This window comes from Nonomuraea sp. K271 (genome assembly GCF_009908215.1).
Lineage (GTDB): Bacteria > Actinomycetota > Actinomycetes > Streptosporangiales > Streptosporangiaceae > Nonomuraea > Nonomuraea longispora.
Genome location: NZ_JAAAHR010000019.1, coordinates 1 through 56795 on the forward strand (window position 1 = coordinate 1; position 56795 = coordinate 56795).

Consider the following 56795-nt stretch of genomic DNA (forward strand, 5'->3'; position numbering starts at 1 on the left):
CTCCCCACCCGCCGGGCCCCCGACTTCTTCGCCGAGAGCGGGCGCGGGTTGTTCCTGGTGGAGGCGCAGGCCGACCGGTGGGGCGCGGTCCAGCACAAGAACGGCAAGTACGTCTGGTTCACCCTGCAGTGCCACGGCGGACAGCCCGCGAGCGAGACGCAGCCCGCCGACCCCCCCGGTTGCCACGAACGCTAAGGAGAACACCATGGCCCCCGTCGTCCTCCCCCACGACGTCACCGGCTCCGGACCGCACCACGTGATCGTGTTGCACGGCTGGTTCGGCGACCGCACCTCCTTCCGCAAGGTCCGCCCCTATCTGAACGGCGACGCCTTCAGCTACGCCTTCCCGGACTACCGGGGATACGGCGAGGCACGCGACCTCGCCGGCGACTACTCCCTCGCCGAGATCTCCGGCGACGTGATCGCGCTCGCCGACAAGCTGGGCTGGGAGACGTTCTCCCTGGTCGGTCACTCGATGGGCGGGACGGCGATGCAGCGCGTGATGGTGGACGCGCCCGGACGGGTGCGCCGGCTCGTCGGCGTCTCCCCCGTGCCGGCCTCCGGCGTGCCGTTCGACGAGCAGAGCTGGGCGCTGTTCTCCGGGGCCGCCGAGGAGCCCGGCAACCGCCGGGCCATCATCGACCTCACCACCGGCAACCGGCTTCCCGGCGCGTGGCTCGACGAGATGGTGGCCGGCTCGCTGGCCAACGCCACGGTGACGGCCTTCCGCGCCTACCTCGACGCCTGGGCCAAGACCGACTTCCACGACGAGGTGACCGGTTCGGCCACGCCGGTGCTCGTCATCGCCGGCGAGCACGATCCCGCGTTGTCCGCCGACGTGATGCGGGGCACCTGGCTGCAGTGGTACACCGACGCCGAACTGCTGACCTTCGCCGACGCCGGCCACTACGCGATGGACGAGACGCCGCTCGCCCTCGTGTCGGCCATCGAACGTTTCCTGGCCGCCTGACCGATCCCCTTGGAGGGTTGCCCGTGAGTACGACGGTCAACGTGTTCGACCCGCGTATCTACGCACAGGGCACCCCGCACGAGACGTACCGCCTGCTACGTGACCACGAACCGGTGCACTGGCAGGAGGAGCACGAGGTCGGAGACTGGCCGGCCGGGCCGGGGTTCTGGGCGGTGACCCGCCACGCGGACGTCGTGCGCGTCCTGCGCTCGCCCAGCGAGTTCAGCTCCTGGCTCGGCGCCACCCAGATCCGCGACCCCGACCCGGCCGACCTGTCGTTCATCCGGCGGATGATGCTCAACCTCGATCCGCCGGACCACGGCCGGCTCCGGCGGATCGTCTCCGGCGTGTTCACGCCGAGGCGCATCGAACGTTTCACCGCCGGCATCGCGGCGCGGGCCCGGCTGCTCCTCGACGAGATCGCCGAGCGGGGCGAGTGCGACCTGCCGGTGGACGTGACCGACGACTATCCGATCCACAACCTGGCGGATCTGCTCGGCATCCCCCTCGCCGACCGCGACCAGATCCTGGAGTGGACCAACCGCGTGATCGGCTACCAGGACCCCGACCATGCGACCGTCGAACGCGGCCCCGACGGCAAACCGGTCAACCCGCGCTCCCCGGCGATGCTCGAGGACATGTTCGCGTACGCCCACGCGCTGGCCGACCGCAAACGGCGCGAGCCGGCGGACGACCTCATGACGGCCCTGGCCACGGCCGAGGTGGACGGGCAGCGGCTCACCGATCCCGAGTTGTCGATGTTCTTCTTCCTGCTGGTCATCGCGGGCAACGACACCGTGCGCTCGGCCCTGCCCGGCGGGCTGGCCGCGCTGCTCGACCATCCCGTCCAGCATCGCCGGCTGCTCGACGACCCCGAGTTGCTCGATTCCGCCATCGAGGAGATGTTGCGCTGGCATCCACCGGTGCTGAGCTTCCGCCGCACGGCCGTACGCGACGTGGTGCTGGGCGAGCGGCACATCGCCGCCGGGGACAAGGTCGTCGTCTTCCACGGCGCCGCCAACTTCGACGAGCGGCGTTTCCCCGACCCGATGCGGTTCGACATCGCGCGCCGGCCCAACGATCATGTCGCGTTCGGCGACGGGCCGCACGTGTGCCTCGGCGCCCGCTTCGCCCGGCTGCAGTTGCGCACGTTCTACCGGGAGCTGCTGTGGCGGCTGCCGGACATGCGGCTCGCCGGGCCTCCCGAGCGGCTGGTGTCGAACTTCATCGGCGGCATCAAGCACCTGCCGCTGACCTACACCCCTTCTCCTCGCCTGGGGGCCGCATGACCGCCGACCGCCCCGGCGCCGCGGGCTCGAAGACGATCGACACCGGCCTACGGCTGCTGGAGATCCTCAAGGACCATCCTGACGGGCTGACGATCACCCAGCTCGCGCAGCTGGCCGGGATCCACCGCAACGCGGTCTCCCGCCACCTCGTCGCGCTCGGCAACCACCGGCTGGCCGCCAGGGTCGGCAACCGCTTCACCCTGGGCCTCGGCATCGTCGAGCTCAACGCCGCCGTACGGCACCGGCTGCGCACCGCCGCCTCCGCGGCGTTGCAGGTGCTGGCCGACACGTGCAACGCCACCGCGTTCATCACGGTGCTCGACATCGACGAGAGCCAGGCGGTCGTGCTCACCGTGGCCGAGCCGCGCGCCTCGCGCATCCACGTCACCTACCGCGCGGGCACCCGGCACCCCTCGAACCGGGGCGCCTCGGGGGTCGCGATCCTCGCGGGCCGCCCTCCCCGCGACGGGGAGCGCTCCGAGATAGCGCAGGCACGCGCCGCCGGCTACTCGGTCACCGAGGGGGAGCTGCAGCCGGGAGCGTGGGGCGTCGCCGCCCCGATCTCCATCGCGGGGCGCCCGGCCGACGCGAGCGTGGGCATGGTGACCATCGGGGAGCGTGACGCGGACGAGATCGCACCCATCGTGCTCAGCGCCGCGAGGGAGATCGCCGGTTTCCTCTAGGGCACGGGACTGTGCTCAGCGCACGCCCTTGACCAGGTAGATCGCGGCCGCGCCGAGCAGCACGAAACAGGCGGCGATGACGAACAACAACGGGTAGTTGCCGCCACCGCCGATCGCCAGCACGAAGGGGGCGATGAACGGGGCTAGCGACTGCGGCAGGGTGTTGGCCACGTTGAACACGCCCATGTCCTTCGCGCTGTCGTCGGGATCCGGCAGCACCTCGCTCACCAGGGCGAGGTCCGCGGCGTAGAACAGGCCCTTGCCGAACCCGGACACGGTGACCGCGACCAGGAAGGACGTCACGTCACCCGCCATCCCGACCCAGGCCAGGCCGATGGCGGCCAGCGCGGCGGAGCCGAACACGAAGGGTTTGCGGCGTCCCGTCCGGTCCGAGAGCCATCCGCCGAGCAAGGCGCTGAGCAGGCTGGCGACCGTGAGGTAGACGGACGACACGAACATCAGGTTCGCCGCGGCCGCCTGTGGCTGGTGCAGGTGGTCGAGCAGGTAGAAGACCTGGTACGCCACCAGCGTCGAGAATCCCATGAAGATGAGGAACCGGCTGAGGAAGGCCCAGGCGAAGGCGGGGTGGCGCCGGGGGTTCACCCAGAACGAGCGGGCGATCTCGCCCAGCCGCACGGGCGGAAGGTCAGGCGCCGGACGCTCCGTGTCCGGCACGGCGACGAAGAAGACCAGCGCGGCGAGCAGACCGAGCCCGCCCGGGACGACGAAGATCAGCAGGCTGGTGGGCGGGAAGAGCTGGGCCACGTACGACCCGGCCATGACCGCGACGAGCTGGGTGAGCCCGAGCAGGCCCGAGGTGAAGCCGCGCTGGTCGGGGGCGAGCTTGTCGGCGACCATCGCCGTGCTGGACGCGAAGGCCGCGCTGACGCAGAGCTGCGCGAGGCACCAGAAGACCAGGATGATCGGTATGGACGCCGCCATCCCGATGGCCAGCATGGCGAGGAACGTGCCGGCCAGTCCGGCCAGGATCCACGGCCGCCGCCGGCCGAAGCGGGACGACGTACGGTCCGACAGCCGGCCGAACAGCGGGCTGCCGACCAGCGCGAACAGCACGCCGACGCCGAGCACGAGGCTGAGCGCGGCCTCCTTCTGGTCGGGCACGACCTGGGCGACGCGCAGGGAGAGGGTGACGGTGGCCGGGGTCAGGATGGCGAGCCAGAGGCCGAGCTGCAACATCACGAGCAGGGTGATGAACGACTTGCTCGACCTGGCCGGGGCGGAGGTGACTACGATCGCGGGCGATCCCATGCGGGCTCCTTGGTGGGGGACAACCAGAGGTCACTGGTGGCGCTGCGGATGGCGGTGGTGAGTCGCTGGTGCCAGGCGACGTCGGCCCACATGCCGTGGAACTGCGGGCCGCAGAAGTTGCTGGTGCACACGGCGGCCCAGCGGCGCGTCGTCAGGGCTTCGTACACCCCGATCTCGCAGAGTTCCTTGACCCAGCCCCAGTCGGCCGCCGGCCAGTCCTTGTAGTTGATCACCGCCCAGGCCTCGGTGGTGACCAGCGGCTTGCCGCTCGTCCGCGACCATTCCGCCATCTCGTGCACGGCGGCGCGGAGTTTCCCCGCCCAGTGGGCGGGTTTGCCGCGGTAGACGCGCTCGCCGTGGGCGGCCATGTTGGCCCACTGGCGGGGATCGAACGCGCAGTTGTCGAGGTCGTAGCCGACGTCGTCGAAGAACTCGCTGACCTCGCCGTGCGACATCCACACGTGCGGTTCGAGCAGGTCGTGCATCGACACGTCCTCCTCGCGCCAGCCGGGGAGCTCGGTGGCGAAGGAGAAGCAGTACGGCAGGCCGTGGTGTGCCTGGCGGAGCGCGGAGAGAGCCTCCGTCATCCATCGCCGCATCTCCGGTTCACGGCGGGACGGCGTGTCCTCCCGGCCCAGCCAGGGCGCCCACAGGGGCATGGGGAACTCGTTGCAGAGGTCGACGTACAGCAGGCTGTCCAGCAGTCCCGCGGCGGCGAGGGCGTCGAGCGTGGCCGTCCAGACACGGGCCAGGTCCTGCGGCGTGCGGATCGCGGCGAGGGCGGTCCCGGTCGTCTCCGGGCGGAACCAGCTCGACAGGGCGACGGCGATCCCGCGCCTGGCGCACCGCTCCACGAAGTCCGTCAGCTCGGGCAGGACCCGGACCTCGACCGGGCCGGGGGCTCCCCAGTCGTTCTGGTCCCAGATCGGGACCAGGGACCAGGAGCGCTCGGGGCCGGCGGCGACCAGGTGCGGGTACGGGTCGATGCGCACGGCGTCGTAGCCGCGTACGAGGAGCTCGTCGAGCGCGCGGTCCCAGTCCTCGTACCCGGCCCCCGGCCAGCGGCGTTCCAGCCAGGAGAAGTCCCACATGGTGATGGCGCGGACTGTCGGCATACCTTCTACTTCCTGGCGTCGATCTGGATCTTCATGGTCGCCGGGTCGCGGCGCAGCCGCTCGAATCCCCCGTCGACGGCGTCGGTCAGGGGGACGACGGCGGTCAGCAGCGGCGCCGGGTCGACGACGCCCGCGGCGAGCAGCGCGACGGCGCCGGTGACGTCGACGTCCCACACGTGGGCGGCGCTGCCGAGCACCCGCTTCTCCTCGAGGACCAGCGAGCGTACCGGCAGGGCGATCGCCGTGGCGCCGGTGCCGACGAGCACCACGGTGCCGCCGGGCCGGGTCAGCTCCACCGCGGACCAGACCGCGGCGTCGGCGCCGGAGCACTCGACCGTCACGTCCGCGCCCCGGTCGCCCACGGCCTGCGCCGCCTCCCCGGGGCTCACCGGAACCGCGCCGTAGCGCGCGGCGAGGGCACGGCGCGCGGCGGCCGGCTCGACCGCGACGACGCACAATGCTCCCCGAGCGGTGGCCAGCGCGGTGACCAGAAGGCCGATGGTACCCGCACCGACCACGGCGACCGTACGTCCCGCCAGGTCACCGGCCTTGCGGAGGGCGCGGACCGCCACAGACAGGGGCTCGGCGAAGGCCGCCGTCTCCGCGGGCACGTGTTCCGGCACGGGCACCGCGGTCGCGGTCTCGGCGAGCATGTAGCGGGCGAGCCCGCCGTCGGTCTGCAGGCCGCGCACCTTCAGCCGGGGGCACAGTCCGGGTTCGTGCCGACGGCACCACCAGCACTCCCCGCAGCCGAGCACGACGTCAGGGACGACCCGGGTGCCCGGTTCCAGGTCGCCGCCGGCGGCCACGGTGCCGACCACCTCGTGTCCCAGCGTGACGGGCGGGCCGGCCACGTCGAGCGGGCCGCGTACGTACTCGTCGAGGTCAGTGCCGCAGATCCCGGTGCGTTCGACCTCGACGAGGATCTGTCCGCGCCCCGGTTCGGGGACGGGAACACGGTCGAGTCTCACGTCGCCGCGGCCGTGCCAGCGCAGCGCCGGCATGCCGGCGGTCATCGCCCGCTCTCCCTGGTCGTGGTGGTGGGCGCGGCGAGCAGCTCGGGGCGCAGCCGGACACCGTGGCCGGGCGCCCGGGACGGGGTGATCCGTCCCTCCGCGACCTCGGGCAACCCGGCGACCAGCTCCGGGTACCACGTGCGCAGGAACGCGCGGGCGGTCTCCTGGATCAGCCCGTTCGGCTGGCTGCACGACAGGTGGGTGGCGACGGCCAGGGAGACCGGTCCGGTGCAGTCGTGCGGCGCGACCGGCTTGCCGAACGCGTCGGCGAGCGTGGCGACCTTGCGGGCCTCGGTGAGCCCGCCGGTCCAGGTCGGGTCCACGGTGACCACGTCGACCGCGTTCTCCTGCAGCAGCGGCAGGAAGCCTCTGCGGCCGACGCACGTCTCGCCGACCGCGAACGGGATGTCGACCTCGCGGCGCAGCCCGCCGAGCGCGGCCACCGCGTCGGCCCGCAGCGGGTCCTCCACCCACGTCGGCCGGTACGGCGCCAGCGCGCGGCAGATCCTGGCCGCCGCCCCCGGGTACCACAGCCCGTGCAGCTCGATCATCAGCTCAAGGTCGGTGCCGACCGCCTCCCGGATGGCGGCGACGATGCCGATCGCCTCCGCCAGCTCGGCCTCGTCGATTCGCAGCCCGTCGTTGCGCTCGGCGGCCCGGTCGAACGGCCAGATCTTCATCCCGGCGTAGCCCTCCGCCCGCAGTTCCCTGGCCAGCTCGGCCGGCCGGGTCAGGAAGGCGCGCAGGTCCTCGTACGGCTCGTCCTGCTCGGGCAGGCCCCAGTTGTCCGAGCGCTGACGACTGGTGGCGCTCACGTAGCGGGAGCCCGCGCAGGTGTTGTAGATCGGGATCGACGTACGGACCGCGCCGCCCAGAAGGTCGGTCAGCGGCAGGCCGGCGATCTGGCCGAGCAGGTCCCACAGCGCGACGTCGACGGCGCCGTTGCCGCGGGTCTCCACGCCGCCGCCCTGGTAGCCGGTGTACGGCGTCAGCAGCCTGCCCACGGCCTCGGGCGACGGGTCGGCGAGCCCGACGAGCTGGGGTGCGACCTGTTCGTGCAGGTACGTCTCGACCGATTCGGCCCCGTAAAACGTCTCGCCCAGCCCGATCTGCCCGCTGTCGGTGTGCAGGCGCACGAAGCAGAGGTTGGACTGGGTCCGGGTGCGTACGGTCTCCAGGGCAATGATCTTCATTCCGGCCTCCTCCTGGCCAGTCCGGTCTGACCAGTTGGACCACAATGAACGACAGACGTACACGCTGTCAATGAGAGGTGAAGACCGTCAGGGAAGGTCGGCCAGCCGGTCACCGACCCGGTGCAGCAGCGCGGCCACGTCGGGGCGGTCACCCGCCCAGCGGTGCAGCACCGTCGGCAGGGGGCGGTCCAGATCGTCGCCGTAGAGCTGCTTGGCCAGCTCGACATGGCGGGCCATCGCGGCGCGGGCGGCCTCGGGATCGCGGGCCTCGATGGCGGCGAGGATCTCGTGGTGCACGGGCGCGCCGATCTTGGTGGTCACGCGGTCGGTGAGACTGCGCAACATCATCCCGTGGGCGAGCGGGCGGATGGCACCGAACATGATCTGCAGCACGGTGTTGTGCGAAGCGGCGGCGATCGCCTCGTGGAAGGCGACGTCGAGGTCCGCGGCCGTCGCCACGTCCGTGCTGGCGTCGAACGCGGTCAGCAGATCGCGCAACCGCCGCACGTCCGGCTCGTCGTGGTGGGTCGCGGCCAGCGCCGCCGACTCCGTCTCCAGCATGCGCCTTGCCACCACGAGTTCGCGAACGGTCACCTCGCCGCGCTGCACCAGCACGTTGAGCGAGGCGGGACCGCCGGTGGGCAGCACTTCCCTGACGAAGCTGCCGCGGCCTGGCTGCACCACGATCAGGCCGCGTTCCTGGAGGCTGCGCAGAGCTTCGCGGATCAGCGGGCGGCTGACGCCGTATTCGCTGGCCAGTTGCCGCTCCGAGGCGAGCTTCTGGCCGGGTCGCCAGCGGTTGGACACGATCGCGCGCTCCAGCCGCGCGGTGAGTTCCGGCGTGGTGAGGGGCGCGGCATCACCGGTCAGACCAGGCATGGCGCCAGCCTGCTGAGTGGCGTGCCAAATGTCAAAACAGGGCGACGCCGCACACGCGCGTCGAGGTCACCGTTCGGAGGCGGCGGTCCTCGACTGGACCTGCCGAACCCGCTCCACGTCCAGCTTGGTCGTGCGGTCGAACCGGTAGATGCCGTTCTCCTCCTGGAACACGTCGGTCAGCTGGGTGTAGCAGTAGCCGAACATGTCGGGGTTGTCCAGCAGCACCTCGGTCAGCCCGGCGAACCGCTCGTGGAACTCGTCCTCGGTCCGGACCCGCTGCCCGTACCCCCAGGACGTCTGCCGGTCCTTCCTCTGCGCTGTCCCTGCCAGCTCGGGGTTCCACCAGATCCCGCCGTACTCGCTGACGAAGTACGGCTGTCCCCGGTAGGCCACGGAGATGGGCAGACCGTCGACGTCGTTGACGAACGGCTCGTCCTTGCTCAGGCCGGCCATCAGCCCGGCGAAGGCTGAGGGCTCCTGTTCGTAATTGTGTGAATCGTAGATGTCGGTTCCCAGCACGCGGTGGCTGTAGCCGGACGCGTCGATGACCGGGCGGGTGGGATCGGCGAGCTTCGTGGCCAGGAACATGCCGCGGGTGACGTCGTCGAGCTGGGCGACGCGGTCGTGGATCGGCTGGCGGGTCTCGTTGAGCGGGCACCAGCCGATGATCGACGGGTGGGAGACGTCCCGTTCCAGGACCTCCAGCCACTGGGTGACGAAGGACGCGGTCGGCCGCTGCTCGCGCCCGTCGTGGGCGCCCCAGTCGCCGAACTCCCCCCACACCAGGTAGCCCAGCCGGTCGGCGTGGTAGAGGAAGCGCTCCTCGAACACCTTCTGGTGCAGGCGCGCCCCGTTGAAGCCCGCGGCCAGCGCCAGCTCGATGTCCCGCAGCAGCGCTTCGTCGCTGGGCGCGGTCATGAGGCCGTCGGGGTAGTAGCCCTGGTCGAGGACGAGCCGCTGGAAGACCGGACGGCCGTTGATGAGGACCCGCTTGCCGTCGATCGCGATGGAGCGCAGCCCGGCGTAGGCGTCCACGGTGTCCGTGACGGCGCCGCCGGCGTCGAGCAGCTCGACCTTCACGTCGTAGAGGTGGCCGTCGCCGGGCTCCCACAGGCGCACCCGGTCCTCCGGGAGCTGCAGGCGCACGGACGGGGCGAGGTCCGCGTCGGCGCGGGCGGTCGCGGTGGCGACGGCGCCGTCCTTGTCGGCGACGGTCACGCGGACCGAGCTGCCGGGACGGTTGCCGGACAGCGGGGTGACGACGGTGAAGGAGGAGGTCGCGACGTCAGGGGTGATGCGCGGGCGGCGCAGGTGCACGTCAGGGACGGGCTCCAGCCACACGGTCTGCCAGATCCCCGTCGTGCGGGTGTAGAGGCACTCGTAGTTCGCGTACCGGGTCGACTGCTTGCCCCGCGCCTGGGGTCCGTGGCGGGTGTCGCGGGCGCGTACCACGATCGTGGCGTCCTCGCCGGGGCGCACCACGCCGGAGAGGTCGGCCGTGAACGGAGAGAAGCCGCCGCGGTGGCGGGCCACCTCGACACCGTTCACCCACACGGTGGCGTCGTGGTCGACGGCGCCGAAGTGCAGCAGCGACCGCCGGCCCGCCCACGCGCCGGGGATCGTCACGGTGCGGCGGTACCACACCGCCTCCATGAAGTCGGTGTGCGCGAGGCCGGACAACTCCGACTCGGGCGCGAAGGGGACGGTGATCGTCCCGGAGAGCTCACGTTCACGCAGGCCACGTTCCAGGCCGGAGTCTCCTGCGTCGATCTCGAACTGCCACGGCCCGTTGAGGTTGAGCCAGTCCTGCCGGACCATCTGCGGGCGGGGATATTCCGGTCGAGGCACGGCGGAACCAGGCATTCGTCAACCTTCCAAAAATCACAAAAACTGACAAAACAAAACCTTTTGCTACGTAGCAGAGTGTGTCACACTCCCTCCAACCGGAGTCAACATCCGGCTATCCCCGGTGTGAGGGGCCGGCCGGACCCTCTGCGAGGAAGCACCTTATGAGCAAGTGGCCCGATTCCCGCCTCTCTCGGCGAAGGGTGCTGCAGGCCGCGGGACTTTCCGCACTGCTCGCCGGCTGCGGTACGGAACCCGCCGCACGCAGCACCCGGGAGATCGTCTTCTGGCATCTCATGACCGGTGGCGACGGCGAGCGGATGAACGCGATCGTCAGCAAGGCAGACGCCGCCATGCCCGACGCCGAGATCAAGCAGGTCGTGCTGGCGTGGGGCGCCCCCTACTACACCAAACTCGCGATGTCGGCCGCCGGCGGCCGCGCACCCGACCTCGGCATCGTGCACATGTCGCGCCTGGCCGGGTACGCCCCCGGCGGCCTGCTCGACCCCTGGGACGTCGACCGCCTCGCCCGCTACGGCGTCGACCAGTCGACGTTCACGGCCCCGGCGTGGAAGAGCTCGATCATCAACGGCAAGCTCTACGCCCTGGCCCTCGACGCGCACACGTTCGTGGCGTTCTTCAACACCGAACTGGCCGACAAGGCCGGGCTGCTCGGCTCCGACGGAAAACTGCCCGAGATCAAGAGCCTGGACGACCTGAAGGGCATGGGCCGGGAGTTCAAGAAACTCACCGGCTCCGACTACGGGCTCTCGTACGGATTTCTCGGGGACGGTGCCCAGCTGTGGCGCCTGTTCTGGACCTTCTACACTCAGCACGGCGCCACCTTCGACCTGACGGGCGACACCTTCGTCTACGACGCCGACGCGTTCGGCGAGTCGGTCGAGACGATGCGCAGCCTGGTCGACGGCGAGGTCGCCTCCAACAGCGCCGACTACGCCACGGCCAGCTCGTGGTTCCTCAGCGGCAACACCGGCCTGGCCCTGTCGGGGGTCTGGGAGCTCCCGCAGTACCAGGACGCGAAGATGCCCCTCGGCGCCTTGCCGATCCCGAACATGTTCGGCACGGACGTCGACTCGACCTGGGGTGACTCGCACACGTTCGTCCTCCCCCACCAGGACGACCCCGACGAACAGCGGCGGGAGCTGGCCTACGAGGCCGTCGCCACCATCCTCAAGAACTCGTTGTCCTGGGGCGAGGCCGGGCACACACCCGCCTACCAGCCCGTCGTCGACACACCGGAGTTCAAGGCGTTGCGGCCGAACAACGACTACGCCGTCACGGCCACGTACCTCCACTACGACCCGCCGTCCTCCTTCACCGGCTCCGCCTCGAGCTTCATGGACCAGTTCCGCAACAGCATCCAGAACGCGCTCACCGGCCAGATCTCCGTGAAGGACGCCATCGCCACCTTCGCCGAACGCGTCAACGTCCTCATGTCCAAGGCGGTGCAGCGATGACGTCAGCCACTCTCGCGAACAAGGGCGCCACCACCCGGGCCGCCACGAGACGGCCGAGGAGTCTCAGGAGCCAGGGCGGCCTCCTCTACGTGCTGCCGTTCTTGGTGACCTTCGTGCTCTTCCTCCTCTGGCCCCTGATCTACGGGGTCTGGATGAGCTTCACCGACCGCGACCTCGCGGCCGGGGCCGAACCCAAGCTGGTCGGGCTGGACAACTACACCGAGGCTCTCTCGGACCCGATGGTGTGGACGACGTTCGGCAACACGGTGCTGTTCACCGTGATGACCACGATCCCGCTGGTCGTGCTGGCCCTCGCGGCGGCGCTGCTGGTCAACATGGGGCTGCCGGGGCAGTGGGTCTGGCGCATGGCGTTCTTCGTGCCGTACCTGCTGGCCTCGACCGTGGTCAGCCTCTTCTGGGAGTGGCTCTACAACCCCGAGCTCGGGTTGATCAACTCCTTCCTCGGCGTCTTCGGCATCGAGGGCAGGAGCTGGTTGCAGGACCCGGACTTCGCCATGGCGGCCGTCGCCGTCGCCACCACGTGGTGGACGCTCGGGTTCAACTTCCTGCTCTATCTCGCCGCGCTGCAGAACATCCCCAGCACCGTCTACGAGGCCGCCTCGATCGACGGGGCCGGCAAGTGGCGGCAGCTGTTCTCGGTCACGCTGCCGCTGCTGCGCAACATCACGATGCTCATCCTCGTCCTCCAGGTGCTGGCCTCGCTCAAGGTGTTCGACCAGATCTTCCAGATGACGGCCGGCGGCCCCGACGACTCCACCCGCTCGATCCTGATGTACGTCTACGACACCGGTTTCACGAACTACCGGCTCGGCTACGCCTCGGCGGTCTCGTACATCTTCTTCGCCATCATCCTGATCCTGTCGCTGCTGCAACTGCGGTTCGCCCGGAGGTCCGACCAGTCATGAGAAGCATCAATCCAGGGCGCATCGTGGCCTTCGTGGTGCTGGCCCTGTTCAGCCTCCTGATGCTGGCGCCGTTCCTGTGGGCGATCAACACCTCGTTCAAGACCGAGGCGGACGCCGGCGCCAGCCCCGTGACGATCCTCCCCGCGAGCGGCTACACCTGGGACACCTACACGGACCTCTTCCAGATGGGCAGCATCCCCGTCTGGATGATCAACAGCCTGGTCGTGGCGGCGGGCGTCACGGCCATCACTCTGGTGATCTCCGCGCTGGCGGGCTACGCGTTCTCGCGGCTGGACTTCACCGGGCGCAAGCTGCTCCTGGGCCTCACCGTCGCCTCGATCATGGTCCCCGGAACGATCTTCATCGTGCCGCTCTTCGACGAGATGCTCGCCTTCAACATGGTCGACACGTACTGGGGGATGATCCTGCCCCAGGTGGTCGCGCCGGTGATGGTGTTCATCCTCAAGCGCTTCTTCGACAGCATCCCCCGTGAGCTGGAGGACGCCGCGCGGGTGGACGGAGCGGGATCGTTGCGCATCTTCCTGCAGATCGTGCTGCCGCTGTCGCGGCCGATCATCGCGGCGGTGGCGATCTTCACGTTCGTCGGCGCGTGGAACAACTTCCTGTGGCCGTACATCGTGACGAACGATCCCAACCTCATGACGCTGCCCGTCGGCCTTGAGACCGTCTCCACCGGCTTCGGCATCGTCTTCGCCGAGAACATGGCCAAGTCCGTGCTGGCCGCGCTGCCCCTGATCGTGGTGTTCCTGTTCTTCCAGCGGCAGATCATCAAGGGCATCGCCACCACCGGGCTCGGCGGTCAGTGACCGACCCTCATTGACTGGACTCGCGCACCTTCAGCTGGAAGTCGACCACGACGTGCGACGCTCGCCCGCCGGGCTTGCCGGTGATCTGCTCGTGGAGCATCGCGACGGCGTGGGCGGCCATCGACTCGACGTCGGGGGAGACGGAGGTCAGCGACGGCGTGGAATAGCGGGCCTCCTCGACGTCGTCGAAACCCACCACCGCGACGTCCTTCGGCACCCTGATGTCCCTGGCCTGCAGCGCCCGGAGCGCGCCGAGGGCGATGGAGTCGTTCATCGCGAAGATGGCGTCCGGCATCGGGCCGCCGGTGTCGATGTGCTGCTCGATCGCCTGCCGGCCGCCCTCGCGGGTCCAGTCGGCCCTGATCAGCAGGGTCTCGTCGGTGGGCAGCCCTGCCTCCGTCACACCGTCGAGGAAGCCCCGCACCCGCGTGCGTGCCGTCAGGCCCCCATCGGGGTCGTAGCCGAGCAGCATCAGCCGCCTCCTGCCCGTCTCGGCCAGGTGGCGGGCCACCGCCGTGGACGCGTCGCGGTTGGGGATGCCGACGTGGTGAACCTCCCCCTCCAGCACCTCGTCGCCCATCAGCACGATCGGGAAGTCGGCGCGGCGGCGCTGCCCGTCGCCGGGCCGCAACGACAGGGCCATCATGATCGCGCCGTCGGTGAGCTGGTTGCGGCCGCCCGTCAGCACCTGCAGCTCCCGCTCCCTGTGGGATCCCGTCAGCTCGATCAGCACGGTGTAGCCGAGCGCCTCGGCCTCGCGCACGACCGGGTCGGCGAGGTCGGCGAAGATGCGGGCCCTGAAGTCGGGGACGACGAACGCGATGAGCCCGGTGCGGGCGGAGCGCAGGCTGCGCGCGGCCGCGTTGGGCACGTAGCCCAGCATGGCCATGGCGTCGAGCACCCGCTCGCGGGTCTCCGGGCGGACGTAGGCGTAGTTGTTGACGACGTTGGAGACCGTGCGCTGGGACACCCCGGCCACACGAGCCACATCATGCATGCTCACGGCCATCGCTCAACGCCTTTACCCGGGGACGGTATCAAAGAGCCCTTATCGTACTGTTCACGACCTGGCGATCTCATCGGATTTTTCGCCACGTGGACGGCCGCGCAGGTTGATCTTCGGAGGTAACGTGAGCTCGCCAGAGACCCTTTACGCGTACAACGGGATCAAGAAAAGAGCCGGGGCCATCTGCGACACCGCCGAAGACATCCGGGTCGCCCGCCGCGACTGGAAGCATGAGATCGACTCCCCCGAGGCCGAGTTCGAGCTCCACGACCCGGCCGCCGCCCTCGCCGAGGTGCGCGACGCATGGGAGAAGGAGTTCTCCGTCTACCACGAGGTGCTGGAGCGGTGGTGCCTGGCGACGCGCGCGTCGGCCGCGGGGTTCGAGTCGATCGACGACTATCTCGAGTCCAGGGCGCCGGCCTCCGGTGACGGTTCATGACGTCGAACGACTACCTCCAGGTCTCGACCGCGATCAACCGGCTCAGGCAGGCCGCCGTCTCTCTCACGACGATGGTCAGCCCGAGCACCGTGCTCGGCGAGGTCATCGGCGTCATCAACACGGTGGCCTCGATCTTCAGGGACGTGCCCGGCGACCCCGACGGCATCGACGACCTCGCCAGGGCCTTCCGCAAGATGGCGGCCGTGGTCGACACCGCCTCCGCCGATCTCGACCGTACGAAGGTCTCGGTCCCGTCGGTGTGGAAGGGCGAGGCCGCCACCGAGGCACTCGCCGCGCTCGGAGCGGCGGACGACCTGATGCAGGAGGCCGCGCCCGCCATGCGCAGAGCCGACACGTTGCTGACGGAGTACGCCGAGGAGCTGCGCAGGCTGAAACGCAGGCTCGGCGGGCACCGGCAGGAGCTGGCCGACGCGCTGGGCGAGCTCGACAGCGCCCACGAGATCGTACGCAACGTGTGGAACGCCGTGTGGCCGTTCGACGGCGACGGCGGGATCGTCGAGGTCGTCGGCAACGCCGTCAGGGCCATCCACGGTGGCATCAGGGTGTTCGAAGACCTCCAGGAGGCCGAGGACAGGCTGCGGCGCGGGCTGCGTGACGTGCAGGGCAAGGCACGCGCGGGCGCCGCCCGCTCTCCCCACATCGACGCCTTCGACGCGGTGCTGCTGGCGGCCGCCGGCATCGGCGGCCCCGTGCAGGAGGAGAACGGCATCCTCACCACGGCGCAGCTGGCCAGGGCCGCCGAGAAGATGGACGCGCTGTCGGAGGAGGACCGCGCCCACATGCAGCGCCTTCTCGACGACGCGGGCTCCGAGACGGAACGCGCGTACCTGATGAAGGCCCTCGCGGCCGGACACCCGGTCGATGAGATCACCACCTTCGCCTCGGCCATCCGCGGCAAGAGCGAGAGCTGGCTGCGCGAGCACCTCAGCCTGGTCGACCCGGCGAGCGGCGGCACCGTGCGGGTCAACGGCGTCGAGCTGCAACAGCAGGACCAGACGACCTGCGGCTCCACCTCGATCATGGTGGCGCGCGCCATGAACGACCCGCTGTACGCGCTGAGCCTGACCACCGACGACCAGGGCAACCCGCTCACGGCCGCCGAGCTCCGCCAGAGGCTCACCGACGAGCAGCACCGCATCCACGACTCCACCAACACCGCCTGGCCGCAGAGCCTCGGCACCTCCCCCTGGGGGCTGACCGACGAGCTGAACGAGCACGCCGACTCCTTCGGCACGCGCTACGACTGGCGGATCGTCGACGACACCGACGCCGGCTCCGTGAACCCGGCCCTCGACGACGCCGTCGGCGCGGTGGACGCCGGCCACACCGTACCGGTCCTCATCGGCGACTCCTATCCGGCCCACTACGTGCTGCTCGTCGGGCACGAGGGCGACAACCTGGTCTTCTACAACCCGAGCGGGGACCTGACCCGCGTCAGCGAGGACGACTTCCGCAACGGTGACATCACGGCCCTGGGATACGAGCACGTCCAAGGCGTGGTGACCCCCCGATGACCCGGCGGCTCCTGCTGGTGCCGATCTGCTTGCTGCTGAGCGGGTGCGTCGCCTCCGAGGCCACGACGCGCGCCGATCACGAGCGGCTCGACGTGCTGTTGTCGCAGCCGTTCGTCGGCGAGGCCGTCGAGGAGCCGGCCCGCAGGCTCGCCTTCCGGAAGTCGGACGACCTGCCCGCCACCCGCGGCATGGTCACCGTGGTCCTGGCCGACGGGCCCGCGGCGGCTCCGGCCGGCGAGGCGCGGCGGTGGGCGGCGAAGGGCATGCGGAAACTGCGTGAGGGCGGCTGGACGGTCTACTCCGCGGTGTGCCTGCCGCCGCGCGAATCCGGCGACCCCGACCCCCCCGAGGAGGGCGCGTGGGACGCGTGGTCCTTCGCCGCGCACGCCTACAAGGTCGTGGACGGCGTGTCCTACTTCGCCATCGGTCAGGGACTCGGGCGGCTGCCGGACGCCGTCGAGATGACCATCGAAATGCGCGCCCCGAGCTCGCGCGAGCCGGTCACCGACCTGTTCCCCGAGCGCCCGCCGCCGCTGCCCGAGGGAAAGAGCTGCGTGGAGACCGGGGACCTGCCCGCCGGGAAGGTCACCGACGGCCCGCCCGTGATCATGGGTGAGAGCGCCGGCGACCCGTCGGGCACCGTACGGTGACCGGGTGCCGCGCCCGGTCTGGGCTGCGAAAACGAGATCATGTAGGGTGAGCCCGGCATACCCCCCAACGGCATGGAGTCCGCAGTGCCGCACATGTCCCGACGCCAGGTTCTCTCCCTCCTCCCCGCCGCCGGCCTGCTCGCCATGGCGGCCGCGCCCCTGCGTGCCGCCGCCGCGTCGGCGACCGATCACGCGCGGCTGCTCGCCAACACCGTGGCGATCTTCGCGGGAACCGCGGACGTCAACGCCCGCCCCGAGCTCGCCGCCAAGCTGGCGGCGATGCTCGACACCGCCAGGCAGCGGCTGACCGCGATGGACCAGGCGGGCGACGGCGAGCTGTTCGCCGGTCTGGCGCTCGGCGCCGACGACGCCAACCTGCGCACGGCGTACCAGTACCTGTACGAGATCGCGCTCGCGACCCGCACGCCCGGCGGCGAGCTCGACGGTGACGCCGCCGTCCAGCGCCGGGTCGTCGACGGCCTGCAGTGGCTGCACGAACACCACTTCGGCGACCAGTCGAAGGGCTACTACGGCAACTGGCACAGCTGGGAGATCGGCATCCCTACCCACGTGAGCAGGACGCTGGTCCTGCTGGACGAACGGGTGCGGGAAGTCAGTCCCGGCCTGCCGATCACGTACATCGCGTCGATGGACGCCTACCTGCGCAACGGCAAGGACGGCGACGTCGACCTCGACTCGCGCTTCCACACCGGGGCCAACCTCGCCGACATCACCGGCAACCGCATCCTCCAGGGCGCGCTGACCGGCGACGACGCCCGCGTCTCCAAGGCCATCTCCGACCAGGCCACCGTCTTCGCCACGATCGACCCCTACGACCTCCAGCACGGCGTCACCGACGGCTACTACCACGACGGCTCCTTCATCCAGCACCACTCGGTCGCCTACACCGGCTCCTACGGGCGTGCCCTGCTGACCCGCGTCGTGCAGACCCTCAAGACGCTCGAAGGCGCCACGAGCGAGGGTGGGGCCGACCTGGCCGGCGTGGTGCACCGCTGGATCTCCGACGGCTTCGCCCCGCTCATCTTCGAGGGGTGGATGATGGAGATCGTCAAGGGGCGGGCGGTCTCGCGTACGGCCAGCGGCTACACCGACGTCCAGGTGATCGTGGAGGCCGCCGCCGACCTGGCCGACCACGTCGAGGGTGACGGCTCGCAGGCCCTGAAGAAATACGTCAAGTTCCTGCCGGAGGCCGACACCGGCGCGTTCGTCTCCCCGGTGAGCATCGCCCGCTACGCGGCCATCCGCGCCGACTCCGCCATCCCGGCAGCCGACCTCAACCCGCCCGAGCGCTCCGTGGCGTTCAACTCCATGGACAGGACCGTGCACCGCCGCCCCGGCTACGCCTTCGCGCTGGCGCGCAGCTCCGACCGGATCAGTAAGTACGAGTACATGAACGGCGAGAACCTCATGCCCTGGTTCCAGGGCGACGGCGCCTACTATCTCTATCTCTCGGGAGAGGACCAGCGCGAGGTCTTCGGCGTCGACTACTACACGGCCGTCTCACCGTACCGGCTGGCCGGGGTCACCGCGCCGGAGGAGGAGCGTCGCACGGTGCCCGACCTGTACGGCCGGTTCTGGTACGAGAACCCGGACCATCCGCTGGAGTTCACCTCCTCGTCGGAGTCACAGAACACCTACGTGTACTTCCCGCTGGCTGGGAACGCCTTCTCCGGCGGCGCCACGCTCGGCGCGTACGGCGCGGCCGGCATGGTGCAGTCCGACGACGCCGCCTACACCGCCAAGCAGGAGGGCATCCTGCCCGACGACTTCGTCGTCTACCGCAACGCCCGCGCGACCAAGTCGTGGTTCATGCTGGACGACGAGATCGTGGTGCTGGCCGCAGACGTCTCGGGCCAGGGCCGCCGTGCCGCGGTGACCACCGTGGACAGCCGCATCGCCGCCCCCGGGGACACGGTCGTGCTGACCGGCGAGGACTGGCGCGGCGGGGCCTGGCGGGCGGGCGACACGGCGTCGCCCCGCTGGCTGCGGTACGCCAACGACACCCGCCACACCTCGATCGGCTACGCCTTCCTCACCCGGCAGCCGGTCGCGGCCGGTCTGGAGACGGTGACCCGCAGCCGCAGGGTCGTCCGCGCGAGCAACCCCGACACGAGCGTCACCAAGAACGTCTTCACCGCCTCCATCGCCCACCCGGCCGCCGGCGGGGTCTCCGCCGTCGCCTACGCCCTGGTCCCCAACGCGAGCGAGGCCCGGCTGCGCCGCTACAAGGACGGCCCGCTGACCGTGCTGGCCAACGACCGGCACGTGCAGGCGATCAAACACGGAAGGCTCGGGATCGTCGCCGCCAACGTCTTCACCGGCGGCCGGCGGCACGCGGAGCGGCTGATCGTCGACGGCCCCGCCTCGGTCATCGTCCGCAGCGGCGAGCGCACGGTCGTCGCCCTGTCCGACCCCACGATGAAACGCGACCATGTGACGGTCGTGCTGCGCGGCAGGCCCCTGCGCCTCGACACCGCCGACGAGGGTGTGACGGTGCGCCGCGTGCCGGGCGGCACCGAGGTCCGGGCCAGGACCCGCCACGCGCACGGCCGTACCCTCACCGCCACCCTCCGCTGATCACGCGGCCGGGGTGGTGGAGACGACGCGGGCTGCGATGGTCCGGGCGCAGGCCAGCGCCTCGGTGCGGGTGGTGTCCACCTCCACGTCGTAGACCACGCCCTGGTGAACGATCTCCGCCTGGGTGGCCGCCATGCCCGTGACCCGGTCGCCGCGGGCCGTCTCACGGCCCGCCGCGACCGCGCTGTCGCAGCGCACGCCGACCCACAGCACGTCGAGCCCGGCAAGGACCTTGCGCCACCGTTCCTGGGACGACGCGCCGCCGAGGAAGACGTCGTCCACGATCATCCGGGCGCCCGCGCGGGCCGTCGCGGCCACGCCCGTCATCCACGCCGACTGCAGCAGCCCGAACTCCGGCCCGACCTCGACCTGGCCGTCCGGGGAGAACACGATGCCGCCCGCCGACGCCTGCATGGACGCGGGCATCGACGCGATCAGCGTGTCGACGCCGACGGCGAGCCAGGTGTCTGGCAGAACCGCCTGCAGGCAGCGGGCGATCCCCGACTTGCCGGAACTGGAGCCGCCGTTCAGCACGATCACCTGTGTGGGCACCGCACCACCATAAAGAGCGGCGCCCCCGGGTGACCACCCGGGGGCGCCGCACGGACGGAACCTACTGCTTCGTCTCGCCTGCGGGCTCGGCGCCCGATTTCTCGGCGCCCGCGTTCTCGGCGTCGCCGCCGTCGCCGTTGACTCCGACGACCGCGAGCTCGAAGTCGCCGTCGTAGAGCTCGTGGCCGGTGATGACGGCCGACTCCACGGCCTCCTCGCCGCGCTGGCCGCGCAGGATCAGCGGGTCGTGGCGCAGGTCACGCGTGAGCGCCACGCACATGAGGACCATGACCGCCATGAACGGCACGGCGGCCAGAATGGTGAGATTTTTCAGCCCGGTGAGCGCCGCGTCGCCGCCTCCGCCGAGCAGCAGCATGATGGCCGCGACCGCGCCGGTCAGCACGCCCCAGATGACTACCACGAGCCGGCTGGGCTCCATGGTGCCGCGCTGGGAGAGCGTGCCCATCACGATCGAGGCGGCGTCCGCGCCGGAGACGAAGAAGATGCCCACGAGGATCATCACGAGCAGGGTCGTGGCGCCCGCCAGGGGGTATTCGTTCAGCAGCGCGAACAGCTGGCCTTCGGCGGTGGCCTCCTGGGTCAGCCCCGCACCGGTGGCCTCCGCCTGCATCGCCGTGCCGCCGAAGACCGCGAACCAGACCAGGCTGACCACGCTCGGCACCAGGATCACGCCGCCGACGAACTGCCGGATGGTGCGGCCGCGGCTGATGCGGGCGATGAACATGCCGACGAAGGGCGTCCAGGAGATCCACCACGCCCAGTAGAACACCGACCAGAACGACAGCCAGGTGGCGACCTCTTCACCGCCGCTGGCCTCGGTGCGGGCCGCCATCTGGGCCAGATCACCGACGAACGAGCCGAGGGAGGTGGGCAGCAGGTTGAGGATCAGCACGGTCGGGCCGACCACGAACAGGAACACGACCAGCACCAGCGCCAGCACCATGTTGGTGTTGGACAGCCACTGGATGCCCTTTTCCACGCCGGACACGGCCGACAACACGAACGCCGCCGTCAGCACCGCGATGATGACGATGAGCAGGCCCTCGCCGACCTCCGGCATCCAGCCGACCTCCTTGACGCCGCTGCCGATCTGCAGCGCGCCGAGGCCGAGCGAGGCGGCCGAGCCGAACAGGGTGGCGAAGATGGCCAGGATGTCGATGACCTTGCCGACACCGCCGTTGGCGTGCCGCTCGCCGATCAGCGGGGTGAACACCGCGCTGATCGTCTGTCGCCGGCCGCGGCGGAAGCACCCGTAGGCGATGGCCAGGCCGACCACGGCGTAGATCGACCACGGATGCAGCGTCCAGTGGAAGAGCGTGGTGGCCAGCGAGGTCTCCATGCGCGCGGCCGCGGCCGCGGTGGCCTCGTTGGTGGCGGGCGGGGGCTCGGTGAAGTGCGTGAGCGGCTCGTTCACGCCGTAGAACATCAGCCCGATGCCCATGCCCGCGCTGAACATCATCGCGATCCAGGACACGGTCCGGAACTCGGGCTGCTCGCCCTCCTGCCCCAAGGTGATCTTGCCGTACTTGCTGAACGCAAGCCACAGCACGAACACCACGAAGCCGGAGGCCGCGAGCACGAAGGCCCAGCCCAGGTTGTGCATCGTCCAGTCGAGCAGCGAGGCCGACACGCCCTCCAGCGTGTCGGTGGCGACCGCACCCCAGATGACGAAGGCAAGGGTCAGCGCGGCGGCCACCCCGAACACCACCCAGTCTGTGCGGGGTGGAAGGGCGGCTTTCAGACCTCCTGACGTATCCATGATTTTGCTGGTGTCCTGTGGTTGCTGTTCCACGAGCTCCTCTTGCCTTCTCTCGTGTACGCGTCCGTCTGTCCTGTAACGCGTCCGGGTCGGATACGTACGGACTGTTTACACAACGTTACCGAACGATCTTCGATCGACCAAAAAAACTATTACAATCAGCCAAACGTCGTAAACCTTCAGGCGCGATCAAGCGTCCTCTGCAACCACCCCGTGACGTTTCAGCCGTCTGCGGCGGCTCCGCGCTCCCAGCGCATCTCGCCGTCGTGCCACCGCCCGGTGGGACGCAGGCCCGCGGCCGTGGCGACGGCGGTCGAGGCCGCGTGACCTGGATGGATGTGCGCGACGACCGTGCCGATCCCCTTCCCCACCAGCCGGCCGACCAACGCCTTCGCCGCCGCCGAGGCCAGGCCGCGGCCCTGCCACGGCGTGCCGATCACCCAGGCGACCTCGGCGCGGCCGCCCTCGATGGTGGCCTGCACGTAACCGACGAGCCGCTCGTCCTCCCGCGACCACACCACCCAGTTGCGCCAGCCCGGCGGCCCGGCCACGAGCCGCTCGTAGCGGGCGCGCAACTCCTGCGCGGTGAGCGGGACACCGCCGGTGAAGGCGTGCAGGGCGGGGTCCGACAGCACGGCGGCCATCTCGCCGGCGTGCTCGACGCGCAGCGGCCGCAGGACGACCCGCGGCGTCTCGATGTTCTCCACACGCCAGTGCTCACCCACGGCCATGGCGGCTCACCCTACTCGCCCGGGATGTCAGTCGTGGGCGTACGACAGGATGACGGCCTCCGCCAGCAGCGTCACCTGGTTCTCCGTATGACGGTCGGCCTGGTGGAAGGCGATCTCCGCACCGCAGGCCGCGCAGACGAGGTTGGGGCCGACGACCCCGCTGATCCCGCAGCAGCCGGTGAGCCGGGAGACGTCCGGAGGCAGCCGCGTGCCGACGGCGTCATCGGGATGGATGACCAGGCCGGGGGGGCTCCTCCGAGAGCCCGGAGGGGGGTGGTTGGCCGCGTACGTCCCGCGCGGCATCCGCGGCTGCTTGATCCTCTCGTGCCACGCAGTCGCGTCGACCGGCTGCTCCTTGTACGGGGGCAGCGGGATCTTCCGCGCGGACAAGGTGATCGGGCTACGGCAGGCCAATCAGCGGAACCGCGCCACATCGCGACGATACGCCCGCCACACGCGAATGAGGGCGGCATCCAGAGAGATGCCGCCCTCGGGCGGAACGCAGCGCGAGCCGGTTCCTACGCGTTCCTACGAGCGCTCAGCAGCGGCCGCGACCGGGCTGCCCCACTTGAGCCCGTCCGTCGGCCACACCTCCTTCTTGCGCAGCATCTTGAGCGTCGGGTCGCTGCCGCCGACCTCGCAGCGGGCGCCCTTCTTGGGCATCTTCAGCGAGATCAGGTACTCGTCGAAGGGCACCGTGCTGCACCTGTCCTTGCCGTAGATGCGGTGACCCCAGCCCTCGTACGTGAGGAGCACGGCCTTCGAGCCGAGCTGGCGGGCCACGTTGGCGGACCAGATCCACGGGGTGGAGGGGTCGTGCAACGAGTTGCCCAGCAGGATCGGAGCGTCACCCGTGTACCGCAGCCGGTGCTGCGGGTTCTTGGTGGGGTGGCCCAGGCAGACGGGCAGGTCCTCGACCGGCATCGGGTTGAGGCGCATGTCGGGGGCGATGCGGGAGGAGACCTTCATCAGCGCGGCGTACTCCCGGTAGTTGCGCACCGGCAGCTTGTAGTCCTCGCAGAGGATCGTGGTGTTCAGCTCGACGGTCTCGCCCGACACGGGCTGCCGCCCGGGCAGCGGCGGCACCTCGTCCGGCGGCGTGCCGCCGTCCAGGGCGTTGAGCATCTGGCTCAGTAGCTGCCAGGCCGGGCCTTCCGTGCCGAGCACGCCCTGCCACAGGACCTGGATCTCGGTCATCGGGCGGTCCTTGACGCCCGGATAGTAGAGCTTGCCGTCACGTGCCTTCTTCAGCAGCCGCTCCCACACCGCGCGGACGTCCTTGCCGTGCAGCGCGCACGCGGTCTCCTGCTCGCACCAGCCGACGAACTGGTCGAACGCGTCCTCCACGGCGGCGGCCTCGGTGGTCAGGAACGCCCCGACGCCGAGGCTGTGGTCCATGTTGCTGTCGAGCGCCATGGTCCGGATCTTGCCGGGGAACAGCTCGGCGTACATCTGGCCGATCAGGGTGCCGTACGAGATGCCGTAGAAGTTGAGCTTGCCCTCGCCGAGGGCGGCGCGGATGGCTTCGACGTCACGGGCGACGCTGACGGAGTCGACGTGGTCGTAGAGGGGGCCGGTGCGCTGCCGGCAGTCCTCACGCAGTTTCTTGGCGAACGCCTTCCACTTGTCGAAGTCGGCCTGGCTCTTCATGACGGCGTACGGGAACTTGTTGTAGACCGACGCCGAGCAGGTCACAGGGTGGCTGCGGCCCACGCCCCGGGGGTCGAAGCCGACGATGTCGAAGTGTTTGCGCAGCTCTTCGGTGTAGGAGCCGGGGGCGCCGTAGACGGCCTCCACGCCGGACCCGCCGGGGCCTCCGGGGTTGATCACGAGGGAGCCCACCCTGGCCTCGGGGTCGAGGGCCTTGCGGCGGGCGAGGGAGAGCTCGATCTTGGGGCCGTTCGGCTTGGACCAGTCGATCGGTACGGCGAGCTTGCCGCACTCGGCCTCAGGTTCCTCCTGGCAGGCGGCCCAGGTGATGCCGCCCTTGGCGGCGGCCCTCGTGGCCCCGTCAGCGGCGGCGGCCGCCCCGGCCGTCGAAAGGGGGAGCAGCGCCGCCAGTATCGTGAACGCGGCGGCGAGCAGGGTAGATCGTCTTCGCACGTTTCTCCAATCTTCAACGATCAGCCGGCCGCTCACGCGGTCCGGCCAGGCCTGATCATTCCTGGACGGAGACGCGCATGTAGCGAAGCTGTGAAAATTAGGGCAAAGTGCTTAGCCAACGGGGCTTCTGTCAGATTGGGTCTTCGAACCTTCCACGCCGCACAGGAGGACAGAGCCGGATGAACGGGACGGTCACGGCGGTCAGCAGCAACGGCGAGCACTCCTTCACCAAGCCCAACCGGGAGAGCATCAACCTGCTCGCCGGCCACGGCGTGGAAGGTGACGTGCACGCGGGTACGACCGTCAAGCACCGCTCCCGGGTGGCCCAGGACCCCACCCAGCCCAACCTGCGCCAGGTGCACCTCATCCACGAGGAACTGTTCGCGGAGGTCGGCGAGGCCGGCTACGCGGTCGGGCCGGGCGAGCTCGGCGAGAACATCACGACCAGCGGAATCGACCTGCTCGGCCTGCCGGTCGGCACACTGCTGCACGTCGGCGAGCAGGCGGTGGTGGAGGTCACGGGGCTGCGCAACCCCTGCGTGCAGATCGACAGGTTCCAGGACGGGCTGCTCAAGCAGGTCGTCACCCGCGACGAGGCGGGCAACGTGGTACGCAAGGCCGGCATCATGAGCGTCGTCAGGACGGGCGGCGTGGTGCGCCCCGGCGACGCGATCGAGGTGCGGCTCCCTGCCGGGCCGCACCGCCCGCTCGACCGGGTCTGAGTTCCCGGGCGCTCACCGGCGCCCCTGGTGTCCCCCTTCGGGCGTCAGGCGTCCCGCGGCATGAGGGCGACGTCGAACCGCACCTCGACCTCGTCGCTGAGCTTGAGCGCGCCGAAGAACGCCGAATAGGGCCGGATGCCCCACTGCGACTGCACGATGACCGCCGAACCCCGCACCCGGCCCTCGGCCAGCGAACCGCGCACCTCGGCCGGCCGGGTGACGCCGGCGAGGGTGAGCTCGCCCTCGACGCGGAACTCCTCGGGAGTCCCCTCCACCCGGCTCGACCGGAACATGATCGTGGGATGGCGCCGGGTCTGCAGGATCTTCTCGCGCACGATCCTGGCGATCTCCCGGCCATCCGCCTCGGTGAGCGGCTTGACTCCGCCCGTGCCCTCCCTGACCTCAAGGGATCCGGCGTCGGCCTCGACCGTCACCGAGCAACCGGCCGGATCGGCGGGATCGACGGTGGCCTCGGCGTGCCAGCGGGTCACCTCGATCGTGAGGTCATGACCGGCCTTGGCACCCAGCCCGGTGCGGGTCGTGTGAACCAGGAGCTGCCCTGACTCGGGCCCCAGCCCGTAGCCACCAGCGAATACGTCCATTCCGCCAGGTTAGTCCCGCCCCTGACGGCCGCCACGGCCCGGGGCTCGCCCCGGGCGGCTGGAAAGAGACTGCTGACGTCGCGGACCGATGAGTTCCGCCGCCGCCACGGGTCTTCATCACCGAAGTCGAGAAAGGACGTACTCATGACCCACACCCTTGAGGTGCCCGGCGGGGCTCTGTACTACGACGTACGGGAGGGCGAGCCGAACACCGCGCCGATGTTGCTGATGATCGGTTCCCCGATGGACGCCAGCGGCTTCACCGGCCTGGCCGCCCGTTTCCGCGACCGTACGGTGGTCACCTACGACCCGCGCGGGAGCGGCCGCAGCATCGGCACCGGCGGCGAGTCGACGCCCGAGCAGCACGCCGACGACCTGCACCGGCTGATCGACGCGCTCGGTGGCGGGCCGGTGGACATCTTCGCCAGCAGCGGCGGCGCCGTCAACGGGCTGGCGCTGGTGGCCAGGCACCCCGGCCAGGTGCGCACGCTCGTCGCGCACGAACCGCCGGCCGCCCAGGTTCTGCCGGACAGGGAACAGGCGCTGGCCGCCGTGACCGGCATCCGCCGCGCCTACGAGCGGCACGGGTTCGGAGCGGCGATGGCGAAGTTCATCGCGGTCACAAGCCTGCACGGCGAGATTCCCGACGGCTTCGACGACCAGCCCGTGCAGAGCCCTGCCGAGCTCGGCCTGCCGTCGGAGGACGATGGTTCCCGGGACGATGTGATGTTCGCGCAGAACCTCATGACCTGTACGCACCACGAGCACGACTTCGAGGCGCTGCGCACCGCCTCGACCCGCGTGGTCATCGGTGTCGGAGAGGAGAGCGAGGGCCAGCTGTGCTACCGCGCGGGCGTGGCCGTCGCCGCACGCCTCGGCACGGAGCCGGTCGTCTTTCCCAGCCACCACGCCGGGTTCCTCGACGGCGAGTTCGGCATGAAGGGCGATCCTGACGCCTTCGCCGCCACGCTGCGCCAGGTCCTGGCCGCGTAGGGTCGGGAGGCCCGTCGTGCCGGTGCCGCCCGGACCGTGGCACCGGCCGGCCGCTCCTAGTAGATGCGGTACTTGCGGCCACAGTTGTCGAACTTGCCCGCCCAGCAGGTGAACGTGTACACCTTCTTGATCCCGCGACCCTGCCAGGCGCCTGTCACCTTGCCGTCCCACGCCTGGTTGAACTTCTTCCAGTGACCGTTCTGGTAGACCTCGAACCACACCCACGCCTGCCTGCCACCGCGCTTGTCGACGCCGTGCCACTTCGTGAAGACCTTGCCGTGGCTCTTCCACGTCCTGCCGAACGTGTACGCCTTGTGGTCGCTGGAGAAGAACTTTCCCCAGCTCACCGTGGTCGAGGCGGTGGTGGCCGCCTGCGCCGCCGCCGGGGCCAGGGACAGGCCTGTGACCGCCATCGAACCGGAGAGCGCCGCGACCGTCAGAGCCTTACGCATGTGGATCTCCTCCTTCGTCAGGTGCCTTCGGGGGATTCCGTCCGGCATGGCACTGACTTTAGGAAGGACGCCTCAGATCAACTGTGCACGAATCCACACACCCCATGTGATGGCCGTCACACATCACTTCGTGCGCGAACTCGTAACGGATGCGCAACGGTGTGTGACGAAGTCGTGGCACGCGAAGCATGATCGGGTAGTCCTGCCGACATGTCGGTATCGCCCTATGAAGGATGGTTGCTGGCCGGGCGATACCGGCTGCTGGCCCAGGTGGGCAGAGGGGGCATGGGCACGGTCTGGCGCGCCCACGACGAACTGCTGGACCGCCAGGTCGCGGTCAAGGAGATCAACCTCGCCCACAGGCCGGAACCGGAGCGGGAGACGCTGCTCGGGCGCACGATGCGCGAGGCCCGCCTGTCCGCCCGGCTGAACCATCCGAACATCGCCGTCGTCTACGACGTGGTGGAGGCCGACGCGCGGCCGTGGATCGTCCTGCAGTACGTGCCCTCCCGCAGCCTGAACGACGTGATCAATGAACGGGGACCGCTGCCCGCCGCCACCGTGGCGCGCATCGGGCTGGACCTGCTGGACGCCCTGCGCGCCGCCCACGCGAAGGGCATCGTGCACCGCGACGTCAAGCCCGCGAACGTGCTCCTCGCCGACGACGGTCGCGCCGTGCTGACCGACTTCGGGCTGGCCACCACGCTGGACGACCGGGCGCACCTCACGCGCGAGGGCATCGTGCTCGGCACACCCGCCTACATCTCCCCCGAGCGGGCGCGCGGCGGGCCCTCCACCCCGCAGGCCGACCTGTGGTCGCTGGGCGCCACCTTGTACGAGGCCGTCGAGGGCCGCTCCCCCTTCGGCGACAGCGGCGCGCTGGCCACCCTGAGCGCGGTGCTCACCAGCAGGCCCGCCCCGATGCGACAGGCCGGGCCGCTCGCCCTTCTCATCACCGGCCTGCTGGACAAGGACCCCGGGCGCCGCACCGGGGCTACAGAAGCCCATCAGGAGCTGGCACGGATCGCGGAACCCGGACGGCCACACCACCGCGAAGCCGCGCCGGACCCCACCGACTCCGTCCCGCTCGTCAACGGCGCCCTCCTGCCCTTCCCCGCCCGGACAAGCCGCTCGCCGGCGGCCGTGCCGGGACGGTGGCGGCAGGTGGCCGCCGTGGCCGTACTCATCGTCGCCGTGCTCGCCACGACCTCCTGGCCCGGCGGCGAGGCCACGCGCCAGGGGAAACCGCGCGCCGACCCCGTCACGTACCCGACGCCACAACCCAGCGACGCGCTGCGCGCCTACCGCGCGTCAGCCGACAGGCCGCCCGAGGACGACCCGCCCCGGACCGTCCGGCCGCGCAACGACCCGCCCCGCACCGCGCGGCCGCGCTCGACCGGCGCGCAGCGCGCGGGGCGTCTACCGCCGGGGCTGGCCAAGAAGGGCGACAGGCCCAAGCGAGGCCCCCACGCGAACCCCGGCAAAGGCTGGGGACGCGGCCGCCGCTGAGGGTCGTCCAAGGCGGACGTGCGCGCCGCGTACTCCTCGGTCGTCGAACCCTGACCGTCGCCCCCCAAGGACCCGGTAGCGCGCCGCCGCCGGCTACCCCGTGGGGCGAAGGCGGGCACGCGCCGGCGTACGCGGGACGGCGTAGCCAGGTCACCGCTCGCCGGCGGATTCCACGGAAGGCGGATCCGGCGACGCTGGGTCGTGTCAGGCAGAGACGACGGAAGAGAGAAGCAAGCAGATGACTGCCACGTACACGAAGATGATCGCCGCGACGACCGAGTGGCTCGCCCGCCACAGCATCGACGCCCTGCGGATCAGCGTCGGCCTGGTCTTCCTGGGGTTCGGGTTCCTGAAGTTCTTCCCGGGTGTCAGTCCCGCGGAGGAGCTCGCGGTGGGCACGTTGGAACAGCTGACGTTCGGCGTGGTGTCGGGCGGCGTCGCACTCGCGGTCGTCGCCGTCACCGAGTGTTTCATCGGACTGACCCTGGTCACGGGGAAGTTCCTGAAGTCCGGTCTGCTCGTGATGGCCGGGGCGCTGGTGGGGTTCATGTCGCCACTGGTGCTGTTCTTCACCGACATGTTCCCCGGCGGCCCGCCCACCCTGGAGGCGCAGTACATCCTCAAGGACGTCGTGCTGGTCACCGCCGCCATGGTGATCGCGGCGCGGGCGCTGGGCGCGCGGCTCGTCCCGGCCCGCGAGCGCACGGCCTCGGACGTGAAGCTGGCCGCCTGACCGGGACGGTGAAGCCCCGTGGAGCGCAACGCTCCGCGGGGCTTCACACTGCCCGATCGACGGTCAGGCCCGCCCGTAGACGCGGTGCACGAACTCGGCCAGCTTGCTGTCCGGCAGTTCCTTGGCCAGGTCGGCCTCGGTGATCATGCCGATGATCCGGCGCTCGTGGATGACGGGCAGCCGCTTGATCTGGTGCTGCTCCATCTTCTCCAGAGCATCCTCGACGCTGTTGTGGGCCTCCACCCACACCAGCCCCTGGGCCAGCTCGCCCGCTGTGGTGGTGTCGAGGTCCTTGCCCTCGGCACAACATTTGATCACGATGTCGCGGTCGGTGATGATTCCCTTGAGCCGGTCGTCGTCGCCGCAGATCGGCAGCGCTCCGACCGACAGGTCGCGCATCATGCGCGCTGCGGTGCGCAGGTTGTCGTGCTCGCCGACGCACTCCGCTCCCTGGTGCATCACGTCCTGGACCGTCTTCGCGACCCCTGATGTGTCCATCGTCGCCTCCTTCAGCAGGGATTGACGGAACCTCACGGCCCTCTACCCGCCAAGTGGCGCCTCAGTACCCGTGAGCCGCCGACCGAAGACGTAAGGCCGTACGACTAACGGTGTACGGCCGTTCTCGTCAGCCGGGACGATGGCGACGGGCGGCGGGGCCAGCAGGCTGGAAGGCGTGGAAAGACGCATAGAGGCACTCGACTTGCTGCGCGGCGTAGCGATCATGGGCACGCTCGGCACCAACATCTGGATCTTCACCGCCCCCGGCGGCCCTCTGGACGTGCTGCAGATGAGCGGCGGCGGCACGGTCGAGACCTTTGTACGTTTCCTGTCCAACGGCAAGTTCCTCGGGCTGCTGACCCTGCTCTTCGGCATCGGCCTGGAACTGCAGTACCGCAGCGCCGTGCGCAGGGGCCTGGCCTGGCCGGGCCGCTACCTGTGGCGCTCGGCGCTGCTGCTGGCCGAGGGCACCCTGCACTACGTCCTGATCTTCGAGTTCGACGTGCTGATGGGCTACGCCGTCACCGCCATGATTGTCGCGTACCTGGTGGGCAGGAGCGAGCGCGCGATCACCGGCTGGATGATCGGCGTGGGGACGTTCCACGCCGCCCTGGTCGTCCTGACCACCGTGGCGCTGCAGGCGTCTGCCGAGCCGGCCACGGGCGGCGGCGTCGGCCCTCTCTACACCGAGGGGAGCTGGCTCGACCAGGTCGCCGCCCGCCTGCAGTACGCCGCCCTGTTCCGGGTCGAGCTGATCATCATCGTTCCCATGGGCATCGTCCTCTTCCTCCTCGGCGTCCGCCTCCTCCGGGCGGGGTTGTTCGAGGAGCGCGGCGCCCGCCTGCGCAGGAGGCTTATCGTCGTCGGGCTCGGCGCGGGCGTGCCGCTGAACCTGGCCACCTCGTTCGCCGGCGCCGGCTGGTTGGTGGTCGACCGCTACCTGCTGGCTCCCCTGGTCGCCCTCGGCCTGCTCGGGCTGATCACCACCGTCGTCCTCGGCCTGCGCGGCGCCCCCGGCCCGGTCCGGCGGGGGCTGACGAACGTCGGGCGCACGGCGCTGTCCGGCTACGTGTTCCAGAACCTGGTGGCCGCCGTGCTCTGCTACGGCTGGGGCCTCGGCCTGGCGAGCCGGCTCGACGCGTACCGTCCCTGGTCGGTGCCGGTCGCGTGGGCGGCCATCTGCCTGCTGATCACTGTGCTGGCCTCGCTGTGGCTGCGCAGGTTCCGGCGCGGGCCGCTGGAGACCGCCTGGCAGTGGGCGTACGAGGCCCCGTTCAGGCGCGCGGACGCCGCCCGCGCGCCCGATGGGGACCGCGTCAGAAGTACTTCGTGGTGAGGTCCGCGGTGGGCCAGGTCTTCACCTTGCCGATGGCCTTGCCGAGGATGGGGTCGATCGCGTCGAAGTCCGGCGTGCCCTCCTCCTCCCTGTGGTTGAAGATCGCGCAGTAGCTGATGCCGTGCTGCACCCGCGCGAAGAAGCTGGACGTGCCGGGCATGCTCCCGTTGTGCCAGGTGTTCAGCCCTCCGGCGTTGTTCTTGCGCACCTGCCAGCCGAGGCCGTACCACGAACCGCCGGAGTTCGCGCCGATCTCCGGCTTGGCGAAGACGCGGGAGATCGACGTGGAGCTCAGCACGGGCCCGGCGCCGTCGAAGACGAAACCCCACTTGACCAGGTCGACCGCCGAGGCGAGCCAGCCGCCGTTGGCGTCCTGGTTGGGCATGCTGAACCCGCCGTAGGGGTAGGGCACCGTGGCGCCCGACGGGTCCACGACGCTCTTCCTGGTGTACTTCGACTCGTAGTGCACCTCGTTGCGGGCCGCCTCGGAGCGCAGGCTGCGGCCGAGCCGCATGCGCTCGATGTCGACGGGAGCGAGCAGTTTGTGCCGCACGTACGTCTCGTACGGCAGGCCCGACACCTCCTCGATGACCCGGCCGGCCAGCATGTAGCCGTAGTTGCTGTAGGCGTACTTCGAGCCGGGGGCGAAGTCGAGCTTCTTCGCGGTGGTGTACTTGATGATGTCGTCATGGTCGATCGGCAGCGGAACGTCGAGCGACGCCGCGATCGTGGCGTCGTTCCACAGCGGGTCGGTCGTCACGCCCCTGTCCCAGCCGCCGGTGTGCTGCAGCAGCCGCCAGAGGTTGACCTTCGCCAGCCGGGGATCGGCTCTGGTCGACAACTTCAGCACGTCGGCGACCTTGTCCCCGAGGCTCAGCTCGCCGTCCTGGGCCAGCCGGACGATCGCGGCGGCGGTCAGGCTCTTGCTCAGGCTCGCGATCCGGAACAACGACGTCGGCAACACCTTCGCCGTGGAGCCGTCCGGCCGGGTGTAGGAGCCGTACCCGCGGGCGAGCAGGAGCTTGCCCTTCTTGGCGACCGCGAGCTGGGCGCAGGAGATGCCGCGCTCCTTGATGTACGCCTTCAGCGCCTTGTCGAGCACCGCCATCGACTTCGGCACGACACCGGTGGTCGGCGGCTCGGCCGACTCCGCCCACGCGGGAGCCGTCCCGAGCGTGATCGCCGGCACGGCACCCGCGCCCGCCTGAAGGAGCCGTCGCCGGCTGAGCATGGTCACATTTCCCCCAACAGTCAGGACAATTGGAGGAAACTTTACTCAGAAGGCGTCAGGATGGCGCCGAATTCCCTGGCGCCGTTTCGTGTCCCGGACGGCCAGGGGTGCGGCGGCGCTGCTTCAGCTCCGCCTCGTACAGGTGGCGCAGCCCTCCGGCCAGCTTCTCCCTGACCTCCCGTTCCAGCTCCTGGAACTCGCGGTAGTAGCCGTCGTCGTACTCCTCGACGAGTTGGTATGTCCACCGGCCGTCGATGACGTTACGGCCGATCAGCTCGTGCTCGATCCGGTCGGCCCACACGTCGTGCCCGGCCTGGCGCAGCAGCTCCACCACCCGGTCCAGCGCGAAGTCGGCGCTGCCGGTGAGCTGGTGCATCGCGTACAGATGACCTCTGGCCCGGTGGATCGTCTCCAAGGCCTCGCTGAACCCGCCCAGCGCCTCGACGGTGACGTCGTCCAGGCCCGCGGGCCGGCGGTGGGCGGGGTCGGGCACACGTTCTGTCATGGAGGAACCGCTACCCACCGCCCCCGCCTCTATCCGACGTAAACCGTCAGCCGCGCTCCTGCCAGGTGCACAGGCAGACCCGGTTGCCCTCAGGGTCGGCCAGCACCCAGAAACTCGGCGCCCCCTCGTCGTCCACGAGGGTGCCCCCGGCGGCGAGCGCGGCCTCGATGCGCGGCCGCACCTGCTCCGGGTCCACCCACACGTCCAGGTGCCAGCGCTGGCGGGGCTCCTCGCTGCCGGACTTCTGAAACCAGACCGCGGGCAGCACGTCGTACGGGTCGCGCACCTCGTCGTCGACCCCGGCCTCCGACTGGTCCTTCATGGCCAGCACGGCGGCCCAGAACGGCAGGACCTCCTCATGGGACGGCGTGTCGAGGGCGAGCTCCATGCGGGACACGCTCGCGCTCTCCAGCTCCGCGCCGGCGTCGGCGGCGATCCGCGAGATCGTACGAGCGAGCCGGACGTCGCGCTCGGTGACCCCACGCGTGTCGTGGCTGGTGAGCCGGACGTCGACGTGGGTGTAGCGCAGGTCGAGATCGGGATGGTGGTCCATCTCCTCGGCCGCCGCGCCGATGGCGTCGACGACGGAGAGCCCGGTCGCGAAGTTCCCCGTCCTGATGCGGGTGTGCAGGCCGCCGAGCAGGAGCACCCACCCGTCGAGCGCTTCGGCGGCGATCTGCTGTCCAGTGAGCTTCGTCATGAGGCCATGCTCGCGTACCGCCCCGGGATGGAGGAAGGAGGCACGGCGCGGGACCCGCGGCGGCAATCCGTTCGTTATGGGGTCGACCCGCGGCCGACCGTGCACCTAGGTACACCCCCGGCGTGCCCTCACCCCCATTCCGGCTCCTGACCTGGCTCATTAGCGTCGAAGGCAGCATCCAAGGGGGTTCTCAGCCGTGAACACGTCACTCCACTCCTCGACCACACCGAAGGGCTCGCCCACCCCGGCCGCGCGGGCACCCGCCCCGGACCTGGCCCGGGGCATCATGTTGCTGGCGATCGCGTACGCCCACGCGCCGCTCTACGTCAAGGCCGTCGACAGCGGCCCCGGGCTGCTCAACGACGTCCTCGCCTTCTTGCACCAGTTACTGATCAACAACCACGCGCGGCCGATGTTCGCGTTCCTGTTCGGCTACTCGCTGGTGCAACTGCTCAACCGGCAGTTGCAGCGGGGCAACGATTGGGTGAGCGTGCGCAAGCTGCTGCGCCGCCGGGGCTGGTGGTTGCTCGCGTTCGGGTTCGTGCACGTCATCGTGCTCGTCCCGCTCGACATCCTGGCCCCGTACGGCATCGCCGCCCTGCTCTGCGTCGGCCTGCTGCGGGCCAAGGACAGAACGCTCCTGTGGTTGTCGGGCATCGTGCTGGTGCCGTCGGCGGCGCTGGTCGGGCTCGCCATGTGGTTCCCGCTGTCGGAGGGCACCTCGACGTACGAGGCCGGCAGCATCGTCCCCGGCGCGTACGGCCTCTCCGAGCTGCTGATGGGCCGGCTCGTGGCGTGGCCGTTCGGCCTCGTCATCGGCGTCATCATGGTCATCCCCGGGGTGTTCGTCGGGATCTGGGCCGCGCGGCGCCGGCTGCTTGAGGAGCCCCTCAAGCACCGTACGCTGCTGATCCGCGTCTCCGTGATCACCACCGCCGTGTCACTGCTCGGCTCCGTTCCCGCGGGCCTCATGCAGGCCGGCTGGTGGACCGGGCCGTCGAGCACGTCGGCACTGGTCGCCTCGCTCCTCCAGCCGCTCACCGGGCATTTCGGCGGCATCGGGCTGGCCGCGATCATGGGCCTGGCCGCGATCCCCGTCATCCGGCGGCCGAACGCCCTGGCCACCGCCCTCCAGTCGCTGGGCCAGCGCTCCATGAGCCTGTACCTCTTCCAGTCCGTCGTGTTCGTCGCGCTCTTCTTCCCGTACGGGCTCGGCCTGCAGGACGACCTCGGCCTCGCGGGCGCCACGGGAGTGGCCACGGCGACCTGGCTGCTGTCGCTCGTCATCGCCGACCTCATGCGCCGCGTCGGCCACCGCGGCCCGGCGGAGATCCTGCTGCGCCGCCTGGCCTATCGGTGACCCGCGCAGCCTGACGATCGGCGGCACGGCGGTGCCCGCCGACTCGGCGACCGCCTTCCTGGCCGACGCCGAGGTGTGGAGCGGCTGACTTCCTGGCCTACGCCGGGTGTGTGAGCCGGCCGGCCGCATCCGGTCGGTCGCCGGGCTCGTCGGCCACGCTGAGTGGCATGGCGGCACCGGGCTCGTCGGCCACGCTGGGTGGGGTGGCGGTGAGGATCGAGGACAGCAACCCGGGGAAATGGGGGCGGCCCTCCTGCCGTACCCGGCCACCGCCCTCATGCTGGCCGCCGCCGCACGCACCCTTCGCGGGCGGGAGGAAGCGATCCACCGGCAGGGCGAAGCCCGCCACACCGGCCGCCTGCGGATAAGATCGAAGGCCGACCTGGGAGCGGAGGAACCGATCATCGCCAGCGACCACTCCCGCCCGACCGATCATCGCCGCGACGGCTCCCGCCCGTACGAAGAGAGATCGCCGCGCCGCCGGGTGACCGAGGCCGCGATCCTGAGCGGCCACGACCAGAGCCGGGCCGACATCGCCCAGTGGACGTGCCCGCACGGGCAGCATGCCGGGAACGGCTGCGTCACCTGCTACCGCGCCGCAGGCGAGGCCGACCCGGCGTTGCCGCTGTGGGACGTCGCGGTGTGGTTCACCTCGGTGAAGCCCATCCCGATCAGGGCGCTGCACGACGTACACCGCCATGACCGCCAGTTCGCGATCGACCAGCCGTCGACGCCTCTGGTCTACCTGCTGAGCGGGCAGGCGCGGGCGGCGGTGGGCGCGGAGGCGGTGGCGGGCGTGGTCGGGTTCCTGGTGCAGAACCAGCACATCGTGGACGAGTTCGTGGTGACGGAGATTCGTGCCGTGCGTTCGTGACGCACACACGAGGCGATGTGTGATAGCGTTAAGAGCAGTTGCAGATGTGTTACCCATAAGACTTGTGCGCACCTGACGAGATCGATCTTCAGGTGCGTTTTTTGTTTCCGGTCATCTCCGGATGGGCTCATTCCAGCGACGCGGGGTCCGTAACGTGCGGATCTCGTCCCGCCTCCTATCTAAAGGAGATAGACATGGCGACCGGAACCGTGAAGTGGTTCAACTCTGAAAAGGGCTTCGGCTTCATCGCGCAGGACGGCGGCGGCGCCGACGTGTTCGCGCACTACTCCAACATCGTTTCCAACGGTGGCTACCGTGAGCTGACCGAGGGCCAGAAGGTGGCCTTCGACGTCGTCCAGGGCCAGAAGGGTCCGCAGGCGGAGAACATCGTTCCCGCCTGACACGGCATCAAGCTCGCACGACCGGGGCCCGCACCGACATGGTGCGGGCCCCGGCTCGTTTCGGGAGAAACCACCCATGAGGTGCGGAATCCCTGGGTATGACGTGGGGCAACGGGAGGGTCGCGAGGAGAGTCCTGCGCATGCGAAGTGACGGCGAGCTGATGTTGGGCGGGCTGCTGGAGGCGGCCCACCTGAGCGCGCTGGAGGACGTGCCCAGCGTGGTCGCGGAGCACGCCCGCTCGGCCGGCTTCTCCCAGGTCCTGATCTACGTGACCGACCTCCAGCAGCAGCGGCTCGTACCCCTGCCGGGCCAGCGCAACGGCGACGGTGACGTGCTCGAACCGATCCTCATCGACACCACGCTCGCCGGACGGGCCTTCCGCAACGTGGAGATCGTACGCAGCCGGCGGCCGAGGCCCGGGAAGGAGCCGCGGGTGTGGGTGCCCATCCTCGACGGCACCGAACGCCTCGGCGTGCTCCAGGTGACCACGCCGGAAACCTGCGAGACCGTAGAACGGCGGGTCGCTCAGCTGGCATCGCTCGTCGCGCTGATCCTGGCGACCAAACGCTCCCACAGCGACTCCTACGCGCGGCTGGTCCGCGTCCAGCCGATGACCCTGTCGGCCGAGGTGCTGTTCAACCTGCTGCCGCCGGGCACGTTCGCCAACGACCGCGTGGTGGTCAGCGCCATGCTGGAGCCGGCGTACGAAGTGGGCGGCGACGCCTACGACTACGCCATCGACGGTGACACCCTGCACGTGTCCGTCTTCGACGCCATGGGCCACGACACGTCGGCCGGGCTGACCGCCACCGTCGCCATGGGCGCCTGCCGGAACGCCCGCATCCACGGCACGGGCCTCGTGGCCGCCGGCCAGGCCATCGACGAGGCGATCGCCGAGCAGTTCACCGGGCGGTTCGCGACCGGGATCCTGGCCGGCCTCGACCTGCGCACCGGCGAGCTGAGCTGGGTGAACCGGGGACACCACCCGCCGCTGGTGCTGCGCGGAGGCCGCTGGGTGACGACCCTGGCCGCCGAACCCGACCCGCCGATGGGGTTCCGGCTGAGCCCGGACACCGGGCTGCTCGGCTATCAGCTGCAGCCGGGCGATCGCCTGGTCTTCTACACCGACGGGATCATCGAGGCGCAGAGCCCCGACCGGGAGTTGTTCGGGCTGGAACGGTTCATCGACTTCCTCATCCGCCACGAGGCCGACGGGCTGACCGTGCCCGAAACGCTGCGGCGGCTCATCCAGGCCATCCTGAAACACCAGCGCGGCCGGCTCCAGGACGACGCCACCGTACTGGTGGTGGAGTGGCAGAGCGGCACCTCGGAACGCCTCGTGCTCTGAGGCCCCCGGACACTTTCCGCCGCTGGAACGGCTGGTGTCGGGCGCTCGACGTGTTTGCCGCGTGCCGGGCGGGGTGGCTTCGCTAGGAAGAGCTGACGGGGACGAAGCCGGTGCCGGCGCGGTAGTGGGGTGACTGGTGGCGGAAGTAGGTGTTGTAGACCTGGCAGTAGCGGCCGCCCCGGGCCAGCAGCGTGGGGTGGTCGCCTTCCTCGACGATGCGGCCGTGGTCGAGCACGATGATGCGGTCGACGTGTTCGATGGTGGACAGCCGGTGGGCGATGACGATCGAGGTGCGGCCGGCCAGCACGACATCGAGGCCCTCCTGGATCTGGGCCTCGGTCAGCGGGTCGACGCTGGCCGTGGCCTCGTCGAGCACCACGATGGCGGGATCCTGAATGAGCAGCCGGGCCAGCGCGACGAGCTGGCGCTGGCCCATGGACAGGGCGCGGCCGTGCTCGCCCACGTCGGTCCGCAGGCCGTGCGGGAGCGCGTCGAGCCAGTCGCCCCCGCCGACCGCCGACGCGGCGGCGAGCACGTCGTCGTCGCTCGCCTCCGGCCTCGGGTAGCGAATGTTGTCGGCGACCGTGCCGCTGAACAGGAACGGCGCCTGCGGGACCGCGCCGATCTGCCTGCGGTAGGCGGGCAGGTCGAGGCCCCGGATGTCGTGGCCGTCGATCAGCAGGCTGCCCTGCTGGAACTCGTAGAAGCGGGTGATCAGCTTGCTGAGCGTGGACTTGCCCGCTCCGGTGTGGCCGACCAGCGCGACGGTCTCGCCCGCCTCGATGAGCAGGTTGAAGTCGCGCAGCACGGGGTTGCCTGGGTCGTAGCCGAAAGTGAGGTCGCGGAACTCGATGCGGCCGGCGAGCCTGCCGGGGTCCTGCGCGCCGGTCTGCACGACGCGCGGCTCGGCGTCGATGAGGGCGAAGACCCGCTCGGACGCCGACAGCCCCTGCTGGAACTGGGACCAGAACGCGGCGATGGACGTCAGCGGGAACCAGAAGAGCGCGACGCCCTGCAGGAACAGGTACCAGTCGCCGGCGCTCAGGCCGCCGCCGATCACCGCCGTGCCGCCCAGCTGGACGTGCGCCACCGTGGCGAGCCCCGCCACCAGGAAGAGCACGGGGAAGACGGCGGAGAAGACGAACCCCTGCCGCAGCGTCACGCGGTAGCTCTGCCGGTTGATGGGCCGGAACTCGTCGTAGACCTGCTGCTCCTGGCGGAAGTTCTTCGCCACCGCGATGCCGCCCATGGTCTCCTGCAGGTTGGCGTTGACCCGGCTCAGCGAACGTTGCGCGTGACGCGTGCTGGCTCGCGCCAGGCGGCGGAACAGAAGCGCGATGCACACCACGATCGGCACGACCAGCATCGTCAGGAGGGCGAGCTCGACGCTGCGCAAGAACAGCAGGGCCGTGACGAAGCCGACCATCAGCACCTGGCTGATCAGGTCCATCGTCAGGGTGGAGACCGTGGCGAAGTCGTCGGTGTCGGACGTCACCCGGCTGACGATGCGGCCCGACGGCGTCTCGTCGTAGAAGGACAGGTCGCGGGCTAGCACGGCGTCGAACGCGTCTTCGCGCAGCCGCAGGACGACGTCGCCTGTGACCCGCGCGCTCTGCCACTGTCGTACGAAGTTGAAGCCCCATCCGAGCACTCCGGCCAGCAGGGTGCCGCCCACCAGGTGCAGCCCCACCTCGGCGATGGTGCCGTCGGCGAGCGCGTCGACGGCCAGGCTGGCCAGCAGCGGGACGGCCGCCTGGCTGACCGAGCCCAGCACGATCATCGAGGCGACCACGAACATGGCGCCCAGCTTGGGCCTGAAATAGGACAGGATCCGGCGGAGCAGGTCGCGGTCGCTGTAGGTGCGGTCGTAGTCCTCGGCGTCGAGGCCGTCCATGATGAAGCCCATCAGCGGGCCCTCCCCTGCTCGCTCTCCAGGACCGGGGCCTCCGGCTCCGGTCCGGCCGGGGGGCCTGCCGCCGCGTCCGCGGCCACCTCGACCTCGTCGTAGTGGGAGAAGATCCGGCGGTAGAGGCGGCTGCGCCGGATGAGCTCGTCGTGCGTGCCGTAGTCGACCAGCTCGCCCCGCCGCAGCAGCAGGACCTTGTCGGCCCAGCGGATCTGGGAGAGCCGATGGGTGATGAGCAGCGTCGTGCGCCCGTCGAGCACGCGGCCGATCGCCTGCTGGATCAGGTCTTCGGTGGCGGAGTCGATGGCGCTGGTCGAGTCGTCGAGCACGAGGATCGCCGGGTCGGTCAGCAGCGCCCGCGCGATGGCCAGGCGCTGGCGCTGGCCGCCCGACAGCGTCACGCCGCGCTCGCCGATGACGGTGTCGTAGCCGTCGTCGAGCTCGGCGATGAACTCGGCGGCCTGCGCGTCCTCGGCCGCCCTGACCACGGCCTCGCGGTCGGCCCGCTGCCCCAGGCTGAAGGCGATGTTCTCGGCCACGGAGCGGGAGAAGAGCACGATGTCCTGCTCGATGGTGGAGATCTGGGAGCGCAGGGAGTCGAGGTCCCAGTCGCGTACGTCGACGCCGTCGACCAGGATGCGGCCCGACGTGACGTCATAGATGCGCGGCACCAGCTTGGTGAGCGTGCTCTTGCCCGATCCGGTCTCGCCGACGATCGCCACCGTCTCGCCGGGCCGCACGCTGAACGTCACGCCGCGCAGCACCGGGTCACCCTCGTCGTAGCCGAACGTGACGTCCTCGAAGACGATCTCTCCGGCGATGGGCGCGGCGCGGCCGTCGTGCCGCTGCTCCATCTCGGCCTCGGCGCCGATGATGTCGAGGATCCGGCGGGAGGAGGCGATGCCGATCTGCACCAGGGAGAAGGTGAAGATGGAGATCTGCGTCGGGAAGCCCAGCATGACGACGAGGCCCATGTAGGCCACCAGGTCGCCGACCGTGATCGCCCCCGCTCCCTGCAACATGAGGCCGTGCCCCAGGGCGCCGGCCACCGCGAAGGCGTAGAGGAAGGTGGGCAGATAGCGGGCCTGGATGAGGCCGTTGCGGACGAACGAGTCGCGGTAGAGGCGCGCGTTGGCGCGGAAGCGCCGCCGCTCCTGCCCCTCCTGCGCCGTCACCTTGATCACCTCGATGCCGCGCACGGCCTGGTTGAGCCCGGCGTTGAGCTCGCCGAACTGCTCGCGCATGCGGGTCGAGACCGGGTTGAGCCTGCGCATGTAGTGGCGCAGCGCGAACACGAAGACGAGCGCGTAGACGCCGGGCACGAGCAGCAGCCGGGGGTCGATGGCGGCGATGAAGAAGAACGGCACCAGGCCGTTCAGCCAGGAGTCGACGATCAAATCGACGCCGGGGCTGATCATGATGGACAACTGCCGGATGTCGTTGGCCGCCCTGGCCATGAGGTCGCCGACGCGCTGGCGGTTGTGGAAGGTCTGGCTCTTGCCGAGCAGGGCGACGTAGAGCTCGTCGCGGGCGTCACGCTCCAGGCGTTTGGCCAGCACCTCGCTCCCCATGCGGGCGACCAGGTCGGACAGGCCCCGGGCTGTGACCAGCGCCAGCATCGCCAGCGTGATCGCCCACAGGGCGGAGGCCGGCTCGCCCCGCTCGCCCAGCACGGCGTCGAAGGCGTCGCCGGTGAAGTGGGGCACGGCGGCGTTGAGCACGATCATGACGAGCGACCCGCCGAGGAACCCGGCCAGGTGCTGCGGATGCCGGCGCAGGTGGGACCAGAGCCAGCGCACGGGACCGCGCCGGTCGTAGCGCCGACCGGAGACGGAGAACTCCGAGCTGTTGGTGGTCACCGGCAGGTCCTTCCCCCTTGGGCCGCGGTGGCGGCGCCGCACTGTTCCTACCATCCGGGGCCGACAGAATCCCATCGCTTTTCGCGCCGCTTGACAGAAACCTGCAACTGTAGTTATATGTTTTATGAAGCCATACGTAGAAGGATCGAACCACACACGGAGGTGGCAGACGATGCGGCTCACGTCGATCGACTCGGCCTTCCGCGAGCTGGAGCGGCTGACGCAGCCCGTGTTCGGTGGCGCGTGGACGCCGATGCCGATGGACGCCGTCCGCCGTGACGACGAGGTGCTGCTCCGCTTCGACCTTCCCGGCATCGACCCCGACTCGATCGAGGTCACGGTCGACGGCGGCGTCCTGTCGGTGAGCGCGCGACGCGAGGATGCCTGCACCGAGGACGAGGGCGTGTTCGTCCACGAGCGCTCGACCGGCGCCTTCACCCGGCAGGTCTACCTACCCGAACACCTCGACGCCGACGGCGTCCAGGCCGCATACGACAACGGCGTGCTCACCGTACGTGTGCCGGTGCTGGAGGCGACCCAGCCGCACAAGGTCGAGATCGCCAAGGGCGACGCCGCCCGGGCACTCACGAAGTGACCATGGGCGTGGCGGCCTCCGCCACGCCCATCACGAAGGAAGGGGTCCACGATGTTCAAGACGGCACCGACGGTTGTCCTGCCGGCAGTGGAAGACCGCCCGGTGATCGGCACCTACTCCACCGCCGAGCAGGCCAAGAAGGCCGTCGGCTTCCTGGCCGAGAACGGGTTCCCCGTGGAGCGGTCCGGCATCGTCGGCCACGATCTCCGCCTGGTCGAGACGGTCATGGGCCGCGCCACCGCGGGCCGCGCCGCGGCCGCGGGCGCCGCCACCGGCCTCTGGTTCGGGCTGATCATCGGCCTGCTCATGCCGCTCTTCGCCGGCTCGACGGGCTCGACGGGCGCGCTCGTGCTCGGCGGGCTCGCGTACGGCGCGCTCTTCGGCGCCGCGTTCGGCCTGGTCACCTACCTGGTCAACAAGGGCCCCGGGTTCGTCTCCCAGCAGGCCGTCGTCGCCGACCGCTACGACGTCGTGGCCGACGCGGCCGTCGCCGACGACGCCCGCAACCTGCTGATCAGACACAACTGGCGCTCGTAGGCGGGCGCCGCGATCCACTCCTGCTCCGTCGGGCCTGTTCTCCTCGACGAAGGCGTGCAGGTGGGCGACGAGGGCGGTGACGAGCTCGCCGAGCCGAGCAGCGGGGTCACGGATCCGCCTCCCGGTCGGTGCTGCCGCGAGCGTACGCCGCGCGGCCCGTTCTCCGACCCCCGCGGAGCAGTTGTCGCATTTATGACATGGCGTGATGTCGCCTCCTGTAGTGCTTGATGGTCGCGCAGGTCATGGGCCAGGCTGCTCGACGGCGTTCGTGGCGCTCGTCGACATCGATGGCAGGGCGCCACGAGTGGAGGCCCCCCGTTGCGACAGCACGCTCTTCCCGCCCGGCCACCGCGCCGCCTCGCCGCCGCGGCCTCGGTCGCGATGACGGCGCTGCTCGTCCTGACCGGGACGGCGGTCCCGGCGCAGGCGCGGCCCGGCCCGGCCGCCCTGCCACGAACCGCGCCACTGACCCCACCCTCGACGGGGCCCTCGACCGAACCGTCCACCGGACCATCCGCTGAGCCGTCCACCGGGCCGTCCACCGGGCCGCCCACCGGGCCGCCCACCGGGCCGTCCGCTGAGGCGGCGCACGGCGGGACGGGGGTCCAGGCGGAGCTGGCCGCGCGGCTGGCGGAAGGGGACTCGGCGTTCCAGGTGGAGTTCAAGGCGCAGGCCGCGCTGAAGCGCGCCCCGGCGATCAAGGACTGGGCCGCGCGCGGCGCCGCCGTGGTGGACGAGCTGCGCTCCACCGCTGACTCCAGCCAGGCGAAGGCGCGGGAGTTGCTGCGTGAGGCGGGGACGCGGTACACGTCCCTGTTCATCGACAACTCGATCCACGTGCACAGCGGCTCGGCCGCGCTGGCGCGCGAGCTGGCGCGGGACCCGGCGGTCGAACGTGTACGGCTGCCGCGCACCTACCGGTTGCCCGAGCGCAGGCCGGGCGAACGCGTGGCCGCCTCGGGGGCGGTGGAGTGGGGAGTGGCCGCCGTCCACGCCGACAAGGTGTGGACCGGCTACAGGAGCGACGGGCACGGCGTCGTGGTGGGCTCCATCGACTCCGGCGTGGACGTCTCCCACCCGGCCCTCGCCGGCGCGTACCGCGGAGCGGACGGGACACACGACCACAACTGGTACGACCCCACGGGCGTGTGCCCGGGCCCGTGCGACACCTACGGCCACGGTACGCACACCATGGGGACGATGGTGGGCTCCGGCGGCATCGGCGTCGCCCCCGGCGCCCGGTGGATCGCGGCCAAGGGCTGCCAGGACCACCGGTGCGGCGAGCTGACGCTGGCGCTGTCCGCGCAGTGGATGCTGGCCCCCACGGCGGCGGGCGGCTCCGCGCCCGACCCGGCCGCACGGCCGAACATCCTCAACAACTCCTGGTCCTCGGCGCCGGGCGACGAGTGGTACCGGGACTACGTGCGCCAGTGGGTGGCGGCCGGCATCTTCCCCGCCTTCGCCGTGGGCAACGACGGCTCCGACTGCGGCACCCAGCGCTCCCCCGGCGAATACCCGGAGTCGTACGCCGTCGGAGCCGTCGACCATGACGGCAAGGTGGCCTGGTTCTCCTCGCGGGGAACGGAAGGCGCCGCCGACAGCAAGCCGGACATCGCCGCGCCCGGCCAGGACGTGCGCTCCAGCGTCCCCGGCGGCGGCTACGAGGTGCAGAGCGGCACGTCGATGGCGGCCCCGCACGTGAGCGGCGCGGTGGCGCTCATGTGGTCGGCCGCCCCCGCGCTGGCCGGTGACATCGCCGCGACCAGGGACATCCTCGACCGCACCGCGCAGGACCGCGCCGACACGACCTGCGGCGGCACCGCTGGGGACAACAACGTGTACGGCGAGGGCATGCTGGACGTCTACCGTGCCGTCGGCGCGTCGCCGCGGACCGGGACCGGCACGTTGACGGGCACCGTCACCGACGAGCGCACCGGCGAGCCGGTGGCGGGCGTGCGGGTGTCCGCCACCGGGCCGCGCACGCTGGACACCACGACCGCCGCCGACGGCACGTACCGTCTCCACCTGGACGAGGGCGGATACGACGTCGGCCTGTCGCTCTTCGGCTACCGTACGCACGAGCTCGAGGGCGTGCAGGTGAGCGGCGGCGAGACGCGGACCCGCGACGTCGGGCTTTCTCCCGCGCCCACGGGCCGCGTCACCGTCCGGGTCGCGGACGGCTCGGGGCAGGGCTGGCCGGTGTACGCCGCGGTCACCGTGGCCGGGGCGCAGCGCACCTGGTTCAGCGACCCCGGCGACGGGCGGGCGGTGCTCGACCTGCCCCTGGACGGCACGTACGAGATCACCGCCACCCCTCGCCACCCCGGCTACACTCCCGTGACCGGCCAGGTCACGGTCGGCGGGGACGTCACGCTCGACCTGTCCGCGCGCATCGACGCGGCCGCCTGCGCCGCCCCCGGTTACGCCGCCGCGGACGGCGGGTGCGCTCCGGTGCCGGGCACGCTCGTGTACGGCGCCGTCACCGACGCGAACACCGGCGACCCGATCGACACCGCCACGGTCACGAGCACGAGCGGCCACACGGCGTCCGATACGGCGCCCACCCCTGACGACGACGCGCTGCCCGACGGCTTCTACTGGGTGTTCGCGCCCATGTCGGGCGAGCGGGTGCTCACCGTCGCCCAGCGCGGCTACCGGCCGGCCTCCGCGCGCGTGACCTCGGGGACCGGTGAGGTGGCGAGGACCGACTTCGTGTTGAAGGCGGGCCGGCTCTCGGTCAGGCAGGACGACGTGTCGGAACGGGCCAGGCTCGGCCAGAAGGTCACGACCCGCCTGACCCTCACCAACCGGGGCAGCGCGCCGCTCACCTACGCCCTCGCCGGGTCGCGGCGGGACGTCGTGGCCGGGTTGCGGGGCGCGCCCGTGCGCCGGGTGCGGACGGACGGCCTGAGCCCTGCCGCGACCACGGCGGGGACGCCGGAGCCTGCTTCCGCCGGCATGGCCCCGGCGGCGGAGCCGTGGGCGGGCGTCGCCGACTATCCGACCACCGTCAGGGACAACGCCGTGGGGCGCCACGACGGCAAGGTGTACTCCTTCGGCGGCTCCCAGCGCGGCCAGGGCGGCACGCCCGCCTCGTACGCCTACGACCCGGTCATGACGTCCTGGTCTCAACTCGCGGACATGCCGCAGGCCCGGCAGAAGGCCGCCTCGGGGTTCGTGGACGGCAGGTTCTACGTCGTCACCGGCTGGGACGCGCAGGGCGAGCCGGCCGCGCGTACCCTCGTCTACGACCCCGCCACGGACGCCTGGAGCACGGGAGCGGACAATCCGCATCCGTGGGGCGCGGTCGGCTCGGCCGTGCTCAACGGCCGGATCTACGCGGTCGGCGGCTGCGCCGGCGAGTGCCAGACGGCGACGGATCAGGTCACGGTGTACGACGTGGCGGGCGACCGCTTCACCACCGCCGCCCCCTACCCCGAGCCGATCTCGTGGGCGGCCTGCGGCGGTCTGGGCGGCAAGGTCTACTGCGCGGGCGGGCTGGCCGAGGGGCCGCGCGGCACGCAGCGCGCCTACGTCTACGACCCGGCGCGCGACGCCTGGGAGCGGATCGCCGACCTGCCGTTCGACCTGTGGGGCAGCAGTTACGCGGTGGCGAACGGCAGGCTGGTCGTCGCCGGCGGGGTCACGGAGGGCGGCACCACCCTCACCAACGAGGCCTTCGCCTACGACCCCGACGCCGACACGTGGACGCCGCTGCCGAATTCCCGCTACGCCCTCTACCGGGGCGCGGCGGCCTGCGGTGTCTACAAGGTGGGCGGCGCGGACGGCCCGCGCGTCACCCCGTTCACGGAGGTGCTGCCCGGCCACGACGGCTGCGACGCGGCCGGAACGGACGCGCCCTGGCTGAGCGCGAAGCCGGCCCACGGCACGCTCGCCCCCGGCCGCAGCGCCCGCGTCACCCTCACCCTGGACGCCCAGGAGCTGGCCCGGCCCGGCACGTACGAGGCGGAGCTGGTGGTGAACGAGGACACGCCGTACCCGGCGCCGCGCCTCGGCGTGACCCTGGAGGCACGGGCGCCGTGGCACTTCGCGCGGCTGTCCGGCCAGGTGCGCTCGAAGGCGTGCGACGGCACGGTGTCGCCGCTGGCGGGGGCGACGGTCACCGTCGAACGCCACCGCGAGTCGTGGACCTCGGGCAGCGACGCCGGGGGCCGCTACGAGCAGTGGCTGCGCGGCGGCCTGTCGAAGGCGAAGGTCACCGTCACCGCCGGCGGGCACAGGAAGTCGGCCTTCGACGTCCGGCCGCTGCCGCACGCCGACGTACGCCGCGACGTCACGCTGACCCGCGACGGCTGCTGAGGTTCGGGGCGCCGGTCGCCGTGGAGTCCCGGCTATTCGGGGCAGAGGTGACTGTGTGAAGAACCTCAATCCCGGTCGGGAACCCCTGTGGGGACTGGTGCCGCCGCTGCTGGCCAGGATGGCCGCGTGGAGCGCGTGCCTGATCCTCGTCGGCGTGGTGGCCAACTACCTGATCGGCGTCGTGGCGGCGATGCGGCTCATCGCCCTGCCCGTGGCGGTCGCCCTGCTGCTCACCGCGCTGCTCTTCCCGCTGACCAAGCGCCTGGGCGAGGCGGGCATGCGGCCGATCTACGCCACCTGGGTGACGATGCTGGTCGCGCTCGCCGTACTGGCCGGGACGGGCTGGATCATCGGCGTACGCGGCAACAAGGAGTTCCCCGGCCTGGTCAAGCAGGTGCAGGAGACCGCGAGGACCGTGGAGGGCTGGCTCTACAGCGGCCCGCTGCGCCTGGAGCCGAACCAGCTCAGCCAGTGGGTCGAGGACGTCGCGGGCCTGATCAGGGCGCAGCAGCAGCAGATCACCACCACCGTTCTCCAGGGCACGATGGTGGTGCTGGAGGTGCTGGCCTCCATCGTGCTGCTGCTGTTCGTGACGTTCTTCCTGCTAAAGGACGGCGACCGGATCTGGGCCTGGTTCCTCAAGGGCTTCGGAACGGCGGCGCCGCGCGTCGACAGGGCGGGACGTACGGCCTGGGCCACGCTGTCGCACTACGTGCACGGCACCGTGGCCGTGGCGGCGGTGCACGGCATCGTCATCGGCATCGTGCTGGCGGTCATGGGTGTGCCGCTCTGGCCGGCGCTCGCCCTGCTGATCTTTCTGGCGAGCTTCGTCCCCATCGTCGGCATCTTCTTCGCGGGGGCGGTCGCGACGCTGGTCACGCTCGGTTCCCGTGGCCCCGTCTACGCGCTGATCTTCATAGGCATCCTGGTGGTGGAGCAGCAACTCGAGAACCACGTGCTGCAGCCGCTGATCGTCGGCCGGGTGCTGCGCTTCCACCCGCTGGCGATCATCCTCGTGCTCGCCGTCGGCGGCATCCTGGCGGGCATCGCGGGCGCGGTCGTCGCCGTGCCGATCGCCGCGATCCTCTACCGGTCGATACCCGAGCTGTTCCGCGATCCGCCGCCGGAGCTGCCGCCTCCGAAGCCGGGGACGCCAGGCGGGAACGAACCACCGCGTCTCAAGCCGGCCGGACCCGGGGACGGCGAACCACCCGCCGGCGGGAACGTGAAGGTGGACTGAGGACACCGAGGACATCTCGTGCAATGCTTCACCGGCAAGGCCATGCGCGCGCAGCCGACGCGAGGTGCCTCCCCTCGGCCGGGTGATCGGGATACGGTCGGAGCGTGACTACGCCTCAGGTCGCCGACATGTGGTTCGACCCGTCCTGCCCCTACACCTGGGTGACCTCCCGCTGGCTGCTGGAGGTGCGGAAGGTGCGGCCCGTCGAGGTGCGCTGGCACGTCATGAGCCTGTCCGTGCTCAACGAGGGGCGTGACGACGACCCCGAAGGCGACCCCGAGGGCTACCTGTGGGTTCCGGTACGCGTGTGCGCGGCCGTCCTGCGGCATCACGGCCAGGAGGCGCTGGGCCGGTTCTACACCGCGCTGTGGACGACCGGCGGCGGCGACTGGATCGCCGACCTGCGTACGGCGCTTAAGAGCGCGGGGCTGCCGGCCGAGCTGGCAGCGGCGGGCACGTCCACCGACTACGACGACGACGTGCGGGCCTCGCACGCCGAGGGCGTCGCCCTGGTCGGCGAGCACGTGGGCACGCCGATCGTGGCAGTCACGGGCACAGGCGGTGGCGCGGACGGCGGCGGGCGCGTCGCGTTCTTCGGCCCGGTCATGTCGCGTGTCCCGCGGGGCGAGGACGCCGGCCGGCTGTGGGACGGCACGCTGCTGGTGGCGGGCACGGAGGGCTTCCACGAGCTGAAGGGCGGGCCGCACCAGGAGCCGGTGCTCGACTGAGTCAAACCCTCTGATCAGGGTTGATAACGTGTGGTCGGCGGTCCTGTCACCGACTCGGGAGTTCGTTTGACCGTTACGGCCTGGCTGGCGGTGGCCGCGTTCCTGTGCGCGTACACGTTGATCGCCACCGAGAAGGTGCATCGGGTCGCGGCGGCGCTCGGCGGCGCGGCGATCATGCTGTTGATCCACGCCACCGACGCGGGCTCGGCGTTCTTCGACGAACATTCCGGCATCGACTGGAACGTGATCTTCCTGCTCCTCGGCATGATGATCATCGTCGGGGTGCTGAAACAGACCGGCGTCTTCGAGTTCCTGGCCATCTGGGCGGCCAAACGGGCCAGGGGCCGGCCGTTCCGGCTCATGGCGCTGCTGATCCTGATCACGGCCAGTGCGTCGGCGCTGCTCGACAACGTGACCACCGTGCTGCTCATCGCGCCCGTGACGTTCCTGGTGTGCGAGCGGCTGGCGCTGCCCGTGGTCCCCTACCTGATCGCCGAGGCGCTGGCGTCGAACATCGGCGGCGCCGCCACGCTCGTCGGCGACCCGCCCAACATCATCATCGCCAGCCGCGGCGGCCTGACCTTCAACGACTTCCTCGTCCACATGGGGCCGCTCATCGTGGTGCTGGTGGCGGTGTTCATCGGGCTGTGCCGGTGGTTGTTCAGGTCGGCGTTCACCTACGACCCCGAACGGGCCGCGGAGATCATGGCGCTGAACGAGCGGGAGGCCATCGCCGACCCCCGGCTGCTGCGGCAGTCGCTGGCCGTGCTCGTGCTGGTGATGGCTGCGTTCGTGCTCCACCCAGTGCTGCACTACGAGCCGTCCGTGGTCGCGCTGCTCGGCGCGGGCGTGCTGGTCGCGGCCACCCGCGTGACGACCGAGGAGGCCATCGCCGAGGTCGAGTGGCCGACGCTCGTGTTCTTCGCGGGATTGTTCGTCATGGTGGGGGGGCTGGTGGAGACCGGCGTCATCGGGCTGGTCTCCGAGGCGGCGGCCGAGGCCACCGGCGGGCGGCTGGCCCTGTCGGCGATGGTGCTGCTGTGGGGCTCGGCCGTGTTGTCGGCCGTCGTGGACAACATCCCGTACGTCGCCACCATGAGCCCCATCGTCGCCGATCTCGTCCAGGCCGCGGGCGGCGGCGAGCAGGCGCAGGTGTTGTGGTGGGCCCTCGCGATCGGCGCCGACCTGGGCGGCAACGCCACGGCCGTCGGAGCGGCGGCCAACGTCGTCATCCTCGGCATCGCCGCCCGCAACGGCAACCCGATCAGCTTCTGGCAGTTCACGAAGTACGGGCTGGTCGTGACGTTCGTGACCGTGGCGCTGTCGACGCCGTACCTGTGGCTGCGCTATCTCACCTGAGCGGCAGGACGTCCACGCCGTGTTCGTTGCCGTGGCTACAGCAATTTGTCGAGGGTGATGGGCAGGTCGGCGACCCGCTTGCCGGTGGCGTGCCTGACGGCGTTCGCCACGGCGGCGGCGACCCCGGTGATGCCGACCTCCCCGATACCGAGCAGCCCCAGGGGCATCGTCGGGTCGGGCACGTCCAGCCACTGCACGTCGATGGGCGGGACGTCGGCGTGCACGGGGACGTGGTACTCGGCCAGGCTCGGGTTCATGATGCGGCCGGTACGCGGATCGACCTGGCTCGCCTCCGACAACGCCATGCCGATGCCCATCACGATGCCGCCGCGCAGCTGCGCCGCCGCCGTCTTCGCGTTGATCACCCGGCCGATGTCGAACACGCCCAGCCAGCGCGACACGCGCACCTCGCCGGTGTCCTGGTCGACCCGCACCTCGCAGAAGTGGGCGCCGCACGCGGCCTTCACCCAGCGCCGGCGGTCGTTCAGGGTCCGCGCCAAGAACTTCAGCATGCCCGTCCTCCCACCCGCCTCCAGGTGGTCGCGCCCCGCGCGAGCCAGGATCGCCGCGTACGTCTCGCCGTCCCCGCCGTGATGGAGACCGCCGTCGCGGGCCTCCAGGTCGTCCAGCCTTCGCCCGCGCAGCGGCGAGTCCGGCGAGCGCCGCGCCAGCGCGAGGGCCGACTCCTTGAGCTTGCGGCACGCGGCCAGCACCCCTTCGGCGCCGCTGGCCGTCTGCGCCGACCCGCCCGCTCCCGGCCCTTCTGGCAGCTCGGAGTCGCCGATCTCCACGCGTACGGCCTCCAGCGGCACGCCCAGCTCGTCCGCGGCGATCTGGGCCTGCACGGTGGCCGCGCCGACGCCGATCTCCTGCAGGGCGCAGCGCACCACGACCTCGCCGCCGGCGTCCATCCGCACGGTGACGGCGGCCGGCATCACCATCGACGGGTGGTACGCCGTGGCGACCCCCATGCCGACCAGCCAGCGACCGTCCCGCATCGAGCCGGCCCCGGGATCGCGTTCGCGCCACCCGAAGCGCTCCGCCCCCACCTCGTACGCCTCGCGCAACATGCGGTGGGAGAAGGGTTTGCCGTCCATCGGGTTGCGCGCGGGCTCGTTGCGCATGCGCAGCTCGACGGGGTCCATGCCGAGCTCGCAGGCCAGCTCGTCCATCGCCGACTCCAGGGCGAAGGAGCCGACGGAGTCGCCGGGGGCGCGCATGGACGTGTTGGCGAGCAGGTCGAGCCGGACGAGCCGCTGCCGCAGATGGATGGTGGCGGCGTCGTAGAGGTGGCGCGAAGGCGACACGACGCCCTCGGGCATGCCGCCGATCCGGCTCGTCATGGTCACGCTGGTGTGGATCAGCGCGGTCAGGTCGCCGCCGGCGTCGGCCCCCAGCGCGACCCGCTGCACGGTGGGGGTCCGGGCGCCGACCGTGCGGTGGACGGCCTCCCTGGTGAGGGCCAGCCGTACGGGGCGGGCGGTCGCGCGGGCGGCCAGTACGGCGAGCAGCGTGCCCGCCCAGACCGCGTACTTGCCGCCGAACCCGCCGCCCACGTAGGGCGACAGCACCCTGATCGCCCGCTCGGGGATGCCGAACCTCAGCGCCAGGTGCCTGCGCAGCCAGGCGATGTGCTGCGTGCTCTCGTGCACGGTCAGGTGGTCGCCGTCCCACACGGCGACCGTGGCGTGCGGCTCGATCGCGTTGTGGTGGTGCGGCGGCGTGGTGAAGCGCAGGTCCACCGACACGGGCGCGGCGGCGAGCGCGGCCGCCGCGTCGCCCTTGTCGCCGCCGGTCGGCTGGATCATGCTGCCTTTCTGCTGGACCGCGTTCGGTTCCTCGGCCGCGAAGTCGACCACGGCGGGCAGCTCCCGGTACGTCACCCGCACCAGCGTGGCCGCGTGGCGGGCTGCCTCGGGCGTCTCCGCGACCACGACCGCCACCGGCTGGCCGTTCCAGTGCACCTCGTCCGTGCCCAGATAGGAGACCGTGGTGCCGGAGGCCAGCGAGCTGAGATTCAGCAGGCTGAGCTTCGGCGCCGGCTTCATGGGCGGCGCGTTCTCGTGGGTGAGCACCTCGATCACGCCGGGCACGGCGCGCGCGGCCTCGGTGTCGAGGCTCTCGATGCGGCCCCTCGCGACCGTGGCGTGGACGAGCGCGGCATGGGCCATTCCCGGGTGGCGGTGCTCAGCGGCGTAGCGGGCCTCGCCCGTGGTCTTGGCCCGGCCGTCGACCCGGTCGACCGGGCGTCCGACGTGCTTGACGGTGGCCTGCCGCTGCTCGGTCTCGGCGTACTTCGTGGTCATGCCGTGCCCTCTCCGGTGTTCAGCTCGCGCAGCGTGGCCACGACCGTGGCGCGTGCGAGGTGGACCTTGAACGCGTTGCCCGGCCGGACGTCGGCCGCGGCCAGCTCGGCCTCGGCCGCGCGGGTGAACGACTCCTCGCCCGCCGGCCCGCCGAGCAGGATCCGCTCCGCCTCGTGCGCCCGCCAGGGCTTGGCCCCGACGCCGCCGAGCGCCAGCCGCACTGCCGTCACGGCGCCGTCCCGCACCTCCAGCGCCGCCGCCACGGAGACCAGGGCGAACGCGTACGACGCCCGGTCGCGCACCTTGCGGTAGCGGGAGCGGGCCGCGAACGGGGCGGAGGGCAGCTCAACCGCGGTGACCAGCTCGTCGGGGGCCAGCTCCGTCTCGATCTCCGGTGTGTCGCCGGGGAGCCGGTGGAAACCGGTCATGGGGATGCGCCGGGTCCCGCGCACGCTCTCCACCTCGATCACGGCGTCGAGCGCCGCGAGCGCCACGCACATGTCGGAGGGGTGCGCGGCGATGCAGCTGCCGCTGACGCCGAGGACGGCGTGCGACCGGTTGAGCCCTCCGAGCGCGTCGCAGCCGCCGCCCGGCTCGCGTTTGTTGCAGGCGGCGGCGTGGTCGTAGAAGTAGGGGCAACGGGTGCGCTGGAGCAGGTTGCCCCCGACGGTCGCCATGTTGCGGAGCTGGGCCGAGGCCCCGGCGAGCAGCGCCTGCGACAACACCGGGTAGCGGGCGCGGACCCGTTCGTCGGCCGTGAGGGTGCCGTTGCGCACCAGCGCGCCGATCCGCAGCCCGCCGCCTGGCAGCTCGTCGATCGTGTCGAGGGGCAGGCCGGTGACGTCGACGACCGTGTCGGGCCGCTCGACGCCCTCGCGCATGAGGTCGACCAGGTTGGTGCCGCCGCCGAGGAACTTCGCGCCCGGCTCGCCGGAGACCGCGCGTACGGCGCCGGCGACGTCGGCGGGCTTGACGTACGCGAACGGCTTCATCGTGCCTCCTGCGCCGCGACGTCCTTGATGGCGTCGACGATGCCGTTGTAGGCGCCGCAGCGGCACAGGTTGCCGCTCATGCGCTCCCTGATCTCGGCCTCGGTGAGCTCGCCTGGCCGTTCGGTCACGGCGCTGGGCATGCCCGCGCGGTGTTCGGCCAGCATGGCGACCGCCGAGCAGAGCTGGCCGGGCGTGCAGTAGCCGCATTGGAGGCCGTCGTGCCGGATGAACGCCGCCTGCAACGGGTGCAGTTCCTCGCCGGAGGCCAGGCCTTCGACCGTGGTGATCTCCCTGCCTTCGTACTGGACGGCGAGGGCCAGGCAGGCGTTGATGCGCACGCCGTCGGCGAGCACCGTGCACGCGCCGCAGGCGCCCTGGTCGCAGCCCTTCTTGGGGCCGGTGACGCCGAGCCGGTCCCGCAGGGCGTCGAGCAGGCTGACCCACGGCTGGACGTCGAGGGACTCGACGGCGCCGTTCACCCGCATCCGTATCTCCGTCACGCGCTTCCTTCCGTCGAAACCCGTTGTCCCGGCGACGCTAACAGAACATCGTTCCCTTAACAAGAGAACGGCGTTCTTTTAAGTGGGCGTCGTATGCTGGGCGACGATGACGCGGACTTTCCTGCGGGCCAGGCGGCCCGAGCACAAGCAGCAGCGGCGCGAGGCCATCCTCGCCGCCGCGCGCGAGCTCGCCGCCGCGTCCGGTGTGCGCAACGTCAGCCTGGGAGCGGTCGCGGAGGCGGTCGGACTGGCGAAGTCCAACGTCGTGCGCTATTTCGGCACCCGGGAGGAGATCTACCTCGTTCTGACCACCGAGGAATACCGGAGCTGGGCGGAGGCGGTCACCGGCCGCCTGCGCACCGCCCGCGACGTGGACGATGTGGTGGCGGCGCTGGCGGAGACGATCGCCGAGCGCCCGCTCTTCTGCGACCTGCTCAGCCACTCGTCGGTCAGCCTGGAGCACAACGTTTCGGTCGAGGCGGCCCGCACCTACAAGCGCGGTGTGGTGACCATGATCGACGAGCTCGGCACGCAGGTCGCCCGCGCGTCGCACCTGACGGAGAGCGAGGCCAGGGAGCTCGTCGGCGCGGCCGCCGTCACGGCCGGCCTGCTCTACCCCGCCGCCAACCCGCCGCCGGTCCTCGCCGAGGTCTACGCCCAGGAGCCCGAGCTCGCCCGGCACTGCCCCCAGTTGCTGCCCACCGTCCACCGCTTCCTCGCGGCGCTCGCCGCCGGGCTCCCCACGCTCAGGCCGCCCGCCGGCTGAAACTTTCACGTCCCGCCGCCCGCCGTCCGCGACGTCTGCCCACGTAGGGGTCGCAACACGCGCCGCGCCTCGCGCCGACCCGCTGTACACGGGGACCGAATCCGCAGACCATGCCTGTGCATAACCGGTTAACCTCAGCGGAAGGGCACCCTTATGACCAATCGGCTCGGGCTCGTGGCGGCGGCGTTCGTGTCGCTCCTCGTCTCCATGATCGTCGCCCCGGCTCCCGCGCACGCCGCGACCGGACTCCGGGTCGGCGGCACCAGGATCGTGGAGGCCAACGGGAACCCGTTCGTCATGCGCGGCGTCAGCCACGCGCACACCTGGTTCACCACCCAGACCGGTTCCTTCGCCGCCATCAAGGCGCTGCGGGCCAACACGGTCCGCGTGGTGCTGAGCGGCGGCAGATGGACCCCCAACGACGCCGCCGACGTGGCCAACGTCGTCTCGCTCTGCAGGCAGAACCGGTTAATATGCGTGCTCGAGAACCACGACACGACCGGCTACGGCGAGCAGGACGGCGCCTACACCCTCGGCCAGGCCGTCGACTACTGGAGCAGCGTCAGGAGCGCGCTCACCGGCACCGAGGACTTCATCGTCATCAACATCGGCAACGAGCCCTACGGCAACAACGACGTCTCCGCCTGGACCAGCGCGACCACCGACGCGATCACCCGGATGCGAGGCCTCGGCTTCGACCACCTGCTCATGGTCGACGCTCCCAATTGGGGCCAGGACTGGCAGTTCACCATGCGTGACAACGCGAGGACCGTGGCCGCCGCCGACCCCCGGAACAACACCGTCTTTTCCATCCACATGTACGGCGTCTTCGACACCGCCGCCGAGATCACCGCCTACCTCGACGCCTTCCGGTCGGCCGGCCTGCCGCTGGTGATCGGCGAGTTCGGGCACGACCACTCCGACGGCAACCCGGACGAGGACACGATCATGTCCGAGGCGCAGTCGCGCGGCGTCGGCTACATCGGCTGGTCGTGGAGCGGCAACGGCGGCGGCGTCGAATACCTCGACATGGTGAACGACTTCAACGCCTCCAGCCTGACCTCCTGGGGCCGGCGCGTCTTCGACGGCGCCAACGGCATCGGGCAGACCTCGCGCGAGGCGACGTACTTCGGCGGCGGCACGGGCGACGACACCACGTCGCCGACCACGCCCGGCGCCCCCTCGGCCACGAACGTGACCGCGAGCGGCGCCACCCTGAGCTGGACGGCCGCCACCGACGCCGGCGGCTCCGGCCTGGCCGGCTACAACGTCTACCGCGAGCAGGGCTCCACCGACACGCTGCTCGGCCAGAGCGCCACGAACTCGATCACGCTGACCGGGCTCAGCGCCGCCACGCGGTACCAGGTGTACGTACGCGCCCGCGACGGCGCGGGCAACCTGTCCGGCAACTCCCCCACCACCACGTTCACCACGTCTTCCGGGGGCGGCCCTGGCGGCGGCTGCGCGGCCACCGGCACGGTGCAGAGCCAGTGGGGCGGCGGCTACGTCACGCAGGTCTCCGTCACCAACGGCAGTTC

General features: G+C 70.8%; 51 protein-coding genes (1 of these 51 running past the window's edge). 28 read left to right on the forward strand and 23 right to left on the reverse strand.

Annotated elements, in window-relative coordinates; translation table 11 throughout:
- The 4 genes from GUY59_RS09215 to GUY59_RS09230 all read left to right on the forward strand — a co-directional run.
- Positions 1-195, forward strand: a 195-nt coding sequence (locus tag GUY59_RS09215; RefSeq protein WP_161714466.1) for an ATP-binding protein, incomplete at its 5' end; no start/stop codon positions are given.
- 10 nt (positions 196-205) lie between these two features.
- Positions 206-970, forward strand: a complete 765-nt coding sequence (locus GUY59_RS09220; protein WP_138204265.1) for an alpha/beta fold hydrolase — start codon at positions 206-208, stop codon at positions 968-970.
- Positions 971-993: 23 nt separating this feature from the next.
- Complete coding sequence (locus GUY59_RS09225; RefSeq protein WP_252375099.1) at positions 994-2259, forward strand: cytochrome P450; 1266 nt, start codon at positions 994-996, stop codon at positions 2257-2259.
- The gene (locus tag GUY59_RS09230; RefSeq protein WP_138204267.1) at positions 2256-2942 is read left to right on the forward strand and encodes an IclR family transcriptional regulator; all 687 of its coding nucleotides are present in this window, start codon (positions 2256-2258) and stop codon (positions 2940-2942) included. Before GUY59_RS09225 ends, GUY59_RS09230 begins: the two co-directional genes overlap by 4 nt.
- A 15-nt stretch (positions 2943-2957) precedes the next feature.
- Here the strand turns inward: GUY59_RS09230 and GUY59_RS09235 are convergent, their stop codons facing one another.
- The 6 genes from GUY59_RS09235 to GUY59_RS09260 form a co-directional block, all read right to left on the reverse strand.
- Positions 2958-4211 carry an MFS transporter gene (locus GUY59_RS09235; protein WP_138204269.1) on the reverse strand — a complete coding sequence of 418 codons (1254 nt, stop codon included), beginning with the start codon at positions 4209-4211 and terminating at the stop codon, positions 2958-2960.
- Positions 4190-5326, reverse strand: coding sequence for a cellulase-like family protein (locus GUY59_RS09240; RefSeq protein WP_138204271.1), 1137 nt, complete (start codon positions 5324-5326; stop codon positions 4190-4192). Before GUY59_RS09240 ends, GUY59_RS09235 begins: the two co-directional genes overlap by 22 nt.
- A 5-nt stretch (positions 5327-5331) precedes the next feature.
- On the reverse strand, positions 5332-6342 hold the full coding sequence (locus GUY59_RS09245; RefSeq protein ID WP_138204273.1) for a zinc-dependent alcohol dehydrogenase: 1011 nt from the start codon (positions 6340-6342) through the stop codon (positions 5332-5334).
- Positions 6339-7535, reverse strand: coding sequence for a mandelate racemase/muconate lactonizing enzyme family protein (locus GUY59_RS09250; protein ID WP_201760660.1), 1197 nt, complete (start codon positions 7533-7535; stop codon positions 6339-6341). The genes GUY59_RS09245 and GUY59_RS09250 overlap by 4 nt, the downstream gene beginning before the upstream one ends.
- A gap of 87 nt (positions 7536-7622) precedes the next feature.
- Positions 7623-8414, reverse strand: coding sequence for a FadR/GntR family transcriptional regulator (locus GUY59_RS09255; RefSeq protein ID WP_138204275.1), 792 nt, complete (start codon positions 8412-8414; stop codon positions 7623-7625).
- 66 nt (positions 8415-8480) lie between these two features.
- Positions 8481-10277, reverse strand: a complete 1797-nt coding sequence (locus tag GUY59_RS09260; protein WP_138204277.1) for a glycoside hydrolase family 2 protein — start codon at positions 10275-10277, stop codon at positions 8481-8483.
- Between the two features lie 146 nt (positions 10278-10423).
- On the opposite strand from GUY59_RS09260, the gene GUY59_RS09265 reads away from it, so the two are divergent.
- From GUY59_RS09265 to GUY59_RS09275, 3 genes are read left to right on the forward strand one after another with little or no spacing between them, the layout of a single operon-like run.
- A complete protein-coding gene (locus GUY59_RS09265) occupies positions 10424-11737 on the forward strand; it encodes an extracellular solute-binding protein (protein ID WP_138204279.1) in 1314 nt (437 codons plus the stop codon).
- On the forward strand, positions 11734-12663 hold the full coding sequence (locus GUY59_RS09270) for a carbohydrate ABC transporter permease (RefSeq protein ID WP_138204281.1): 930 nt from the start codon (positions 11734-11736) through the stop codon (positions 12661-12663). Before GUY59_RS09265 ends, GUY59_RS09270 begins: the two co-directional genes overlap by 4 nt.
- Positions 12660-13490, forward strand: a complete 831-nt coding sequence (locus GUY59_RS09275) for a carbohydrate ABC transporter permease (RefSeq protein WP_138204283.1) — start codon at positions 12660-12662, stop codon at positions 13488-13490. Before GUY59_RS09270 ends, GUY59_RS09275 begins: the two co-directional genes overlap by 4 nt.
- Before the next feature lie 7 nt (positions 13491-13497).
- Here the strand turns inward: GUY59_RS09275 and GUY59_RS09280 are convergent, their stop codons facing one another.
- Complete coding sequence (locus GUY59_RS09280) at positions 13498-14478, reverse strand: LacI family DNA-binding transcriptional regulator (RefSeq protein ID WP_161714467.1); 981 nt, start codon at positions 14476-14478, stop codon at positions 13498-13500.
- A 142-nt stretch (positions 14479-14620) separates the two neighbouring features.
- On the opposite strand from GUY59_RS09280, the gene GUY59_RS09285 reads away from it, so the two are divergent.
- The 4 genes from GUY59_RS09285 to GUY59_RS09300 all read left to right on the forward strand — a co-directional run bounded on the left by GUY59_RS09285 (position 14621) and on the right by GUY59_RS09300 (position 19718).
- Positions 14621-14935 (forward strand): hypothetical protein, encoded by a 315-nt coding sequence (locus GUY59_RS09285; RefSeq protein ID WP_138204287.1) that lies wholly within the window; start codon positions 14621-14623, stop codon positions 14933-14935.
- Positions 14932-16470, forward strand: a complete 1539-nt coding sequence (locus GUY59_RS09290; RefSeq protein ID WP_138204289.1) for a hypothetical protein — start codon at positions 14932-14934, stop codon at positions 16468-16470. The genes GUY59_RS09285 and GUY59_RS09290 overlap by 4 nt, the downstream gene beginning before the upstream one ends.
- Positions 16467-17120 (forward strand): hypothetical protein, encoded by a 654-nt coding sequence (locus GUY59_RS09295; protein ID WP_138204291.1) that lies wholly within the window; start codon positions 16467-16469, stop codon positions 17118-17120. The genes GUY59_RS09290 and GUY59_RS09295 overlap by 4 nt, the downstream gene beginning before the upstream one ends.
- Positions 17121-17213: 93 nt before the next feature.
- Positions 17214-19718: a polysaccharide lyase family 8 super-sandwich domain-containing protein gene (locus GUY59_RS09300; protein WP_138204293.1), complete on the forward strand. Its 2505-nt coding sequence runs from the start codon at positions 17214-17216 to the stop codon at positions 19716-19718.
- Here the strand turns inward: GUY59_RS09300 and cpt are convergent, their stop codons facing one another.
- From cpt to GUY59_RS09325, 5 genes are all read right to left on the reverse strand, one after another.
- Positions 19719-20270: a chloramphenicol phosphotransferase CPT gene (cpt, locus tag GUY59_RS09305; RefSeq protein ID WP_138204295.1), complete on the reverse strand. Its 552-nt coding sequence runs from the start codon at positions 20268-20270 to the stop codon at positions 19719-19721.
- Positions 20271-20331: 61 nt separating this feature from the next.
- Positions 20332-22050 carry a BCCT family transporter gene (locus GUY59_RS09310; protein WP_138204297.1) on the reverse strand — a complete coding sequence of 573 codons (1719 nt, stop codon included), beginning with the start codon at positions 22048-22050 and terminating at the stop codon, positions 20332-20334.
- A gap of 221 nt (positions 22051-22271) precedes the next feature.
- Positions 22272-22781, reverse strand: a complete 510-nt coding sequence (locus GUY59_RS09315) for a GNAT family N-acetyltransferase (protein WP_138204299.1) — start codon at positions 22779-22781, stop codon at positions 22272-22274.
- A gap of 27 nt (positions 22782-22808) precedes the next feature.
- Positions 22809-23171: a hypothetical protein gene (locus GUY59_RS09320; RefSeq protein ID WP_138204301.1), complete on the reverse strand. Its 363-nt coding sequence runs from the start codon at positions 23169-23171 to the stop codon at positions 22809-22811.
- 138 nt (positions 23172-23309) lie between these two features.
- Positions 23310-24884, reverse strand: coding sequence for an alpha/beta fold hydrolase (locus GUY59_RS09325; protein ID WP_161714468.1), 1575 nt, complete (start codon positions 24882-24884; stop codon positions 23310-23312).
- 179 nt (positions 24885-25063) lie between these two features.
- Between GUY59_RS09325 and GUY59_RS09330 the strand changes: the two genes are divergently transcribed.
- Positions 25064-25606 carry an MOSC domain-containing protein gene (locus GUY59_RS09330; protein WP_138204305.1) on the forward strand — a complete coding sequence of 181 codons (543 nt, stop codon included), beginning with the start codon at positions 25064-25066 and terminating at the stop codon, positions 25604-25606.
- 44 nt (positions 25607-25650) lie between these two features.
- Here the strand turns inward: GUY59_RS09330 and GUY59_RS09335 are convergent, their stop codons facing one another.
- A complete protein-coding gene (locus tag GUY59_RS09335; RefSeq protein ID WP_138204307.1) occupies positions 25651-26208 on the reverse strand; it encodes a YceI family protein in 558 nt (185 codons plus the stop codon).
- A 144-nt stretch (positions 26209-26352) separates the two neighbouring features.
- On the opposite strand from GUY59_RS09335, the gene GUY59_RS09340 reads away from it, so the two are divergent.
- Positions 26353-27201, forward strand: coding sequence for an alpha/beta fold hydrolase (locus tag GUY59_RS09340; protein ID WP_138204309.1), 849 nt, complete (start codon positions 26353-26355; stop codon positions 27199-27201).
- Positions 27202-27257: 56 nt separating this feature from the next.
- Here the strand turns inward: GUY59_RS09340 and GUY59_RS09345 are convergent, their stop codons facing one another.
- Positions 27258-27653, reverse strand: a complete 396-nt coding sequence (locus tag GUY59_RS09345) for a hypothetical protein (RefSeq protein ID WP_138204311.1) — start codon at positions 27651-27653, stop codon at positions 27258-27260.
- A gap of 210 nt (positions 27654-27863) precedes the next feature.
- Here GUY59_RS09345 and GUY59_RS09350 point away from each other — a divergent pair, with 210 nt between their 5' ends.
- Complete coding sequence (locus tag GUY59_RS09350) at positions 27864-29162, forward strand: serine/threonine-protein kinase (RefSeq protein WP_138204313.1); 1299 nt, start codon at positions 27864-27866, stop codon at positions 29160-29162.
- Positions 29163-29400: 238 nt separating this feature from the next.
- Entirely contained in the window at positions 29401-29895 is a 495-nt protein-coding gene (locus tag GUY59_RS09355) for a DoxX family protein (RefSeq protein ID WP_132332536.1), read from the forward strand.
- Between the two features lie 63 nt (positions 29896-29958).
- Here the strand turns inward: GUY59_RS09355 and GUY59_RS09360 are convergent, their stop codons facing one another.
- Entirely contained in the window at positions 29959-30393 is a 435-nt protein-coding gene (locus GUY59_RS09360; protein ID WP_138200722.1) for a CBS domain-containing protein, read from the reverse strand.
- 175 nt (positions 30394-30568) lie between these two features.
- Between GUY59_RS09360 and GUY59_RS09365 the strand changes: the two genes are divergently transcribed.
- Positions 30569-31729, forward strand: coding sequence for a DUF418 domain-containing protein (locus GUY59_RS09365; RefSeq protein WP_252374917.1), 1161 nt, complete (start codon positions 30569-30571; stop codon positions 31727-31729).
- Here the strand turns inward: GUY59_RS09365 and GUY59_RS09370 are convergent.
- The 3 genes from GUY59_RS09370 to GUY59_RS09380 are packed head-to-tail and all read right to left on the reverse strand — an operon-like array spanning position 31710 to position 34165.
- Positions 31710-32960 (reverse strand): serine hydrolase domain-containing protein, encoded by a 1251-nt coding sequence (locus GUY59_RS09370; protein WP_138200724.1) that lies wholly within the window; start codon positions 32958-32960, stop codon positions 31710-31712. The genes GUY59_RS09365 and GUY59_RS09370 overlap by 20 nt on opposite strands.
- A 55-nt stretch (positions 32961-33015) precedes the next feature.
- Positions 33016-33465, reverse strand: a complete 450-nt coding sequence (locus GUY59_RS09375) for a hypothetical protein (protein WP_138200726.1) — start codon at positions 33463-33465, stop codon at positions 33016-33018.
- A gap of 46 nt (positions 33466-33511) precedes the next feature.
- Entirely contained in the window at positions 33512-34165 is a 654-nt protein-coding gene (locus tag GUY59_RS09380; RefSeq protein ID WP_132332532.1) for a 4a-hydroxytetrahydrobiopterin dehydratase, read from the reverse strand.
- A gap of 196 nt (positions 34166-34361) precedes the next feature.
- On the opposite strand from GUY59_RS09380, the gene GUY59_RS09385 reads away from it, so the two are divergent.
- The 4 genes from GUY59_RS09385 to GUY59_RS09400 all read left to right on the forward strand — a co-directional run bounded on the left by GUY59_RS09385 (position 34362) and on the right by GUY59_RS09400 (position 38149).
- A complete protein-coding gene (locus tag GUY59_RS09385; protein ID WP_252374918.1) occupies positions 34362-35525 on the forward strand; it encodes a DUF418 domain-containing protein in 1164 nt (387 codons plus the stop codon).
- A 238-nt stretch (positions 35526-35763) separates the two neighbouring features.
- A complete protein-coding gene (locus GUY59_RS09390) occupies positions 35764-36399 on the forward strand; it encodes a hypothetical protein (protein ID WP_138200728.1) in 636 nt (211 codons plus the stop codon).
- 194 nt (positions 36400-36593) lie between these two features.
- Positions 36594-36800 carry a cold-shock protein gene (locus GUY59_RS09395; RefSeq protein ID WP_055509312.1) on the forward strand — a complete coding sequence of 69 codons (207 nt, stop codon included), beginning with the start codon at positions 36594-36596 and terminating at the stop codon, positions 36798-36800.
- A 140-nt stretch (positions 36801-36940) separates the two neighbouring features.
- Positions 36941-38149, forward strand: coding sequence for a PP2C family protein-serine/threonine phosphatase (locus tag GUY59_RS09400; RefSeq protein WP_138200729.1), 1209 nt, complete (start codon positions 36941-36943; stop codon positions 38147-38149).
- An 82-nt stretch (positions 38150-38231) separates the two neighbouring features.
- Here the strand turns inward: GUY59_RS09400 and GUY59_RS09405 are convergent, their stop codons facing one another.
- Together GUY59_RS09405 and GUY59_RS09410 are read right to left on the reverse strand one after the other, a co-directional pair.
- Positions 38232-40055 (reverse strand): ABC transporter ATP-binding protein, encoded by a 1824-nt coding sequence (locus GUY59_RS09405; RefSeq protein ID WP_138200730.1) that lies wholly within the window; start codon positions 40053-40055, stop codon positions 38232-38234.
- Positions 40055-41914: an ABC transporter ATP-binding protein gene (locus GUY59_RS09410; RefSeq protein WP_252374919.1), complete on the reverse strand. Its 1860-nt coding sequence runs from the start codon at positions 41912-41914 to the stop codon at positions 40055-40057. The genes GUY59_RS09405 and GUY59_RS09410 overlap by 1 nt, the downstream gene beginning before the upstream one ends.
- 172 nt (positions 41915-42086) lie before the next feature.
- Here GUY59_RS09410 and GUY59_RS09415 point away from each other — a divergent pair, with 172 nt between their 5' ends.
- The 6 genes from GUY59_RS09415 to GUY59_RS09440 all read left to right on the forward strand — a co-directional run bounded on the left by GUY59_RS09415 (position 42087) and on the right by GUY59_RS09440 (position 50693).
- On the forward strand, positions 42087-42509 hold the full coding sequence (locus GUY59_RS09415) for an Hsp20/alpha crystallin family protein (RefSeq protein WP_138200731.1): 423 nt from the start codon (positions 42087-42089) through the stop codon (positions 42507-42509).
- Between the two features lie 87 nt (positions 42510-42596).
- Complete coding sequence (locus GUY59_RS09420; RefSeq protein ID WP_201760663.1) at positions 42597-43046, forward strand: general stress protein; 450 nt, start codon at positions 42597-42599, stop codon at positions 43044-43046.
- A 318-nt stretch (positions 43047-43364) separates the two neighbouring features.
- On the forward strand, positions 43365-47366 hold the full coding sequence (locus tag GUY59_RS09425; RefSeq protein ID WP_138200735.1) for a S8 family serine peptidase: 4002 nt from the start codon (positions 43365-43367) through the stop codon (positions 47364-47366).
- A gap of 55 nt (positions 47367-47421) precedes the next feature.
- Complete coding sequence (locus tag GUY59_RS09430) at positions 47422-48606, forward strand: AI-2E family transporter (protein WP_252374920.1); 1185 nt, start codon at positions 47422-47424, stop codon at positions 48604-48606.
- 128 nt (positions 48607-48734) lie between these two features.
- Positions 48735-49334 (forward strand): DsbA family protein, encoded by a 600-nt coding sequence (locus tag GUY59_RS09435; protein ID WP_138200769.1) that lies wholly within the window; start codon positions 48735-48737, stop codon positions 49332-49334.
- A gap of 66 nt (positions 49335-49400) precedes the next feature.
- Positions 49401-50693: an ArsB/NhaD family transporter gene (locus tag GUY59_RS09440; protein WP_138200737.1), complete on the forward strand. Its 1293-nt coding sequence runs from the start codon at positions 49401-49403 to the stop codon at positions 50691-50693.
- Positions 50694-50728: 35 nt separating this feature from the next.
- On the opposite strand, the gene GUY59_RS09445 is transcribed toward GUY59_RS09440, so the two are convergent.
- Genes GUY59_RS09445 through GUY59_RS09455 form a run of 3 tightly spaced genes read right to left on the reverse strand, consistent with a single transcriptional unit; the run spans position 50729 to position 54476 of the window.
- Complete coding sequence (locus GUY59_RS09445) at positions 50729-52999, reverse strand: xanthine dehydrogenase family protein molybdopterin-binding subunit (protein ID WP_138200739.1); 2271 nt, start codon at positions 52997-52999, stop codon at positions 50729-50731.
- Positions 52996-53991: an FAD binding domain-containing protein gene (locus tag GUY59_RS09450; protein ID WP_138200740.1), complete on the reverse strand. Its 996-nt coding sequence runs from the start codon at positions 53989-53991 to the stop codon at positions 52996-52998. The genes GUY59_RS09445 and GUY59_RS09450 overlap by 4 nt, the downstream gene beginning before the upstream one ends.
- Complete coding sequence (locus GUY59_RS09455; RefSeq protein WP_171055372.1) at positions 53988-54476, reverse strand: (2Fe-2S)-binding protein; 489 nt, start codon at positions 54474-54476, stop codon at positions 53988-53990. The genes GUY59_RS09450 and GUY59_RS09455 overlap by 4 nt, the downstream gene beginning before the upstream one ends.
- Positions 54477-54597: 121 nt before the next feature.
- Between GUY59_RS09455 and GUY59_RS09460 the strand changes: the two genes are divergently transcribed.
- Positions 54598-55257, forward strand: coding sequence for a TetR/AcrR family transcriptional regulator (locus GUY59_RS09460; protein WP_138200742.1), 660 nt, complete (start codon positions 54598-54600; stop codon positions 55255-55257).
- A gap of 153 nt (positions 55258-55410) precedes the next feature.
- On the forward strand, positions 55411-56795 hold the 5' portion of the coding sequence (locus tag GUY59_RS09465) for a cellulase family glycosylhydrolase (protein WP_138200743.1). It continues 226 nt past the right edge of the window; only the first 1385 of its 1611 coding nucleotides appear in the window; it begins with the start codon at positions 55411-55413; its stop codon lies off the right edge, out of view.

What these genes read in the sequence shown, in the direction of transcription:
- GUY59_RS09375 (WP_138200726.1), bottom strand. Translation starts at nt 33,465, where the DNA reads ATGACAGAACGTGTGCCCGACCCCGCCCACCGCCGGCCCGCGGGCCTG.
- GUY59_RS09395 (WP_055509312.1), top strand. Translation starts at nt 36,594, where the DNA reads ATGGCGACCGGAACCGTGAAGTGGTTCAACTCTGAAAAGGGCTTCGGC.
- GUY59_RS09350 (WP_138204313.1), top strand. Translation starts at nt 27,864, where the DNA reads ATGTCGGTATCGCCCTATGAAGGATGGTTGCTGGCCGGGCGATACCGG.
- GUY59_RS09300 (WP_138204293.1), top strand. Translation starts at nt 17,214, where the DNA reads ATGTCCCGACGCCAGGTTCTCTCCCTCCTCCCCGCCGCCGGCCTGCTC.
- GUY59_RS09250 (WP_201760660.1), bottom strand. Translation starts at nt 7,535, where the DNA reads ATGAAGATCATTGCCCTGGAGACCGTACGCACCCGGACCCAGTCCAAC.
- GUY59_RS09405 (WP_138200730.1), bottom strand. Translation starts at nt 40,055, where the DNA reads ATGGGCTTCATCATGGACGGCCTCGACGCCGAGGACTACGACCGCACC.
- GUY59_RS09220 (WP_138204265.1), top strand. Translation starts at nt 206, where the DNA reads ATGGCCCCCGTCGTCCTCCCCCACGACGTCACCGGCTCCGGACCGCAC.
- GUY59_RS09360 (WP_138200722.1), bottom strand. Translation starts at nt 30,393, where the DNA reads ATGGACACATCAGGGGTCGCGAAGACGGTCCAGGACGTGATGCACCAG.
- GUY59_RS09435 (WP_138200769.1), top strand. Translation starts at nt 48,735, where the DNA reads ATGTGGTTCGACCCGTCCTGCCCCTACACCTGGGTGACCTCCCGCTGG.
- GUY59_RS09330 (WP_138204305.1), top strand. Translation starts at nt 25,064, where the DNA reads ATGAACGGGACGGTCACGGCGGTCAGCAGCAACGGCGAGCACTCCTTC.
- GUY59_RS09450 (WP_138200740.1), bottom strand. Translation starts at nt 53,991, where the DNA reads ATGAAGCCGTTCGCGTACGTCAAGCCCGCCGACGTCGCCGGCGCCGTA.
- GUY59_RS09400 (WP_138200729.1), top strand. Translation starts at nt 36,941, where the DNA reads ATGCGAAGTGACGGCGAGCTGATGTTGGGCGGGCTGCTGGAGGCGGCC.
- GUY59_RS09455 (WP_171055372.1), bottom strand. Translation starts at nt 54,476, where the DNA reads ATGCGGGTGAACGGCGCCGTCGAGTCCCTCGACGTCCAGCCGTGGGTC.
- GUY59_RS09340 (WP_138204309.1), top strand. Translation starts at nt 26,353, where the DNA reads ATGACCCACACCCTTGAGGTGCCCGGCGGGGCTCTGTACTACGACGTA.
- GUY59_RS09370 (WP_138200724.1), bottom strand. Translation starts at nt 32,960, where the DNA reads ATGCTCAGCCGGCGACGGCTCCTTCAGGCGGGCGCGGGTGCCGTGCCG.
- GUY59_RS09310 (WP_138204297.1), bottom strand. Translation starts at nt 22,050, where the DNA reads ATGGATACGTCAGGAGGTCTGAAAGCCGCCCTTCCACCCCGCACAGAC.
- GUY59_RS09235 (WP_138204269.1), bottom strand. Translation starts at nt 4,211, where the DNA reads ATGGGATCGCCCGCGATCGTAGTCACCTCCGCCCCGGCCAGGTCGAGC.
- GUY59_RS09255 (WP_138204275.1), bottom strand. Translation starts at nt 8,414, where the DNA reads ATGCCTGGTCTGACCGGTGATGCCGCGCCCCTCACCACGCCGGAACTC.
- GUY59_RS09415 (WP_138200731.1), top strand. Translation starts at nt 42,087, where the DNA reads ATGCGGCTCACGTCGATCGACTCGGCCTTCCGCGAGCTGGAGCGGCTG.
- GUY59_RS09270 (WP_138204281.1), top strand. Translation starts at nt 11,734, where the DNA reads ATGACGTCAGCCACTCTCGCGAACAAGGGCGCCACCACCCGGGCCGCC.
- GUY59_RS09345 (WP_138204311.1), bottom strand. Translation starts at nt 27,653, where the DNA reads ATGCGTAAGGCTCTGACGGTCGCGGCGCTCTCCGGTTCGATGGCGGTC.
- GUY59_RS09460 (WP_138200742.1), top strand. Translation starts at nt 54,598, where the DNA reads ATGACGCGGACTTTCCTGCGGGCCAGGCGGCCCGAGCACAAGCAGCAG.
- GUY59_RS09295 (WP_138204291.1), top strand. Translation starts at nt 16,467, where the DNA reads ATGACCCGGCGGCTCCTGCTGGTGCCGATCTGCTTGCTGCTGAGCGGG.
- GUY59_RS09390 (WP_138200728.1), top strand. Translation starts at nt 35,764, where the DNA reads ATGGGGGCGGCCCTCCTGCCGTACCCGGCCACCGCCCTCATGCTGGCC.
- GUY59_RS09265 (WP_138204279.1), top strand. Translation starts at nt 10,424, where the DNA reads ATGAGCAAGTGGCCCGATTCCCGCCTCTCTCGGCGAAGGGTGCTGCAG.
- GUY59_RS09355 (WP_132332536.1), top strand. Translation starts at nt 29,401, where the DNA reads ATGACTGCCACGTACACGAAGATGATCGCCGCGACGACCGAGTGGCTC.
- GUY59_RS09445 (WP_138200739.1), bottom strand. Translation starts at nt 52,999, where the DNA reads ATGACCACGAAGTACGCCGAGACCGAGCAGCGGCAGGCCACCGTCAAG.
- GUY59_RS09335 (WP_138204307.1), bottom strand. Translation starts at nt 26,208, where the DNA reads ATGGACGTATTCGCTGGTGGCTACGGGCTGGGGCCCGAGTCAGGGCAG.
- GUY59_RS09275 (WP_138204283.1), top strand. Translation starts at nt 12,660, where the DNA reads ATGAGAAGCATCAATCCAGGGCGCATCGTGGCCTTCGTGGTGCTGGCC.
- GUY59_RS09240 (WP_138204271.1), bottom strand. Translation starts at nt 5,326, where the DNA reads ATGCCGACAGTCCGCGCCATCACCATGTGGGACTTCTCCTGGCTGGAA.
- GUY59_RS09230 (WP_138204267.1), top strand. Translation starts at nt 2,256, where the DNA reads ATGACCGCCGACCGCCCCGGCGCCGCGGGCTCGAAGACGATCGACACC.
- GUY59_RS09245 (WP_138204273.1), bottom strand. Translation starts at nt 6,342, where the DNA reads ATGACCGCCGGCATGCCGGCGCTGCGCTGGCACGGCCGCGGCGACGTG.
- GUY59_RS09260 (WP_138204277.1), bottom strand. Translation starts at nt 10,277, where the DNA reads ATGCCTGGTTCCGCCGTGCCTCGACCGGAATATCCCCGCCCGCAGATG.
- GUY59_RS09380 (WP_132332532.1), bottom strand. Translation starts at nt 34,165, where the DNA reads ATGACGAAGCTCACTGGACAGCAGATCGCCGCCGAAGCGCTCGACGGG.
- GUY59_RS09315 (WP_138204299.1), bottom strand. Translation starts at nt 22,781, where the DNA reads ATGGCCGTGGGTGAGCACTGGCGTGTGGAGAACATCGAGACGCCGCGG.
- GUY59_RS09290 (WP_138204289.1), top strand. Translation starts at nt 14,932, where the DNA reads ATGACGTCGAACGACTACCTCCAGGTCTCGACCGCGATCAACCGGCTC.